The sequence below is a fragment of the Flavobacterium psychroterrae genome (assembly GCF_018380615.1).
GTDB lineage: Bacteria > Bacteroidota > Bacteroidia > Flavobacteriales > Flavobacteriaceae > Flavobacterium > Flavobacterium psychroterrae.
Genome location: NZ_JAGYVZ010000022.1, coordinates 1 through 57,671 on the forward strand (window position 1 = coordinate 1; position 57,671 = coordinate 57,671).

Below are 57,671 nucleotides of genomic sequence, written 5' to 3' on the forward strand. Positions count from 1 at the left end.
ATTAGCTGGCTCAAACAATTCTAATAATTTATGTAAAGCAATGAAGCTATATTTTCTTATAAACAATTGGCTTTGTATTAGATATAGTCAATTGCTTTACATAATATTTTGCTTTGCATAAACAGCATTATGTAAAGCTTTACATAACTTTGTCAATCTTCCTGTGATGTTCATAATTTTCGATTTTTATGTTATTGACTTTTTGCTTTATTTTTTTGATTTGATTTATTCGGTAATGAGAGGAGGTGCTGAAGTTTCGTTTCTCTCTTACCATTTCCAATGCTATATTTTTCCATTCCTGACATTTTTTTTATTCGTTTAAAGAGCCGGAGTATGCTTTGTTTCGTTTCACGAGCATAAAAAGGTAGTGTTTAGCAACAGCAAGGTTTTGCCAAAAAATACGACCCGTATGGGTGGAGGTTTTTTGGCGAACCGCAGGGCCTGACCTTGCTGTTGCGTTAAGAACACGGAAATACCTTTGCTCTTGAAATGGGACAAAACAGCATACTGGCTCTTAGATAAAAACCTATGCGGAAGCCAATGGAAAAGGCATTGGGAAATGGTCTGTGTGGTTACAAAATCTGCATCCTTGCAAGCAGAATTTTTAAACCATCTATTTTATGATAGTGGCTTGGAGGCCACCTAAAGGATGCTGAAAAATATTGCGGAAGATTGTGTGTGGGGATTTTTCAGTATGCTTTGCTAAAACATCCAATCAAAGCTTTTTTATGAGAAGAGGAATTTGCAGTGGAGAAATAAATGTGCTTTGAGGATAAGTACAGGCATAAAAAAACCGAGGATTATTTACCTCGGCTTTCTACATAATGTTGTATGTAATTATTTGGTAACATTGAAAAGTTTGGCCATATAAGCTACGGTAAACTCGAAAACCTGCTGTTTTGAGTATTTAATTAAGTTATTGTCATCACCATTAATAAGGCTATGGATATATCTTTCTTTTTGTAGAACTGGAGCGTCGACACCAAACAACTTTCTCCAAAACATATCAAACATATCTCGGTAGTATTGTATTGTTTTTTTTACCTTTTCATTTACAATCACCGTATTGAGAAAAGTCTTTCTTTCTGCATTGTTAAATATTTTAAAAGCAAAAGTTTCTTGGTTGATGTTTATAGCAGAGACAAAAGTTTCTTGTTCGTTTAGTCCATGGAAAGGTAGAAATTTTATTGATTCTTCACTCTCATAAACCTGTATAACAAAATCATTCATGAAGACAATAAATGGGTTTTTATCATTAGTAAATCCAATGTAGTTCTCTGTATATATAGTATTTCCTCCAAGAGTTTGGAGATATGTTACCGAAAGGGGTATGGATCTGTCACCATTTTTTTGTAGGATACTGTGACGTAACTTCTCCGTAAACTCAGGTGAAAAAGCCAAAATGTCTTCACAGACTGCACTTCGATATAACTGTATATGAAAGAAGTTACGAATTGTAACAACGTCCGCTTTGCTCACTCTCTCAAGACCTGAAAGATCTGCCTGTCGGAACTGTGGTAATATGTTTTGAATAAATGGTGTTTCAATATCTGTAAACAGGTCTTCGCAATCACTACAAAATACGTAATCCACTGAAAACGGAATGGATTTCGCGTTTTCAATTTCTTCGTCCGTCGGTTTTCTGCCAATTGTGGTTTCAAGGGTCAATTCATCAAGACGTTGGAAATTAAAGTCTATAAATGGATTGGAATTGTCCAGAGCAAAATATAATCCTTTCTCGCGTTCATTACTACCTTCTAAGTTAAGACAGGTACGAATAATTGCATCAGTAAGATAGTGAGTGTTCTTTTTGTTTGCTTCGCGTTCAAAACACAATTTACATAAAGACATATTTTTTGTTTTAAAGAATTGTTGTAAGTAAATTTAATAAAAAGAATTCTATTGAGGCTATCCAGCTTCTTAAAACAAACAAAGCAGGATATCATCCTGCTTTGTTTGTCAAGTAATAATTCTAAACCTGAACTTATTTCTCCATTTCTGAAAAGGCTGCTTCCATTCCGGCAAATTTATGAGACACTAAATCCATATCCTTGCTAATTTTCTGACTTGTAATCTTCGCATAGATCTGTGTGGTTGAAATATTTTTATGTCCCATCATTTTACTTAGGCTTTCAAGCGGTACACCCTCGGTCAGAAACATTGTAGCGAAAGTATGCCTTGCTGTATGAAATGTCACTTTTTGTTCAGTGATAATCTCAGCTTCGCCAATCAGTTTTTTAACATGACTGTTACAGGTTGGATTTGTTGGAACCGGAAATATAAATTCATTACGTGTGGTGCCCTGATATTTTTCTATCAGCTGTTTTGGTATTTCCATCAACCTGACATTAGAAGCAACATCCGATTTCTTTCTTCTGCTGATGATCCATTGGTGACCGTCGAAGAATGATTGAATATTACTCAATTTCAATTTTTTAATATCTACGTATGAAAGTCCCGTAAAACAACTGAAAATGAAAAGGTCTTTTACAAGTTCGAACTTTGGATCTGAAGGTTTTAGAAACATCAACTTTTCTACTCCCTCTTTAAGAAGGTAACTACGGTCTGTTTCTTCCATGTTTATTTCATAATCCTCAAAAGGATTTTTTCTTATTAGACCTTTCTTGATGGCAAGGTCGGGGATGGCAATAACCGGCATCGTGTAAACCCAAACAGTATTGTGGGTGCATCCTTGGTCAATGCGTAAGAAGAAATCAAACTCACGGATAAAATCGGCTGTTAGCTCTCTAAATGCCATATCATCCCGGTGATAGCGCTCCTTGATAAATTTATTAAGATGATTATATACAGTCTTGTACTTATTATAAGTATTTTGAGAACGTTTTCCTTTAGTGACCATTTTTTGAAAATCCTCATTCTGTTCTTTGAATAATTTGAGAATGGCATCGTCCATTACACCAACACCCAAAAATGAAAGCTTAACTTTCTCTGCGGTTGCAAAGCCTTCGTCTTTGAGCATATCATCATAAATCTTGTCGATACGTACACGGATTTTATCTAATTTCTGGTTTGTGTTTAATGCCTGGCTACTCTTGCCTAATACACGTCCATGTTTTAAGTCCCAGCAATTGGAATCGATTTCCAGCTTGGTTGCAAATGTTTTAGGGGTTCCGTCAATGGTAATTCTTCCCATAACAGGGACATTCCCGTTCTTTTTTGGTTCATTTTTCTTCAAGTAAAACAACAACTTGAAAGTAGATCTTTTCACTGTCTCCATAACTCAATTGTTTAATGTTTAAAATTAACTATCAATGAGTTACAAGGAACTATGAAGAATAATGCAAAAGACTGAATTATAGATTTTTACACTAATCATTACCAGCCAAAATAGGTAATGATTTAGTAACCTAACCTTGTCTTTTTAAGCTCAAAACCAATCGTACACTGACCTCCAACTTTAGACTACTATTATATAAACCGCTGTATAGTAACGGTTTTAATCGTTTTGCTTACTTTTGCTTATTACTAATCTTTTTTAATAAAAATAGAAAAGTTTTAATGAAAACAAAGCATTTATAAAAAAATTAATATTGACTTTACAAACCTAAAAGCGGTAAGATTTATGGAAGTTTCTTTATTAACTGAAAGGCATAAAAAAACTCCAGGTACATTACATACCTGAAGCTTCCACTTTATAAATCAACCTTTATTTTTAAATTACTGTTCCTTTCAAAGTTAGGATTTGCGGAGCTGTTTCCGCACTTGTTGTTACAGTAACTGTTTTTGTAAAACCACCTTTATTTGCTGCATTGTAAGTTGCTGTTACTTTAGCTGATTTACCAGGCAAAATTGGTTCTTTTGTATAATCTGTTGCAGTACAACCACAAGATCCCTGAACGTTTGTGATTACAACTGCTGTTTTTCCAGTATTTTTAAATTCGTAAACAATTGCTTTTGGTGTTCCTTGCGGAATTTGTCCAACGTCAATAGTTTGTGCTTTCCATACAATTGTTGAAGCTGCTATTCCTTCTACTTTTGTTTCAGACGTAATCGCTTTTATTGGTGCAATTGCTGAAAAAGACATTAAGCTTAAAGCTAAAGCTAACATCGAAATTTTGATAATTTTCATAGTTATTATATTAATGGTTTATAGTTCAAATTTATTTTTCAAAGATAATTCAGACAAAACCGAATCGCTGTTAACCGCTTTCAAATCTTTGTTAATGACTTGTTAATCGGCATTTATAAGCCTAAATTTGATTAATATTACATTTTAAAACATCACTTTCTTGAAAATAAACAAACTCAACAGTATTATCCTTCTGGGACTTATAGCCATAATTAGCATTTTGGTGGCACAATTGCTTTGGACGAAAGAGGCTTTTACTTTGGAACAAAAAAAACTGAGTCAGAAAACTCACATCGCTTTACTTGAAGTTGCTAAAAAATTATACGAAGGCACAAATCACGAATTGCCGGCTCAAAATCCTGTTCGAAAAATTGCAAACGATTATTATATCGTAAATATTGATAATGAGTTTGAACCTGACATTTTAGAATTTTATCTAAAAACAGAGTTCAAGAAAATGAATATTACCACAGATTTTGAATATGCGATGTACAATTGCCAAAGTGATGAAATGATCTACGGCAATTATATTTCGTTATCTGATAAAGGAAGAGCAAAACAATCTGTGCATTTCCCTAAACATAAAAATCTGGTCTATTACTTTGCAATTCGTTTTCCTAATGAAACTTCGTATTTGTTTAGTTCAATGCGATTTTGGTTTATTCTTTCTATCGCTATAATTCTTATTCTTTTGATTTATGTGTATTCTATATTTACGCTTTTACAGCAAAAGAAATATTCTGAACTTCAACGGGATTTCATTAATAATATGACGCATGAGTTCAAAACCCCATTATCATCTATATTGATTGCTTCGAAATATTTAAGCGAACAAAACCCGATTAAAGAGGATAAAAAATTGCATACTTACACTAATATTATTATCAACCAAAGCCATAAACTTAATAATCATATTGAGAAGATTTTAAACATTGCCAAATCAGATTATGCTCCTTTGGAACTAAAAAAAGAAACAGTTTTTATTGTTCCTGTTATTGAAGAAACCATCGAGAATATTCAGTTAAAATATCCTGAAGCTTCTATTAAAATAGAATCAATTTCTGATGAATTTCAAATAGAAACTGATGTTTTTCATTTTTCTAATTTGGTCTATAATTTACTGGATAATGCTATTAAATATTGCAATGAAAAACCGGAAATCACAATTGGAATAACTACGGAAAATTCGACTTTAAAACTCACTTTTATTGATAACGGAATAGGAATTTCAAGAAAAAATATTTCTTTTATATTTGATAAGTTTTACCGTGCCCAAAACGAAAAAAGCAATGAAGTAAATGGTTTTGGACTTGGTTTGTATTATGTGAAAGAAATTTGCAATTTGCATAACTGGAAAATAAAAGTCGAAAACAATCTAACAAATGGCATTACTATAACTTTGTCAATTCCTTATAAAAAATGAAACAATTCAAGATACTTTATACCGAAGACGATGAAACATTAGCATTTTTGACCAAAGATAATTTGGAACAAAACAATTATGAAGTGGTGCATTGCTGCGACGGAAAACTGGGTTTGGAAACCTTTAAAAAAGAAATTTTTGACATTTGTATCTTTGATATTATGATGCCAAAAATGGATGGTTTTGAATTGGCTACCGAAATTAGAAAAGTAAATACTGATATTCCAATTATATTTCTTTCGGCTAAAACTTTAAAAGAAGACAGGATTAAAGGTTTGCGTCTTGGCGCCGATGATTATTTGGTAAAGCCTTTTAGCATTGAAGAATTACTGTTGAAAATTGAAATATTCCTGAAACGTTCCCAAAAAAATATTCCAACAGAAAAATCAGTTTATGAAATTGGAAAATATCAATTTGACACGAACAATTTTATCCTTTTTAATGAAAACGAAAAAATCAGTCTCACACAACGCGAAGCCGAATTATTGAAATTATTTCTTGATAATAAGAATTCGGTTTTAAAAAGGGAACAAATTTTGACTTCACTTTGGGGAACAGATGATTATTTTATGGGAAGAAGCCTTGATGTTTTTATTTCGCGTTTGCGTAAAATTTTAATTAATGAAAAAGGCATTTCTATAGAAAACCTGCATGGAATTGGTTTTAGGTTTACAATGTGATTTTTTTGTATCAAAATATTATTTGTAAAACTTAAATAAGCAAACTAATTTTTATCATTTAAAACAAATTAAGGTAAATCTGTAAGATTAATTATTCTTAAATTTCGTATTTTTAGTATCTAAATTTTTCCAAATATGAAAATACATCATTTACGCAACGCCACTTTAGTTATTGAAACTGAAACCGATGTTATATTGGTTGATCCAATGTTAGGAAAAAGAAAAACGATTCCGCCATTTACCATTTTTAGATATAAACCTAAGAGAAATCCTCTTGTAGCGTTGCCCAAAAACAGCAGGGACATTTTAAGCAGAGTTACAATTTGTTTGATTACACATTTACATCCTGATCATATTGATAAAGCCGGCGAAGTTTTTTTAAGACGCAAAAGTATTCCTGTAGTTTGCAGCTCAAAAGATGAAAGTGTATTAACAAGAAGAGGTTTAAACATCATTCAGAGTTTGAATTATTGGGAACCGCAAGAATTTTTAGGCGGCAAAATAATTGGAATTCCTGCCATTCATGGTTATGGTTTTATTGCTAAATTAATGGGAAATGTGATGGGTTTTCATATTGAATTACCCAATCAAAAATCAGTTTACATAAGTTCTGACACCGTTTTTACTGAACATGTACAAAAAGTTTTAATTGAATTTAAACCTGACATTGCAACTGTTGCGTGTGGAACTGCGAGACTAGACATTGGTCAGCCTTTATTAATGCGAATGAACGATATTTTGAAGTTTACAGCTTTGGCGCCAGGCAGAGTTTTCGCCAATCATTTAGAGGCTTTAAATCATTGCCCCACAACCAGAGCCGAATTGCGATCAGCACTTTCTGAACATACTCTTTTAGATAAAGTTGACATTCCAAGTGATGGAACTAATGTGGAATATTAATTTACAAAACCAATAATCCAAATTCACGTAAAGTATTGATTGGTTTTGAATACCAAAACAATTCAAAATCATCTAAATTCGCTTCAAAATCAGCTTTTACTTCCTGAAAAGTATAATTTTTAGCATTTGAAATCGTGATTTTGGTTAAAATATCCACTAGCCATTCACCTTCATTTTTACTGGTCTGAATGTTGAAACTTTCTTTTTTATCATGAAAAGTAAAAGCCATCATTTCCCATGAATTTCCTTTTTTAGATTTTGTAAAATGTTCCACAAAAGGCTTTCCTCCTAACCAAACTACTTTTGCATTTGGTTTTGTATTGAAGTCATTTCCTTCTTCAAGCGCATTAAAAATAAAGTCAGGATCAATTTTTGTTTTCGGAATTTTAAAGTCGAACCAATCTTGTAACTCGTAATCAAAACAAATCCCGTGCATGAAATTAAAAAGCGATTTTTTTAATCCAAAGCTAAATTTATCGTGGTTGATTCCAGTTGAATCTGTATAATCAATATCGTTATTGGCAAAAGTTCCAATTGCTTCAGTTTTTTTTGTAACTCCAAATTTCTCCGGATACAATCCAACCGGACTATGCGCCGTCATCGCAAATTGATGCCAAAAACCAGATTGTAAAATTCCGGCTTCAAATAGCTGGCGTACCATTTCGAGACTATCAATCGTTTCCTGAATAGTTTGTGTTGGATATCCATACATTAAATACGCATGAACCATGATTCCTGCTTCGGTAAAATTTCGGGTAACTTTGGCAACTTGTTCTACCGTTACTCCCTTATCGATTAATTTCAATAATCGGTCCGAAGCCACTTCTAAGCCACCGGAAACGGCAATACAACCGGAAGCTTTTAATAAAAGACATAAATCTTTAGAAAAACTTTTCTCAAATCGAATGTTTGTCCACCATGTAACCGCTAATTTTCGGCGTAAAATTTCCAAAGCCAGAGCACGCATCAAAGCTGGCGGCGCTGCTTCATCTACAAAATGAAAACCATTTTGACCAGTTTGCAGCATCATATCTTCCATACGATCACACAATAAATTTGCCGCAACAGGTTCGTAAACCTTTATATAATCTAACGAAATATCACAAAAAGTACATTTTCCCCAATAACAACCGTGCGCCATGGTGAGTTTATTCCAGCGTCCGTCACTCCACATTCTGTGCATTGGATTTACAATTTCGATAACCGAAATGTATTTATCCAAAGACAAATCTGAATAATCCGGAGTTCCTACGTAAGCTTGTTTGTAATCGTGTTTTAAGGAATTGTTTTTGTAAACGACTTTTCCATCTTCAAGTAAAAAAGTTCTTTTGTAACGCTTCTCGACTTCGCTCGAAGTGACAGTATTTGGATTTTCGAGATTGAAAATTAATTCTTCTATTGGAACTTCTCCGTCATCTAAAGTAATAAAATCGAAAAACTCAAAAACACGGGCATCAGAAAGTGAACGCAATTCAGTATTTGGAAAACCGCCACCCATTGAAATTTTAATTTCGGGATGATTTTGTCTGATCCATTGTGCGCAACGAAAAGCGCTATATAAATTCCCCGGAAAGGGAACTGAAATTAAAAAAAAAGTTGGTTGTATTGCTTCAATTTTAGTTTTTAAAATCGAAATTAAAATCGCGTCTATATAAGTCGGTTTTTGTTGCAAAGCTTCATATAACTCATCAAACGAATTGGCGCTTCTGCCCAAACGTTCGGCATATCGGCTAAAGCCAAAATTTTCATCGACACATTCTACAATATAATCGGATATATCTTCCAGATATAAAGTTGCTAAATGTTTCGCTTTATCCTGCGTTCCCATGGTTCCAAAAGCCCAATCGAGTTCTTCTAATTGAGCAAAACGAGACGCTTCCGGCAAAAAATCTTCCTGACAAATTTGTAATGCTAATGTTGGATTTTTTCCCTGCAAAAACTGAATAACTGCATCAATAGTTTTGATGTATTCGTCCTGTAAAGCAAAAATACGCTTTGAATTATCAGATGTTTCAGAACCTGAAACTTCAAACTTTGAACTTGAAACTTCAAACAAATCAATCAAACCTTTTTTCGAAAACAACTCCAAAATCACATCAATACCTAAATCAGCCTGAACTGATTCGATATTTTTGGTATTCAGAAAACCTTTTATATACGCCGTTGCCGGATACGGTGTATTCAGTTGCGTAAAAGGTGGCGTAACGACAAAGAGTTTGGTTTTCAAAAGAAAATTATTTTTTGCAAAAATACGGGATATTTAGGGACTTTTTATGAAAAGATTTTCGGTTAATTCTAAACAACAAAACCTTTTGAAAAATATCCAAAAGGTTTTAATATTATAAAAATCAATTATTTTAAAACTGATGCACCTTTTTAGAAATCACTAAAAATGAAACTAAAGAAATAAAAGCAGCAGTTGTTAAATAAAAGCCTACATAATTTAATCCGTAAGTGCTAGCCAGCCAAATTGCAATCATTGGCGCAAAAGCAGCGCCTAAAATACCCGCCATATTAAAAGTTAGTGAAGCACCGGAATAACGAACTTGGGTAGGAAATAATTCTGATAAAAAAGTTCCCAAAGGTCCATAGGTAAATCCCATTAATGACATTCCGATACACACAAAAGCCGTTACCATAACAGGATTTCCTGAATTTAAGAAGTAAGAAAAGAAAAATCCAAAGACAGCAATTGCTGCTGTCGTGATAATTAATATTTTACGGCGACCAATTTTATCGGCAACCAAAGCCGAAACAGGAATAAAGATGGCAAAAAACAAAACTGAAAACAATTGGATCAATAAAGCATCTCTTTTTGTAAAACCTAAGTCAGAAGTTGCCCAACTTAAGGTAAAAACAGTCATTAAATAAAAAACTAAGAAGGTTGTAATGGCAGAAAAAGTTCCAAAAATCAATTGGTTTTTATATGATTTAATCAACGTAAAAAACGGAATTTTGACTTCCTTTTGTTCCAATTTAGAATTTTCAAAAGCAGGAGTTTCGCTAATTTTCAATCGAATATAAAATCCAACGATTACTAAAAGAGAACTTGCAATAAATGGAATCCTCCATCCATAATCCATAAAAGCCTCACCACTCATCGTATCGGTCAAAATTAAAAAAGTTCCTCCGGAAAGTAACAATCCAATAGGAGCTCCTAATTGCGGAAACATTCCGTACCATGCACGTTTATGCGGCGGTGCATTTTCGATCGCTAATAAAACAGCGCCACCCCATTCGCCTCCTAATCCAACTCCCTGACCAAACCTGCATAACATTAACAAAATTGGCGCAGCGATTCCTATACTTGCATAACCCGGTAAAAAACCAATTGCAATTGTCGACAATCCCATTGTTAATAATGCGACTACTAAAGTTACTTTACGACCTATTTTATCTCCATAATGCCCAAAAACAGCTGATCCTAAAGGTCTGGATAAAAAAGCAATCGAAAAAGTCGCTAAAGATTCCAAAGTTGAATTTGTGCTGCTCGTTCCCGGAAAAAATAATTGCGGAAAGACCAATACCGCAGCATTGGCATAAATATAGAAATCAAAAAATTCAATTGTAGTACCAATCAAGGAACCAAAAAGAACATGTCGCAAGGAATTCTCCTTATTAAAATTATTTTTCATATAAATAGATATACTTTTTTTTCTTGTAAAAATATAATTTCATTATTAATAATTCACGTTTAGACTCATAACTTTCAGAACAATCATTCTTTTTAACAAATTACACGAACTTTAAATTTTTAAAAACAATTAAAACTAAATTTTTAAAAACCTGATTACAAGATTTTTAATATTAAAATAAAAAATCAAATCATAAGCAATCGTTAAAAGCGTTTTTAACTGCATATTTTCATTAAATTTACAGCTGTCAAAAATAAATTTAAAATTATGCCAACCGACTGTATCAGCTATCAAACTTCAGGATATTTTTCTAAGTTAATGCAAGATTATTTAGATCAAAAATCAGAATTAAAACCGCTGTACAATCATTTTCCAACCTTGGAAAACTTTGAAAAACAAATCATTGAAAAACAGGCAAACTTTGATAATGCAAACCGAATTCCTTTGGTTGAAAGCTTGAAAAAGCAATACCAACATATCGAGATTTCAGATGCTACAAATCAAAATATCGAGCTTTTAGCCCTTTCAAACACTTTTACAATTACAACAGGACATCAATTAAATTTATTTAGTGGTCCATTATATTTTCTATACAAAATCATTTCGACGATTAATCTGACTAAAGAATTAAAGTTAAAATACCCCACAAATAATTTTGTTCCCATTTATTGGATGGCGACGGAAGATCATGATTTTGAAGAGATTAATTATTTCAATTTCAAAGGAAAAAAATTCAGATGGAATAAAGAAAGTACCGGTCCTGTTGGAAGACTTTCAACAGAAGGATTAGCTGAATTCCTTGAAATATATTCGTTAGAATTAGGATCAAGCACAAATGCTAATGTCATTAAAAAATTATTTGAAGATGCTTATCTAAATCATAAAAACTTAGCCGATGCGACCCGCTTTTTAGCCAATAGTTTATTTGCTCAATATGGTTTAGTGATTTTAGATGCTGATGATGCAAATTTAAAACGTGCATTTATTCCTTATATCAAAGAAGAATTATTAGAACAAACTTCATTCAAAGCTGTTCAGGAAACGATAGAACAATTAAAAGATTATTCGGTTCAGGTAAATCCGCGTGAAATTAATTTATTTTATATCGAAGATGATTTACGCGAACGAATTATTTTCGATAATGATAAATACGAGGTTAATAATACCAAAATGTCATTTTCTAAAGAAGAAATTCTAAGTTTATTAGAACGTAATCCGGAGAAATTCAGTCCAAATGTGATTATGCGTCCGCTGTATCAGGAAATTATTTTACCAAATTTGTGCTACATTGGCGGAGGCGGAGAAATTGCTTATTGGCTGGAATTAAAATCATTTTTTGAAGCTGTGAATATTACTTTTCCGATGCTTTTGGTTCGTAATTCGGTACTTTTAGCAACTGAAAAACAAGGCAAAAAAGCGGATAAACTAAATCTTAAATGGGAAGATCTTTTCACTAAACCAGCTGATTTAGTAAATGTTATTACACGAAAATTATCTGCTTTCCCAATTGATTTTACACCTCAAAAAGAAATTTTAGAAAAACAATTTGAATATCTTTACGAATTAGCACAGCAAACTGACAAATCATTTACCGGAGCCGTAAAAGCACAGGAAGTGAAACAAAAGAAAGGCTTGGACAATCTGGAAAAAAGATTATTGAAAGCACAAAAACGAAAATTAGATTCTGAATTACAACGTGTTACTGATTTACAATTTGAGTTGTTTCCCAATCAAAGTTTACAGGAACGTCAAACTAATTTTTCAGAATTTTATCTTGAAAAAGGCGAACAGTTAATTCCGCTTTTAATTCAAAAACTAAAACCATTAGAAAATAACTTTAACATCATAACAATATAAAAAGCTTGCCACGAATTGAACGAATTTATACGAATCTTAATTCTCATAAATAAAAATTAGCGGAAATTCGTGCAATTCGTGGCAAAAAAAAATCCGTTTAACGGTAAAATAAAGTAATAATCCTCAGAAACAAATAACCACCTCTTCTGAATTATTGCCTCTCTAAACCAAATAGTAACTTTTAAAACAAAAATTAACCTATTTACCAAAATTATGACCAGAGAGCGCTTGATTTCGTTGGATGTCTTTAGAGGACTCACTATTTTATTGATGACTATTGTAAACAATCCCGGAGATTGGGGCAACGTTTACCCGCCTTTATTACACGCCGAATGGCATGGCTGCACACTAACCGATTTAGTTTTTCCGTTTTTTATCTTTATCATGGGAGTCGCTGTTCCTTTAGCAATGCCGGAAAAAATCTACGACACAAGCACTTTTAATAAAATTCTGGTTCGGTCCTTACGAATGCTGTGTTTAGGAATATTTTTTAATTATTTCGGTAAAATACAATTATTTGGACTTGACGGAGTTCCGCTTCTTATTGGCAGATTAATTATTACCATTGCCGTTGGTTATGCTTTAATGGGCAGTTTCAGTTCAAAAGTCAAAAATATACTGGCATTTTCAATTTTGATTATCTATCTGTTTTTAGCTTATAGCGGCATTGAATCTTATCAAGATGTACGTTTGCCTGGAGTTCTGCAACGCATTGCAATTGTTTATTTTGTAGTTTCGCTTCTGTACCTCAAAACATCTCAAAAAACACAAATTATAACTGGTATCGTTTTACTGGTAGGATATTGGGCAATCATGACTTTGATTCCAGTTCCGGGAATTGGAGAAGCAAATCTCGAAAAGGGAACAAATTTAGCCGCTTGGGTTGACAGTATTTTTCTTAAAGGACATATGTATCGCGGAACAGTTACCTGGGATCCGGAAGGAATTCTAAGTACTATTCCATCAATCGTAAATGGAATTATTGGTCTATTAATAGGTCAAATATTGCAACGGGAAATAACAAAAACTCAAAAAGCAACCAAAATTGCAATTGCTGGCATAGCACTAATAATTGCAGGTTTATTGTGGAACATCGTTTTCCCAATCAACAAATCAATCTGGACAAGCAGTTATGTTTTATACACAACAGGATTAGCCGCAACATTTTTGGCACTATTGTATTATATAATTGACATCGCCGATTATAAAAAAGTTTTCAAACCATTTTTAATATGGGGCGTAAACCCAATGATTGTATTTTTTACTTCGCAGATAATTCCGCAGGCATTGGTCATGATACAATTTAAAAATCCGCATAATCCTGAAGAACAAATTAATCTTTTAACTTATTTATATACTTTCGGTATTGCACCATTTTTCAGTAATCCCATGGCAGCTTCTTTAGCAGGGGCATTAGTTTATGTTGGAATCTGGACATTTATTTTATGGATATTCTACAAAAATAAATTGATTTTCAAAGTTTAGAAGTTTTTACCATAATGTAATATTCTACCATATAAGTAATATAAGATGTTATAAGTAAAAGGACGCAATTTGTGCGTCCTTTTACTTATAATTTAAACCTATAAAACTTTTTCTAAATGAACTTATATAACTTATATGGTGAAATAATTTTTTACTTTCTTCGCTAAAACATCAATCTACATCGTTTTAATTACGAATTAATTAAAATCAATTCATAAAAAATGTATACTTTTGCACAAAATTAAAAATAAGCAATAAAATGGCAACAAATAGAACGTTTACAATGATTAAGCCAGATGCAGTTCAAAACGGACACATCGGAAATATCTTAGCAATGATTACTAATGGAGGATTCAAAATCGTTTCATTAAAATTAACTCAATTAACTGTAGCTGATGCTAAAGCATTTTACGCAGTTCACGCAGAAAGACCTTTCTACGGAGAATTAGTTGAATTCATGTCTCGTGGACCAATTGTTGCTGCAATTTTAGAAAAAGACAACGCAGTAGAAGATTTCAGAACTTTAATTGGAGCTACAAACCCAGCTGAAGCAGCTGAAGGAACTATTCGTAAAGCATATGCAACTTCTATTGGAGAAAATGCAGTTCACGGTTCTGATAGCGACGAAAATGCAGCTATTGAAGGTGCATTTCATTTTGCTGGAAGAGAGCAGTTCTAATATTAGTTTACAGTCTCAGTGGCAGTTTTCAGTCACAGAAACTCATAAAAAATCCTGTTTGTTACACAAACAGGATTTTTTTTATTTCTAAAATTAAGACTGAAAACTGCCACTGAAAACCGTGACTAAATTAGCGCAGCACCACATCAGTCACCACTTCACGTCGTAATTCCTCATTAATCATTTTAACAATTTTGGACTTTCCGTGACTTAATTCCTCTCTTAAAACTGCCGATGTCAATTCCACATACAAGGTACTTCCTTTTAATACAACATTTTTAGTATACGTATTCACACCATTTCCCATCAATTGTCTCCATGCATCTTTTACATCAATTTGATCCATTCCGGCACCCAATTTATTCACCTGAATAATCTGTTGCAAAACAGCCCCAATCGTACTTTGATTATTTAGTCTTTTTGCCATCTTCTAATAAATTTATTGGTCCTGCTTTTTTATAATGATATTCTTTATTCTCCTGATTTTTCACCACCAGTTTTTCATCCGAAATTGAAATCAATTCCTCACTCCATTTCGCATAATCTGTTTTATAATCCAGAAAAGCATGATTATCTTTAAACCTAACTGAAACATTTTCAAAAGAATCACTTGTCAAAAAAGTTCCGTCAAATTGAGGCATTACTTTCTTTCGAATTCCTTTATTATTTTTAATATCAAAATAATCAAAACTCTCATTCATTCCGTAATCCTTGTCTTCACCTTTATCAAAAACTACTTTTTCAATCTCCCAGTAGCCGTTTAATTTTGCAATATCTGCCGGTTTAATTTCCTGTTTACAACTCACAAAAAAGAGCGATAAAACCAAAATTATAAAAGTGTTTTTCATAAGTCTATTTATTAAAATTCAATAATTGTCACTGAAGTCAAAAAATTAGGAGCTGATTCCTGCTGTCCGCTGTATCTTTTCCTTGCTAAAGAAGCAAGAAAAAGGATGCCGCTCCCATCAGGGCTAGAACTCCAGTTTTCAAAAGCATATTTTGTAGTGCAAAGTTAACCTTATAAACTTCAAAAGAAATTTTTATCTTTCTATTTATTTTGTATAAGAACCAGAGAGAGACATTTCCTTTTTACGAATTACTAAAAACTAAAACACAAAACATGTAAAACCTTATTCTGGTAAAATTATGTCCGATAGGAGCAATTTAACTCTTTTATATGAAAGACTTTTACGCGAAAATCTCATTTTAATATTTCTGCTTTTTTCAATCTCAATAAACATTTCTAAAAAAGAAAACCAACAAAAAATGAAAAAAAATTTCCTGTTATTAATGATATTAATTTTAACTTCATGTACCAGCAAAAGCAATAAAGATATTTTAAAAAATACACATAAAGAAGAATATAACATTGAAGAAAACACAAAGAAAAAAGACGAAAAGGAAATAAGAGACTCTATTAAAAAGAATTTCGCAGAAACATACAAAATTAAAAATTCTCCAGTCAAAATCATATCGTCAAAACTATACAAAAATCAATATTCTGATCATAAAGACATCAAACTGACTTACAAAAATTTAACCAAAAAAGACATCAAAGCAATTAAATTCGAATGGTATTGCGAAAATGTATTTGATGAACCTTCAAACGGTCAATATTTTTATATTAAAGGCATAGCAAATGGACACACGGATATTTTATTAAAATCCGGAAAAACAGATTCAAAAATTTGGGAAGATTTCTCCACAGATGCATATAAAATTATAGCAGCAAGAGCTTATCTTGTAGTTTTTACTGATGGAACAAAATGGTTGCTTTAATGTAAAAAACTATTAAACGACTTCCTTTTTGTTGTTTTAAAAAAGGTAAGCCACAAAATTAAATTTATAATGAATCTGCAATTAGTATAATCCTCTCCCATCATTATAAAAGATTAAATTAAGATTATTAATTAAATCTTAGAAGCAAACCATCAAAAATATATTATCGTTTAGTACGCAATCTTTTTAGGATTCCCATAAAAAAGAAAGCCAACCCAAGAACTAACAAAACAAAGTAAAAAGGCAAACTTTGATCTTTTATTACATTTGCCAATACAAAACAAATAACACTTCCAAAATAGAAAGTTAGAGGCGTTATATTTTTTAAAGAAGAAAAATTCATTAAAAATTATCTTAGAATATTATTTAAAAAAACTATCCACAAATTCATATTTATTAAAAACTTGCAAATCCTCAATTCCTTCACCAACTCCAATATATTTTACAGGAATTTGAAATTGATCAGAAATACCAATTACAACACCGCCTTTTGCAGTTCCGTCTAATTTAGTTACGGCAAGAGAAGTTACTTCAGTTGCAGCAGTAAATTGTTTGGCTTGCTCAAAAGCATTTTGTCCGGTAGAACCATCTAAAACCAAAAGTACATCATGTGGCGCATCAGTAACAACTTTTTGCATTACACGTTTTACTTTAGTAAGCTCGTTCATTAAATTGACTTTGTTGTGCAAACGTCCGGCAGTATCAATAATAACAACATCTGCATTTTGAGCAACAGCTGATTGCAAAGTATCAAAAGCAACAGACGCAGGATCACTACCCATATTTTGTCTAACAATTGGCACTCCTACTCTATCTGCCCAAACTTGCAATTGATCGATTGCAGCAGCACGAAAAGTATCGGCAGCGCCTAAAACCACATTATAACCCGCTTTCTTAAACTGATAAGCCAGTTTACCTATTGTAGTGGTTTTACCAACTCCGTTAACACCAACCACCATTAAAACGTATGGCTTTTTATCTTTTGGGATATCAAATTCGGTTGCTTCTCCAGTATTAGTCTCAGACAATAAAGCGCCAATTTCTTCACGCAGAATTTGGTTTAATTCCTCTGTTCCTAAATATTTGTCTTCGGCAACGCGTTTCTCGATTCTGGTGATTATTTTCAACGTTGTATTTACACCAACATCTGAAGCTACAAGAATTTCTTCAAGATCATCTAAAACATCGTCATCGACTTTAGATTTTCCAGCAACGGCTTTGCTTAATTTTGAGAAAAAAGTGGTTTTTGATTTTTCAAGACCTTTGTCTAAAGTCTCTTTTTTATCAGTAGAGAATAATTTTTTAAAAAAACTCATTTTTTACAGGTTGTTAGTTTTTTAGATTATACGATTCTTTGACAATCTAAATAATCCTAATGTTTAAAGAAGAACAATTGTTTTTATCCAGCCCCGATAGAATCGACATCCTTTGCTTGCCTTCTTTAGGCAAGTAAAGATATAGAGGATAGCGGGAACTATTGCTTAAAAAAAAGCTAATTATTTTGCTTCTATAAAATTTTAGACAAATATAAAAAATAAAAAAGCTACTTCCGAATGAAAGTAGCTTTTCTATATGATGTGTTTGTTATTATTTCTTTTTCAAGAAAGTATCAACTTCTTCAGGAGCCATAATAGATTCTACGAATGTATATGCACCAGTTTTAGGAGATTTCACCATTTTGATGGCTTTTGATAATCTCTTAGAAGATGTTTGTAACGATGCTACGGTTTTCTTTGCCATGATTTAAATGTTATCGAAATTTAATAGATCTTAAATAGTACTACTATTACCAATATTATTCAGTATTACCGTATTACTTTTAGACTAAAAAAATTCTAATTATTACTTAATTTCTTTGTGAACAGTTACACGTTTCAAGATTGGATTAAATTTCTTAATCTCTAATCTGTCCGGAGTATTTTTTTTGTTCTTAGTTGTAATGTATCTTGAAGTACCTGAAACACCAGAAGTCTTGTGCTCAGTACATTCTAAAATTACCTGGATTCTATTACCTTTCTTTGCCATCTTGCTATATATTTATTTAGGAAAAGATTATTTGATAAATCCTTCTGACTGTGCTTTTTTCAAAACAGCAGTGATTCCATTTTTATTAATTGTTTTTATCGTAGATGCTGCTACTCTAAGAGTAATCCATCTATCTTCTTCTGGAAGATAAAAACGCTTTTTAACTAAGTTTACAGAAAATTTTCTCTTAGTTTTGTTCATAGCGTGAGAAACGTTATTTCCTACCATCGCTCTTTTACCTGTAAGGTCACAAACTCTTGACATTATACTTATCTTTTATCGTTATTCAAAATCAGGGTGCAAAGAAAAGAAAAATAAACGATTGAAACAAAAAATTAAAGCACATTTTTTAAAATTTCTTTCTGTAATATTTCTAAACTCTTAATTACGGCTCTATCTATCACTTTTTCACGTGGTTGACCAAAATTAAATTCTTCAACAATTATTCCGGTTGGAGTAGCTAAAGCGATAAAAACGGCTCCAATCTCAGCATCTGAATCACCTTTTGTTGGTCCGGCGTTCCCTGTTGTTGCAATTGCATAGTCTGTTTTAAGCATCTCTTTCACATTCAAAGCCATAGCCGAGGCAACCTCTGCGCTAACTACCGAAAATTGATCGACTAAAGCCCGGGAGACACCAAGAACATTAACCTTCGCCTCTGTTGCATACGACACTATACTGCCTTTAAAGTAATTAGAAGCTCCGGGAACCGAAGATAAAATCGAAGCTATTTTTCCTCCTGTAAAACTTTCAGCTGTTGAAATTGTTTTATTTTGTTTGGTTAAAATTTTACCAACTACAGATTCTATGGTTTCATTTTCTTCATAACCTACTATAATATCATGAATTATAGCATCTAATGATTTTACATTTTCTTCAATTGCCGCTTCTAATAGCTCTTTATTTGTTCCTCTGGCAGACAAACGCAGGCGAACTCTTCCTGGATTTGGCAAGTAAGCTAACTTAATAAATTCGGGCAAATTATTCTCCCAATCTTCGATACGTTCTGCCACTAGGCTTTCGCCCTGACCGTAGGTCAAAATGGTTTGATGAATGATATAGGGGCGTTTGTATTCACGAACTATTTTAGGAATTATCTCTTCTTCGACTAAATATTTCATTTCATACGGAACCCCCGGAAGCGAAATAAACACGGTATCTTCTTTCTTCATCCACATTCCCGGCGCTGTTCCCATTTTATTGTGCAAAACGGTGCATTTTGAAGGAACTAAGGCTTGATCTTTATTTAATTGCGAAATTGGTCGTTTATAAAAACCTTCGATTAATTCGGTTACGTGAGCTAAAACTTCAGGATTCACAATTAACTCATCATCAAAATAATCGCAGAATGTTTTTTTTGTGATGTCGTCTTTTGTTGGACCTAAACCGCCAGTTATAACAACAACATCGACCTTGTTTTGCAAAAGAGCAAATGTATCTAAAATATGTTTTTTGTTATCGCTTATTGAAATCATCTCGTGAACTTCGACACCAATTCGGTCAAGGGATTTTGCAATAAAACCTGAGTTTGTATCTACAATCTGACCTATTAAAATTTCATCTCCAATAGTAATGATAGTTGCTTTCATAGCTGTGGATTATTTTTACTTACTTATTGTAAGTCATTATTATAAAGTAGGTTGTTGTCGCAATGATGTTGCGTGAGGGGTAGAAACGGCATCCTTTTGTGACAAACGGAAAGTGCTCGCTGAACGAATTTTTTATGGAACAAAAGATATAGTGAATAACCCGACTCCATTTTTGCCCTCACTTTTAAAGGGCAAGAATGGAGTCACGCCCATATCTTACAAATCAAAGTCTTTTTTGATTTCTTTTATTGCCTCTTTCACTTGTATCTTAATACTTTTAAAAGTTTCGACAATTTCTTTTTTCTTGCCTTCAGCCTTTGTCCAGGCTTCGACTTGTAATATCTCTTCAAAAGCCACATTTAAACCCATTAAATCTAATGTAGGTTTTATTTTGTGTGCATAAGAATAAGCATATTTATGATCTTTTTTCTTAATCCCCTCTTTGATTTGTTTTAAATCCTCAGGAACTTCGGTAACAAATAATTTAAGAATTTCGTTTACAAATTCCGGATCATTGTCTGAAAGCGCATATACTTTCGAAAGGTTGTATTTTAAAGCCATTATTTTACTTGTATTCTGAATAATTTTTTATCTTCTAAAAAGCCTTCTAAAACATCATTTGGTTTTACTGCAGCAACGCCTTCCGGAGTTCCTGTAAAAATAATATCTCCAATTTTTAAGGTAAAAAATTGTGATACATAAGAAACAAGTTCATCAATTTTCCATAGCATGAAACCCGTATTCCCTTTTTGAACTGTTTCTGAATTATTTGTCAGCTCAAATGTAAGATTTTCCATCGAAATAAAATCAGTTTTTGGTAAAAACTCTCCAATAACAGCAGAACCATCAAAAGCTTTTGCTTTTTCCCAAGGCAATCCTTTTGCTTTCAATTTATCTTGTAAATCTCTGGCAGTAAAATCAATACCTACACTAATTTCATCATAGTATTTGTGCGCAAACTTAGGCTCAATGTACTTCCCTACTTTGCTGATTTTGACAATTATCTCTATTTCGTGATGAATTTCTTCAGAAAATTCCGGAATTACAAACGGATGCTGTTTCAACAAAACGGCTGAATCCGGTTTCATAAAAACGACTGGTTCCGTAGGACGCTCGTTTTTTAATTCTTCAATATGATTGGTATAGTTTCTACCGATACAGATTATTTTCATGTCTATAGTATTCAGTTTTCAGTCGCAGTTTTCAGTCACAGTTACAAACTGAAAACTGTAACTGAGACTGAAAACTTATTTCGTGTTTAACTTTCTTAATTTAATTGCCGTTAAAACCTTTTTGGTATATAATGGGAAATCAGCGTTTTGAATCCAGCTGAAATATCCGGGTTCTGTTTCCAGGATTTTATCGACTTTAACTCCTTTATGTTTTCCGAAGGTAAAAATTTCTTCGTTGTCTTGATCAAAAGCAATCATTCCGGCGAAATCAGCAATTTTTTTACGGGTTGTAAATTCAGATAATGACTTCATATCATTTTCCAGATCCGGGTAACGGTCTAATTGCGCTTTTAAAATTTCGTAGGTTGCCATTGTATCTGCTTCTGCAGAATGGGCGTTTTCAAGATTTTTTCCGCAATAGAATTTTAATGCAGCGCTTAAAGTACGCTCTTCCATTTTATGAAAAATAGTCTGCACATCTACTGAAACTTTATTTTTCATATCAAAATCAACTCCGGCACGAAGCAATTCTTCTGCCAATAACGGAATATCAAAACGATCTGAATTAAAACCTCCTAAATCACTATCTTTAATCATATTATGAACCTGAGTTGCCAGTTCTGCAAAAGTGGGTTCGTTAGCTACTTTTTCATCTGTAATCCCATGAACGGCGGTTGTTTGCGGCGGAATTGGAATCGTGGGATTCACTAACCAGGTTTTACTTTCTTTATTTCCGTTTGGAAAAACTTTGAATATCGAAATTTCTACAATTCGATCTTTACCGATATCAATTCCGGTTGTTTCAAGATCAAAAAAGCAAATTGGTTTGTTGAGTTTGAGTTCCATTTTTTAATTTTATAAGATTACAAATGTAATTTTTAAAGCCGAATTTCCTCTTTTATTCTTGACTTTTTTAAACAAAAATCACGTCAATTTTGTGTTTTTAAGTTTTAAAATTATTCTAAAACAAAGTGTGTGTTACTTTTTATAAGTTTTTCTTACAAACAAAAAACCCGGAAAACAGTAAACTTTTCCGGGTTTTTGAATATATTATTATTAATTCTAGAAATCTCTGTTAATATCAAAAGCTTCTAAATATTCGGCTACTCTTTTTACGAAACTTCCACCTAAAGCTCCATCTACAACTCTGTGATCGTAAGAATGCGACAGGAACATTTTTTGACGAATTCCGATAAAATCACCTTCCGGAGTTTCAATAACCGCAGGAACTTTACGAATCGCGCCAAGAGCCAGAATTCCTACTTGCGGCTGATTAATGATTGGCGTACCGAAAACACTGCCAAAAGTCCCTACATTCGTAACTGTATAAGTTCCGCCCTGAGTATCGTCCGGTTTTAGTTTTCCTGTTTTTGCGCGGTTTCCCAGATCGTTAACCGCTTTTGCCATTCCCACTAAATTTAGCTGATCTGCATTTTTAATCACAGGAACAATTAAATTTCCGTTTGGTAAAGCAGCCGCCATTCCTAAATTTATATTTTTCTTTTTGATGATATAATCACCATCAACTGAAATGTTCATTCCCGGGAAATCTTTTAGCGCTTTTGCAACGGCTTCCATCATAATTGGTGTAAAAGTCAACTTTTCACCTTCTCTTTTCTCGAAAGCAGTTTTTACTTTTTCTCTCCATTTTACAATATTCGTTACGTCAACTTCAATAAACGATTGTACGTGTGCCGAAGTTTGTACAGAAGCCACCATATAACCTGAAATCAGTTTTCGCATTCTGTCCATTTCGATGATTTCGTCACCTCCATTTACAGAAACAGGAACTGCTTGCTGGCTTTTTTGAACCGGAGCAACCTGAGCAACCGGCTCTGCTGCTTTTGGAGTTTCAACAGCAGCTTTTGGTGTTGTAACGCCTGATTTACGGGTTTCAATATGTTTTAAAATATCTTCTTTTGTTACGCGGCCATCTTTGCCTGAACCGTTAATACTTTCTAATTCAGCTACAGAAATACCTTCTTCTTTCGCAATATTTTTTACTAATGGAGAAAAGAATTTATCAGATCCTGAAAAATCCTGTGGGGATGAAACGGAATCTTTTGCAGTTTCAATCGTTTGTTCGATTTCAGTAACCTCAGCAGGAGCAGCAACTTCTTCAACTACTTTTACTGTTGGTGCATCACCCTCAGTTTCAATAATTGCAATAGTTTGTCCTACCTGAACCAGATCATCTTTACCAAATAACTGTTCAACTAAAATTCCTGAAACTTCGCTTGGCACCTCACTGTCAACCTTATCAGTTGCAATTTCCAGTACAGCTTCGTCAGCTTCAATTTTGTCCCCTACTTCTTTCAACCAGTTGGTAATAGTTGCTTCAGCGACACTTTCTCCCATTTTAGGAAGCTTTAATTCAAATCTTGCCATATTGTTAATCTAAAGGATGATTTTGATTTTCTGATTGCGAAATTACTGAATATTTTAAATATAAATTACACTTAATATAATTTTTTACTCAATTTTTATAACTTGCCCTCTGTCATTACGGGAATTGCTTCCAATAATAAAATCTGTGTTTTTGGGGAAAATCTTAAAAGTAACGTTCTTATCTTTAAGAGTTTTTATGATTTTGATACATTTTTTGAATGAAACATACTGATTATCCAAAATAATCTCAACCCTTTTACCCTTAAAAACCAGCGACGAATTTACTATTTTTTCTTTTTTTAAATTCATAAAGCGGACTTTATTTTTTAAAATAGAAGGCAATTTTTCAGACAAAATTTTATTTGAAGAATAAAAAACAATAGTTTCCGGTAATAGTTTTGCTTTGGTTTTCCCCTGAAACATTTTTGCAAAGGAAAAAAACCAAATTCCGATTTGAATAAAAAATTCAAAAAACCAAGATTTCTTAAAATGTTTCCGATAGAAAAAATTCATCGCTTCCTGAAAACGTTTCATGTATTTTTCATCTTTTACCGTACTTTCTCCTTTATAATGTAAAACGGTTGTTTCATGAAAATAATAATTGGATTTATTTTTTTGTAAAACGCGGTACGACAAATCGATATCATCAGCATACATAAAACATTTTTCATCAAAACCTTCTAATTCTAGATACAAATCACGTTGCATCAACATAAAAGCGCCTACTAAAATATCGACTTTTCCAGTTTCGTCTTTTGCTAAATGCTGGGCATAATATTGATTGAAAAGTTTCCATTTTGGAAAAACTTTATACAATCCAAAAATCTTTGTAAATGCAATCCACGGCGTTGGGATTCCGCGTTTGCTTTCCGGCAGAAATTCTCCTGTTCCGTCAATTAATTGACAGCCTACAATTCCTAAATTGATTTGCCTTTCGGCGAAAGCCAAAACTTTAATAAATGTATCTTCGGCAACAACTGTATCGGGATTTAAAATGCAAATGTATTTTCCGGAAGCTTGCTCCACTCCTATATTATTCCCTTTTGGGAAACCAAAATTGGTCGTATTCTGAATTAATTTTACCGTTGGAAATTTATTTTGCATCATCAAACAACTCTCATCTGATGAATTATTATCGATAACAATGATTTCGGCGTGAAGTGTAGAAATGGCTTCCTGAACGCTTAACACACATTGTTCCAGAAAGTAACGTACATTATAATTAAGAATGATGACCGATAATTGCATGAAAAATAATGGAATTGAATTTTTCGAAAGTTAGAAATTTTCGGCCAAACCAAGTCGTAAAGACCAATCGTTTTTACTGACTCCAAAATCAAGTATCAAATTGCTATTATTTTGCTTGTTCCATTTAATGCGCAAACCGGTTCCTACGGCTGGATTCCATTTTTTAAAATCATAAGTATCAAGATTAGAAACTGACGAAATATTAGTAAAAAATACGGCGCCAATAAAACCATTTTTAGTAATATCAGTTCTGTATTCGGTTTCAAAATAAATTAAGGCATTACTTCGAAATCTGTTTCTGGTAAAACCACGGCCTGTTTTTCCGTCCCGATCCCAACCAATACTTGGTAAATCGAGATAATGTGGTTTCCCGCCAAAAGTGGACCAATAAAAAGCACGATACGCTAAAACCCGATGTTTGTATTTATTAAACGAATGGTATTTTCGAGCATCAAAATAGAAAGATTTCCATTTTTGATCTTCTACTCCGCTTGTATTAATTCTATAATCAGCTTCGATATATAAACCTTGTTCGGGATTTACATTGTTTTTTCGGGAATCATACAATCCCTGAATGGCGACTCCAAAAGAATTTTCATCTGAAAAATCGCCATTCATATATTTCACATAATCAGTTTCATCATCGATATAGGATTCTTCAGAAATATTTTGGTAATTATCTAATAACAATCCTAAACCTAAACGAAAATTTCCAATTACTTTGCGGGTTGCAAATTGGTAAAAACGCCATTGCTGATAATCCAGCGTTGACATTTTTTTATCTGTATTATGTCCGCCCAAACCATAAGTATCCTGCGGATAAATCATAAAACGATAATCACCGATAAAATTCCAATTATTATCTTTTGTATAAATATAGGTTTGAATGGGAAAAACATATTGATTTGTAAAACTAAAATAAGGCGAAAATATAACTTGAGACATTCTGGTAGTATTGCGATCGCCAAGATAAAAAGTAGTTAAAAATGAAACCACTAATCCTGCATTTTTATTGGCATCTACAGGAACCGGAAGTAACGAAAATGCAATTTTTTTATCAGGATTTATTCGTAGTGAATCATTTTTATGAAAGAGTTTATACAAAACATCTAAAATATCTTTTTTATTATTTGTAACTGAATCATTTTGTGAATAACAAAATGGCATCAGAAAGAAGAAGAAAAATAAAATAATTAGAGATTTTACATTTTTCATTTCGTAAGATTTTCAGAGACAAGTTCTTACAAATTTAAAGTTTAATTTAAAACGAAAGCTATTTTAGAAATAATAAAAAACAGATTGTAAAAATGCATATTTTTGATTTTGAATAAAACTTATTTCCATGATAAAAAAAAGACTGATTCATTCATTCACTTTTTTATTGACTATTGGATTTTTTATATCTGGATTTACTTTCTTCAAAAATTATTCAGATCAAAATCTCGTTAAAACCTCAACCTGGTATATTGCCGGTCCAGTTTTAGAAAGTCAGGAAACTATTAATCGTGTTCGTCTGGAAAATGAAATTATAAAAGTAACGGCAAAAGATAATCCGGTTGGTGAAATTGAGTTGAATGTTTTGATTACACCCTCAGATTCAAATGACGGAGTTCCAACAAATTTATCTGACACATCTAAATTTGTGAGTATTACATATAAATCATCTCAATTAATAAAACTTCAGGCGCGTCAGGGAAATACTGAAGGAACGGGTTGCGTGCATGGAGGTTCGCATCCAAGAATTGATATTTTACCTTCACCAAAAAGATTCACTACAATTAAAATTCGGTGGTCTGATTTTAGACAGGACGGTTTGCCGTACGGAAAACTTTTAGACATTCATAATTTATGCAAATTCAATTTTGTGAATTACAAACCGGTTCCGGGAGCATTTCTAGAAATCAAATCAGTAATAGTTCAAAACTAAAAACATGAAAACAAGACTTTTTCTTTCACTTTTCGTTGCCTTATTATTTTTAAATTTCGGCTACAGCCAAAAAAAATCTACACCTCAAAAAATAGATATTAACGGTGTTTGGGAAGATATTAATTCAGACGTTCGTAATGCTGTTGCAATTATATCTGAACAAAACGGAAAAGTTATTTTCTCGCATTATCTGGAATGGAAAGGTCAAAAATTTGTAGAAAGCGGTATCGGAAAACGAATTGGAAATACAATTGGTTATACCGTAGATGTGACTTTACCCATTAAAGACTGGGCAACGGCGGGAACACATACTTTAACATTATCCGAAGATGGAAATACGCTGGAAGGAACTTTTATAGACAATAAAAAAAGAACAGGAAAAATTGCGTTTAAGCGTGTGAGATAAAAAAAATTGTTTCAGGTTTCAGGTTTCAGGTTCGCACTAAACTTGAAACTTGAAACCTGAAACTTTTAAAACCTTTAATATTATAAATGCAATTGGATTTTATATTTATTGCACAACTTCATCACAAATAACATTATCGTTGAAAAAATAAGCGACCAGATAATTCCCGGAACACCTACACGAAAATACCCCGGAATAATATGAATTTGAAAAGCTTTGCAGAAATAATAAATTACGCCCGGCAAAATATAAATCAATAACGGATTTGCTGCTGCAGGCATAAAGAAATTACTCCATTTGGTGATTTTTTTAATTTCCATTAGCCAATACAAAAAGTAAAAGATAACAGTACAAATTGATGCCGAAAACATTGTCCATGACGGCGTTCCTTTTATTTTTGAGATTCCGAAATAAGGTCTTAATAAATACCCTGTTACAAAAAATAAAACAGCAAAACCTATTACTGCCCAATTTATTTTAGCTGCTACTTTTCGGTCAAAAAACAATAACGAAATTACTACTCCGGCAGCAACTAATGCCGCATGAGTTAAATGTCCCGCAATAAAACTCAACCACGACGTTTGCTGTATAAAAGATCCTTCGGTTAAATTGATAGTATTTGCTGCTACACAAATTACCAAAAAAGCAATCATCGCCCATAGTCGTCCGGAAACGATCCAATAATATACTACTGTAAATAGATATGCCCAACCAATTAAACCCAGAATTCCCCACCATTTTGGTGTCATTCCTATTTTACCTGTTTCTTCCTGAACATATAGAAAATAAAGCGCTATTAAAACTAACATTCCACCATATTGAAGCGTATATTTTAACCAAACAGGAAAATCTTTGGCATATTTGTTCCATATAGGAATTGGCATTAAATAAGCTAAAAGTCCCCAAAATACTGGTGTAATTATCATTTTTGTGGCATCATAACCATATTCGGCATTGACCATAAAAACACCAATAATTATTAAGGCAAAAGCTCTTTTTAAAGTATGTGTCCAAATTGTTTTAGTACTATCGCCTTTGAGTAATCTTGCATTAAATGCAAACGGAACTGACATACCAACAATAAATAAAAAAGCAGGAAAAACAACATCTACAAAAGTCATCGCATCAGCATCAGCCGGCATATGCCTTAGCCATTGCGGCACTTGTTTTATACTTGCAAGCTCATTTACAAAAATCATAATAAAAATTGTAATTCCGCGTAAAGCATCAATAGAAATGATTCTTTGATTGTATAAATTTTCTTTAATTCTCATAAATAATTATATTTTTAGCAATTTCAAATATAATATAATTATAAAATGCGCAGTTACAATTGTTACATTAAAATTTAATAATAACAAATCCTTTCCATTTATATACTTTTGCAACATGCTATCCTTCTTAAAATCCAAGCCCAAATTAAAAGATCTTTTATCTGATAATTATATCGATATCCATTCGCATTTATTACCCGGAATTGATGATGGCGCAAAAACTATTAGGGACACAATAAAACTGGCAAAAGCATTTGAGGAAATGGGCATTTCTCACGCTATTACAACGCCTCATATTAGTCATTATATCTGGAAAAATTCTCCGGAAATCATAATTGCTAAACATAAGGAAACTTCTATTTTATTGGATAAGGAAAATATCAATATTCCTTTTAATGTTGCCGCAGAATATTTTATGGATGATTGGTTCGAAAGTCATCTTCAAACCGAAAAACTTCTTACGCTAAAGGACAATTATGTTCTGGTAGAAATGTCATATCAAAATGCTCCAATACAGTTGTATAAAATTATATTTGAGTTACAAGTTGCGGGATATATTCCAGTTTTGGCACACCCGGAACGGTATTTATATTATCGAAAAGATTTTAATGAATATGAAAAACTAAAAAAAGCCGGATGTTTTTTTCAGTTGAATTTATTATCAACGGTTGGTTATTATGGAGAAAGAATAACTAAAACTGCCGAAGAACTTCTAAAAAAAGGAATGTATGATTTTACAGGAACTGACGTACATCATATGAAGCATATCGCCTCTTTTAATGAAAAAATCAAGATTGACAGTGTAGCAAATTTAAAGGAAGTGATTCAGAATAATCAGTTTTTTAAATTCTGATTAAACTTCATTAATAAGCGTTTTCTTCGCCTTTGAATATGTTGATGATTGTTTTTACAATGATTTTCATATCCAGCAAAAAGCTCCAGTTTTCGATATACCAAATATCATATTCCACTCTGTTTTCCATATCGCTTAATATTTTTGTTTCACCGCGAAAACCGTTAACCTGAGCCCAACCTGTAATTCCGGGTTTGGCATATTGACGCACTACATAATTATTAATCAAATCACTGTATTCTTTTACAACATTCATCATGTGCGGTCTTGGCCCAACAACAGACATGTCTCCCCAGAAAACATTAAAAAATTGTGGCAACTCATCAATACTTGTTTTGCGAATAAAAGCGCCAAATTTAGTAATACGGCTGTCACCTCTTTCTGTTATTTTATTATGAGCAAAATCATTTAAGTACATACTTCTAAATTTCAAGCATTTAAAAGATCGCTTATCACGACCTTCCCTTACTTGTTTAAAAAAAACCGGACCTGGTGATTCGATTTTAATAATCAACATTATTATGGGAAACAACCACGGAAAAACAAATAGAATTACTAAACTTGAAAAACAAATATCAAATGCTTTTTTCAACAATCTGTTTACAGGAAATTCCAACGGTTCTGTGCGAAACATTAATACTGCTGTATTTTCATAAAAAGTGACCTCGACTTTGCTGGCTTTTGTATACAATTGAAAATCCGGGATAAATTTGATTCGCACCATATTTTGTTCACAAATTCTGGTTAGCTCATTGATTATTTCGATATTATCAATATGTAATGCAACATACATTTCATCGACTTTTTTATCATTGACAAATTGCCTGATTGCATCAAATCCGCCTAAGACTAATTTAGGATCAACAATTTTATTTTCGATGGTTTCATCAAAAAAGCCTAAAAATCGATAACCGTAAGTTAAATCCTTAGCCAAAATTTTTCTGATTTTTTCTCCTGATTCATTGGCACCAACTACAATAAATGTTTTAAAATTATATCCTTTTGCACGAATGTATTTTAAAAGTTTCATCGATAAATAACGGGAAATCATTAATAACCCGAAAAAAATAAAATAAAAAGAAAGTAATCTAAGTCTTGAAATATCATTGTATTGTAAATAAACTACAAAAACCGAGATGATGGCAGCATGAATCACCAGCTTTTTTATTGTTCTTACTAATATAGATTCAATTGGCTCAACCCTTATGCTTCGGTTAGAATCATTTTGAAGTAATAAGGCTATCCATATTAAAATCGCCAGTAATGAGACTGTCTTTTCTTCTTTGGATAAAAGCATGTCTAAACTGCCAAATCTAGCCAATGCCGAAAGGATCGTCGCTAAATTTAACAATACCACATCTACGCCAACAAATAAAAGTTTAAAATAGCGTGAAAAACGGTAATGGGACAGTTTTTGTAAAAATTTCATATTTGGTATTTACGCTTTATCAAAAGAACAAAAATCAATTAATAAAATCGATGCAAAATACTACTTTAATTATATTTTCGATACTAATTAAATCTAATCTTTTAAAACTTTACTTTTATTGCATGCAAATTTAATATTGCAGACCATGATAAAAACTATTTTATTCTTTTGCCTGATTATATCATCCGGTTACGCACAAATTAAGGGATGTACAGATCCGCTTTCTCAAAATTACAATCCTAAAGCAACAATAAATAATGGAAGCTGCATTTATAAAAATGTTAAGATAAAGCCTGAATATTCAAATCAATTAAGCGATTCTATCAAGGAGACTTCAGGATTAATTGCTTTTGATAATTTATTCTGGACTCACAACGACGATCATGACAAAACGATTTACGGATTAGATTCGTTAGGAAATATTAGAAAGAAAATCATTTTGGAGAAAGTCACAAACCATGACTGTGAAGAAATTTCACAAGACAGCACTCATTTATATATAGGCGATTTTGGAAATAATTTCTCCGGAAACAGAACAGATTTGAATATTCTGAAAATAGAAAAAAAATCTTTTCTGGAAGGAAATCCCACTATTGAAACTATTTCGTTTCGTTATGCTGATCAAACTGATTTTTCACCGCAAAAAGGCAATACTACTAATTTTGATTGTGAAGCTTTTATAGTCTCAAAAGACAGTATTTATTTGTTTACCAAACAATGGAGTTCTTCTAAAACTACAATTTATGCTTTACCTAAAACAGCCGGCAATCACGTTGCACAGCTAAAACATACGCTGGATACAAAAGGATTGGTAACAGGAGCGACGTATTTAGAGTCAAAAAAATTAATTGCACTTTGTGGATATTCTAAAATGGGAAAACCGTTTTTGTATCTTTTATATGATTTCAAAGACAATGATTTTTTATCCGGAAACAAACGAAGGATCACTATTAAACTTCCTATTATTCAAATTGAAGGCATTGCGACAAAAGATGGCTTACACTATTATGTAACGAATGAAGCATTGGTTCGAAAACCTATTATCAATGTCCAGCAACAAATTCATCGGTTTGATTTAAGTCGTATTTTGAAATCCTATCTCCATAAATAATTCGCAAATGGCAATATAATAGCTTACTTTTGCAAAAAGTTATGTTTTGTAAATCATTCATAACTTATAATTTATAACTCATAATTTATAACTCATAATTTACAAAGTGAATTACTTATCTGTAGAAAATTTATCGAAGTCGTTTGGCGAAAAAACGCTGTTTGACAATATCTCGTTTGGAATAAACAAAGATCAAAAAATTGCTTTCATTGCCAAAAATGGTTCGGGAAAAACAACCATTATGAGCATTATTAACGGTTTAGAAGAACCGGATACTGGTCAGGTGGTCTTAAGAAAAGGTATCAAAATGGCTTTTCTTTCTCAGAGCAACAATTTGCAGGAAGAGTTGACTATTGAAGAAAGTATTTTTGCATCTGATAATGAGACTTTAAAAGTTATTGAGAAATACGAAAAAGCACTTGAAAATCCAGACGATGAAGAGGCATATCAAAAAGCTTTTGACGGAATGGACCAACATAATGCGTGGGATTTTGAAACGCAATACAAGCAAATTCTTTTCAAACTAAAACTGGAAGATTTTAAACTGAAAGTAAAAAATCTTTCAGGTGGACAAAAAAAGCGTCTTTCATTAGCGATTATCCTAATCAATCGCCCTGATTTATTGATTCTGGATGAGCCAACCAATCACCTGGATCTTGAAATGATCGAATGGCTGGAAAGTTATTTTGCCAAAGAAAATATTACGTTGTTTATGGTTACGCACGACCGATTCTTTTTAGAGCGTGTTTGTAATGAAATTATCGAACTTGACAACGGAAAATTATACCAATACAAAGGAAATTATTCTTATTATTTAGAGAAAAAAGAAGAAAGACTTACCTCTGAAAATGCAAGTGTTGATAAAGCAAAAAATCTATTTACAAAAGAATTAGAGTGGATGCGCCGTCAGCCAAAAGCGAGAACGACAAAATCGAAATCGCGTCAGGATGATTTTTATGTAATTAAAGAAAAAGCACAAAGCCGTCGTCGCGAAAACAAGGTTGAACTTGAAATTAATATGGAACGTATGGGAAGCAAGATTATCGAGCTTCACAAAATCTCCAAGAAATTTAAGGATCATGTCATTCTGGACAATTTTAGTTTTGATTTTCAACGTGGAGAACGCATTGGAATCATTGGTAAAAACGGAACTGGGAAATCTACTTTTTTAAATCTTTTAACGGGAACACTTCCATTAGATAGTGGTCGCGTAGTAAAAGGTGAAACGATAAAAATTGGTTATTACACACAAACCGGAATCAACCCGAAACCAAATCAGCGTGTAATTGATATTATTAAAGAATATGGAGAATTTATTCCGCTTGCAAAAGGCAGAATGATTTCGGCTTCGCAATTATTGGAGCGTTTTCTTTTTGATGCGAAAAAACAATATGATTTTGTAGAAAAATTAAGTGGTGGAGAATTAAAACGTTTGTATTTATGTACGGTTTTGATTCAGAATCCTAACTTTTTGATTCTGGATGAGCCAACGAACGATTTAGATATCGTGACGCTAAATGTCCTTGAAAGTTTCCTTTTAGATTATCCTGGTTGTTTACTTGTTGTATCTCACGACCGTTATTTTATGGATAAAATTGTCGATCACTTATTTGTTTTTAGAGGAAATGGTGAAATCGAAAATTTCCCCGGAAACTATTCTGACTTTAGAGCTTATGAAGATAGTTCTGAGGTTGCTCAAAAAGAAGAAAACAAAGCAGAGAAGAAAGATTGGAAACAAAATAATCCAACCGGAAATTTAACTTTCAACGAGCAAAAAGAATATCAAAAACTGGAAAGAGAAATTAAAGATTTAGAAATCGACAAAACTAAAATCGAACAATTATTCTCTGAAGGGAAAGTTGCGGATGCTGATATTGACAAAAAAGCAAATGAATTACAAAACATAATCAATAAAATAGATCAGAAAGAAGAACGTTGGTTTGAGCTTTCGGCTAAGATTGAGGGGTAGTTTTAGTTTTTCAGTCGCAGTGACAGTTTTCAGTCTTTATGCAGAATATTTTATCCTGCAAAGTAGTATTTTTCCTGTTTTTTAATTATCCTTGTGAAAAATTAAATAATGGATTTCAAAGAATTATTGGCTTATAAAAAGTCATTTGAACTTGCAATGGAAATATTTCAAATATCAAAGGCATTTCCTAAAGAAGAAAAATTTTCACTAACTGATCAGATAAGGCGATCTTCAAGAAGCGTTTGTGCAAATATTGCAGAATCATATCGAAAGAGAAGATATGTAAATCACTTTATAAGCAAATTGACTGATAGCGATGCTGAAAATTCTGAAACTAATGTTTGGCTAGAATTTTCACTAAAATGTGAATATATAAACCAGGAAAAATTTGATCTTTTAAATAGAAAAAGTGCTGAAATTGGAAAACTTATTAATTACATGATTAACAATCCTAATAAATTTGGATGCAGTATTTAATATCAAAGCAAAACTGAAAACTGACACTGAGACTGAAAACTTTATTATATTAGCTCTTTTAAAAATCCACATTTCATGAAATACATTTTAACTTCATTATTAGCCTTAACACTTTTTATCTCTTGTAATAGTGACAAAGAAAAAAGCAGTGAACAACAAGAAACAGATTATACTGTTGAAAACGAAAAAGAAATCACAGATTATATCGCTAAAAACAAACTAACAGCTGTAAAAAGCGATACTGGTTTGTATTATGTAATCAACGAACCGGGAACCGGAAAACAACCAACAGCAACATCAAATGTAACTGTAGTGTATAAAGGATATTATTCTAACGGAAATGTATTTGACCAAAGTAAACCTGAAGGACTTTCTTTTGGATTGAATCAGGTTATTAAAGGCTGGACAGAAGGTATTCCTCATTTTAAAGAAGGCGGAAGCGGAATTTTATTAGTGCCTTCACATTTAGGTTACGGAAGTTTTGACTCTAATGGAATCGCAGGCGGTTCTGTACTTATTTTTGACGTTAAATTAATTAAGGTCAACTAAATAAATTACAAAACAACTCATCTTAATAAAAAACCACAACAGAATTATATTTTTGTTGTGGTTTTTTTCATTTAAACTAAAAACAGCATTCGATTCTAAGAATAACAAAAATTCCACATGTAATAAATTGAAAAAATTATGTAAATGATACTTCATTTGTTTTCCGAGATTTGTGTAAGTGAAAATGAATTCACAATTAACACATATATAAAATGGAAAATCTAAATAACCCAGACGGAACTAAACGTCAAATACTTACAGGAATGTTCACAGATCGTGAAAGCACAGAAAGAGCGTACAACACTTTACATGACAGAGGATATACAAAGGACGAAATAAACCTTATCATGTCTGATGACACAAGAAAAAAACATTATTCAGATAAACACGATCATTCTGAATTAGGAACAAAAGCAGCTGAAACTGCTGGAACAGGATCTGCCATTGGCGGAACAATTGGAGCTATCGTAGGAGTTGTTGCAGCATTAGGAACAAGCCTTGTTATTCCTGGATTAGGATTAATCATTGCTGGTCCTTTAGCAGCAGGTTTAGCTGGTGCAGGTGCAGGTGGAATCACAGGGGGTTTAATTGGTGCTTTAGTAGGATCTGGTATTCCAGAAGAAAGAGCAAAAGTTTACGAATCAGGAATTAAAGATGGTCACGTTGTATTAGGAGTTCATACTCGTAATGACGAAGATGCTGAATATTTTGAAAGAGAATGGAAATCAAATAAAGGAGAAAACATTTACCGTTAATCCCCCTAATTTTTCAAAAAGAAAAACCACAACAAAATTTATTCTGTTGTGGTTTTTATGTTTAAACTGTGACTGAAACAGAGACTGAGACTGAAAAATGAGACTGAGACTAAAAATTACCAAGGAATTGGATTATAATCTTTCAGGAATTTTCCGCACCAATGTTTTCCTGTATTAATTCCGTCAAACAACGGATCCATAACACGTGCCGCTCCATCTACAATATCTAATGGCGGTTGAAAATCCTCCAGTTCTTGTTTTTTCTTAGCTAATTCGGCAGGATCTTCGTCAGTTACCCAACCTGTATCAACGGCATTCATAAAAATACCATGTTTTGCTAAAGTTCCGGACGAAGTATGCGTTAACATATTCAAGGCAGCTTTTGCCATATTGGTATGTGGATGACGATCTTCTTTAAAAAAACGATGAAATTTTCCTTCCATTGCCGAAACATTTATAATGTGTTTTTGTCCCGTATTATCTTTTTTCATTACTTCCGAAAGTCGGTTACATAAAACAAAAGGCGCAACAGAATTTACCAACTGAACTTCAATCATTTCCGTAGTTTCGATTTGACCTAAGCGCAAACGCCAGCTATTGGTTTTTCGCAAATCAACTTGTTGTAAATCGGCATCAAGTTCTCCTTCAGGAAAAACTTCATTTGCCACTAATGCATTATCAAAAGAATACGGGATCTGAGATAATTTGGCAGAAGCCCTCAAACCAATTCCGGGTTCAGGTCCGTGCCACGTAACCGGCATATTCTCGTTAGAAGAAGCTCCGCTTGTCAGCATTTTTAATTCATCCAGGCAATTAAGATGATCTAATAATAATTCCTGCGCTTGTTTTGGTAGTGCGCTTATTGGCAATTCTTCATTTTCCATTAAATGCGAATAAAAACCAGCCGGACGCCTTACAGTTTGAGCAGCATTATTAATCAGAATATCTAAACGTTCGTATTTTTGTTCGATAAAATTGCAGAAAATCTCTACACTGGGAATATGTCTTAAATCTAAACCATGAATTTTTAAGCGATGTCCCCATTCCATAAAATCATATTCCTTAGCAAAACGCAAAGCCGAATCTACCGGAAAACGAGTTGTGGCAATAACAGTTGCTCCGCCACGCAAAAGCATCAATGTAATATGATAACCAATTTTTAAACGAGAACCTGTAATAATGGCAACTTGCCCCTTTACATCAGCAGTCTGGAAACGTTTTGCATAATTAAAATCGCCACAATCTGTACACATTGTATCATAAAAGTGGTGCATTTTAGTAAATTCAGTTTTACAGACGTAACAATTTCTTGGTGTTTCGAGTTCTAATTGCTCTTTGTGCACAAGATCATTAAAAGCTAATAATTTAGGCGCAACAAATATACTTGCTTCACGCGCATAACGAATTCCGGTTTCTTTACGAGCGGTTTTGTCTTTTTTCTCTTTTTTACGTTTGGCAGCTTGTAAACCATCTTTAATTCTTCGCGAAAACTCACCTTTGTCTGGTCTGGAAAACATTCCGGCTTCTTTGATTAAAGCAATTCGTTGTTCTTTCGGAATATCAAATATCTGATCTGTATTCGTATTCAATTGTGCCAAAATAGCAATGCATCGATTAATTTCTTCAGAAGATATCGTACTTCTATCTTCTATTTCTTCCTTCAACATCATAAAAAACGTATTACTATTAGCTTAAATTTAAAGTCCGCAAATATAGTCTTTTTAAAAGTCTAAAGTCGTAAAGTCAAAAGTCATAAAGTAATACATATCTCTAAACTTTCCGCCTTTGTACTTTTTTGTATCTTCGCGCTCATATGCAACTATTAATATGCTATTTCAGATAAAATCCTATTTAAAATTTCTTTGGAAATCTAAAAACGAACACGGAGTACATTCTCCTTTTGTTTTTAATTTATTGACAAAATGTTTTTATGATAAAAAATCAAAGCCTGAATATTCAATTTTAAAAAATTACAGAAAATCTCTTTTAGAAAATAAAAATTTTATTGATGTAACTGATTTTGGTGCAGGTTCAAAAGTTTTTAAATCAAATAGAAGACAAATTTCTAAAATTGCCAAAACAGCAGGGATTTCGCCAAAACGTGCTGAATTACTTTTTAGGGTTACTGACTATTTTCAGCCAAAAAATATTCTGGAAATCGGAACTTCATTAGGTTTGGCAACTTCTGCTTTAGCATTAGGAAATATAAATGCTAAAGTAATTACTTTAGAAGGCTGTCCGGAAACTGGAAATCAATGTCAATTGCAATTTCAAAAATTCAATTTCAAAAATGTTACTCCCGTAATAACTGAATTCGAAATTTACCTTCAGGATATTAAACTGAGACTGGAAACCGAGACTAAAAACTTTGATTTAATTTATTTCGACGGTAATCATTCTAAAAAAGCAACTTTAGCTTATTTTGATCTTTTATTAACTACAATAACAAATGACTCTGTCTGGATTTTTGATGACATTCATTGGTCCCCAGAAATGGAAGAAGCCTGGGAAATAATTAAAAAACATCCAAAAGTAACTGTAACGATTGATACTTTTCAATGGGGATTTGTGTTTTTCAGGTATGAACAGGAAAAAGAACATTTTGTGATTAGGGCATAAAAAAAAAGACAATCATCGCTGATTGTCTTTTTTAATACTAATTCAAATATTTACCAAATTATTTTTTGGCATCTTTATTTTCTTCAGATTTAGCACCCATTCTGTTAACAGTATACATTGGTGCAAATTTCAATTTTAAACCTGCAATTTTTCTATTATCTTCAGATGTTAATCCTTCTTTTTCAACTGTATTTTTACGGCTGTCAAGTGCTTCATACATCAATTTTACTTCATCCCAATCTTCACGAGAATATTTATCTTTATTATCCTCTACGGTATGAACAAATTGTTGGTACACACTATGAATATTTTTAGCGTTTACCCAGTCAAAGTTCATGTCATCGCCAATTTTTCCTTCACCAAATAAGGCGTTTCTCAATTGTTGCTTTGGGCTTGCAGCTGGAGGGGCAAAAACGGTGGTCATTTCATTTTTAAATTCTTCATACTTGATTTTACTCGCATTTATTTTTTCTGTTGCTGCTGTATTGTCTTTAACGTCAGCAAGTGCAGTTTGAGCTTCTGCAGCTCTTCTGTCGTACTCAGCGTCAACATTTTTCCAATCTGCTTTCAAATCGTCAGCTTTTACATTTTTTACTGAATCGACGTAGGCTACATAAGAGTCGATTGTTTTTTGAGCTTTCTCTTGTTTTTCGTCTTTACAAGAAGTTAAACTTAGTGCAATTAATGCAATTCCCGATAATAATTGTATGTTCTTCATAATTTTGCTTATTTAATATTACATCACAAATATAGTTAAAAATTCTAATAATCATATATTATTATCAAGAAATTAATACTAATTATAAATTTAATTTAATAAAAAACACAAAATATGATAATTATGTAAAAACAATTCACAATCATATAACAAGTTTTTCATTGACTATAATATCTTTTTTTAGAAGATTAAAAAAGTTCCTGTAAATGCTGGGATCTGTAACAAAAATCAATTTTATGCTACTTATCGTTTATTGAAAAGTGTTTTGTACTTTTAAATCCAAAATTGTAAATCGAAATGGCAAATCCATTAATTAAAATAACCAACATCAAAAGAGATTTTGTATTGGGTAACGAAATTGTCTATGTTTTAAAAGGTATAGATTTAGAAATCAACAAAGGCGAATACGTAGCTTTAATGGGACCGTCAGGATCTGGAAAATCAACTTTAATGAATTTATTAGGTTGCCTTGATACACCAACTTCAGGACATTATGTATTGAACGGAAAAGATGTGAGCCAAATGAAGGATGATGAGTTGGCAGGAATTCGGAACAAAGAAATTGGATTTGTATTTCAAACCTTTAATCTTTTACCCCGCACAACTGCTTTAGACAATGTCGCTCTACCTATGATTTATGCCGGATATTCAAAATCTGAGCGTAACGAGCGTGCGATTGAAGTTTTAAAGCAAGTAAATCTCGCTGACAGAATGGATCACCAACCCAATCAACTTTCCGGAGGACAACGTCAGCGTGTGGCAATTGCCCGTGCCTTGGTCAACAAACCTTCGATTATATTGGCCGATGAACCAACCGGAAACTTAGACAGTAAAACCTCTGTAGAAATCATGAAGCTTTTTGGTGATATCCATGAACAAGGAAATACAGTAATATTAGTAACACACGAAGAAGATATCGCAGCTTATGCACACCGCGTAATTAGGCTAAGAGATGGCTTGATTGAAAGTGACACAACCAAATAATTGTAGATTTGTGATTTTAGATTTTAGATTCCTTCTGTAATTTATACTTTGTAATTTAAATCGATTAATACAATTTTAAGATTCCAAATATTAAATCTAAAATCAGAAATCTAAAATCTAAAATGCCAAAATGAAAGTATATACAAAAACAGGAGATAAAGGTACCACAGCTCTTTTTGGAGGCACGCGCGTTCCTAAAGATCACATACGAATTGACAGTTATGGAACCGTTGACGAATTGAACTCTTATATAGGACTCATTCGAGATCAGGAAATCGATTCACATTATAAAACGATTTTAATCGAAATTCAGGACCGTTTATTTACCGTAGGCGCAATTTTAGCAACTCCTGCAGAGAAAGAAGTTTTAAAAAACGGAGAATTAAGATTAAAAAATCTCGGAATCATAGATACTGATATCGAATTATTAGAAAACGAAATTGATAAAATGGAAGAAAGCCTTCCGCAAATGACTCATTTTGTATTACCGGGTGGACATCCAACCGTGTCACATTGTCATATCGCACGTTGTATTTGTCGCCGTGCAGAGCGTTTGGCAGTACATTTAAGCCACAATGAACACGTTCCTGAAATTGCAATCATGTACTTAAACCGACTTTCTGACTACCTTTTTGTCTTGGCACGGAAGTTGTCGTTTGACTTAAAAGCGGAGGAAGTGAAATGGATACCGAGAAAGTAAACAGTTTACAGTCGCAGTCACAGTTTTACACTGAAAACGGCGCTGAAAGCTGAATACTTTAAAAAGAAGTAAAACAGTCGCAGTTTTCAGTTTTCAAACTGCAAACCGGAATCAAAAACTGGATACTAAAAAACACAGCAATCATTAACAAATTTCAGTTTTAAGACTGAAAACTGGCACTGAAAACTGTAAACTAAATAGAGACGTTCTTAAATTTTATTAAAATAAATCAAATTTTACTTGTCTTTTTCAGTAAAAAATTTATTTTTGCACAAACTAAACAGATAACAGATGTATTGGACATTAGAATTAGCATCTTATTTAAGTGATGCGCCATGGCCTGCTAACAAAGATGAACTTATAGACTACGCCATTAGAGCTGGTGCTCCATTAGAAGTAGTAGAAAACCTTCAGTCAATTGAAGACGAAGGAGAGATATATGAATCAATGGAAGAAATTTGGCCTGATTATCCAACAGACGAAGATTATCTTTGGAATGAGGATGAATATTAAAAAATAAACCAAAGGAAAAAGTCTCATCACAGAGACTTTTTTTTTGGTTCAAATACACATTTACATATAATAGAAATACAATAAATCATGAGTTTCATAAACAGTATTATAAAAGTCTTTGTAGGTGATAAATCACAAAAAGATGTCAAAGCTTTACAGCCCTATTTAACTAAAATTAAAACATTCGAAACTAGCTTAATGAGTTTGTCTCATGACGAATTAAGAGCCAGAACCGCATATTTTAAAGAAAAAATAAAAGAAGCCAGAGCGGATAAAGATGCTAAAATTGCTTCGCTTAAAGCGGAAGTAGAAAACATTGAAGACATTGACAAAAGAGAAGATCTTTATGATGCTATAGATTCTCTTGAAAAAGAGGCTTATGAAATTTCAGAAAAAACTTTATTAGAAATTCTTCCTGAAGCTTTTTCTGTTGTTAAGGAAACAGCGCGTCGTTTTAAAGATAATTCTTTCATTGAAGTTACTGCAACTGCAAAAGACCGCGAACTTTCTGCAACTAAATCATACATCGCTATTGAAGGCGACAAAGCAAGGTGGGCTAATAAATGGAATGCTGCAGGTAAAGAAATTACCTGGGACATGATTCATTATGATGTTCAGTTAATTGGTGGTATGGTTTTGCACGAAGGTAAAGTTGCCGAAATGCAAACGGGTGAAGGTAAAACTTTAGTGGCTACATTGCCACTTTACTTAAACGCTTTGACAGGAAACGGAGTTCACTTAGTAACTGTGAATGATTACCTGGCAAAACGTGATAGTACATGGAAAGCACCTTTATTTGAATTTCATGGATTAACGGTTGATTGTATTGATAATCACCAGCCAAGTACAGAACAAAGAAAAAAAGCATACGACGCTGATATCACTTACGGAACCAATAACGAATTTGGGTTTGACTACTTAAGAGATAACATGGCACATTCGCCAAGCGACCTTGTTCAAAGAAAACACAATTATGCAATTGTCGATGAGGTCGATTCTGTATTAATTGATGATGCAAGAACACCACTTATTATATCAGGACCGGTTCCTCAGGGAGATCGTCATGAATTTAATGAGCTGAAACCAAAAATCGAAAACTTAGTAGCGCAACAACGTCAGTTAGCAAATGGATTCTTATCTGAGGCTAAACGATTAATCAAAGAAGGAAACACTAAAGAAGGTGGATTCTTATTATTGAGAGCTTACAGAAGTTTACCTAGAAATAAAGCGTTAATTAAATTTTTGAGTGAAGAAGGAATTAAACAATTACTTCAAAAAACCGAAAATCAATACATGCAGGATAACAATCGCGAAATGCATAAAGTTGACGAAGCTTTGTATTTTGTAATTGAAGAAAAAAACAATCAGGTTGAATTGACTGATAATGGTATTCAATACCTTTCAGGAGATACAGATCCGGACTTTTTCGTACTTCCGGATATCGGAACTGAAATTGCAGCGATCGAAAAACAAAAACTGGATAAAGACGGTGAAGCAGAAGCTAAAGAAAGATTATTCCAGGATTTTGGAGTAAAAAGCGAGCGTATTCACACCCTTACTCAGCTTTTAAAAGCGTATGCTCTTTTTGAAAAAGATGTAGAATACGTGATCATGGACAACAAAATTATGATTGTCGATGAGCAAACTGGTCGTATCATGGATGGTCGTCGTTATTCTGACGGATTACACCAGGCGATCGAAGCTAAAGAAAATGTAAAAATCGAAGCTGCTACACAAACTTTTGCTACTGTTACATTACAGAATTATTTTAGAATGTACAGCAAATTAGGCGGTATGACAGGAACAGCGGTTACAGAAGCTGGAGAGTTATGGCAGATCTATAAATTAGACGTAGTTGAAATCCCAACAAACCGTGGTATGTTGAGACAAGACAAAGAAGATTATATCTACAAAACTACACGTGAAAAATTCAACGCTGTAATTGAAGATGTTACTCAGTTATCTAATGCAGGAAGACCAGTTTTAATTGGAACAACTTCTGTAGAGATTTCAGAATTATTAAGCCGAATGTTGAAAATGAGAGGCGTTACACATAACGTTTTGAATGCAAAAATGCACAAACAAGAAGCACAAATTGTTGAAGAAGCAGGTAAAGCCGGTGTTGTAACAATTGCAACAAATATGGCTGGTCGTGGTACCGATATTAAATTATCTCCAGAGGTAAAAGCTGCCGGAGGTTTAGCAATCGTGGGTACAGAGCGTCATGATTCCCGTCGTGTTGACAGACAGTTACGTGGTCGTGCAGGACGTCAGGGAGATCCGGGAAGTTCTCAGTTTTATGTTTCTCTTGAAGATAACCTAATGCGTTTATTTGGTTCTGAAAGAGTAGCAAAAGTGATGGACAGAATGGGACTTCAGGAAGGTGAAGTTATCCAACATTCTATGATGACTAAATCTATCGAACGTGCTCAGAAAAAAGTAGAAGAAAACAACTTTGGTGTTCGTAAACGTTTATTAGAATATGATGACGTTATGAACTCTCAACGTGAAGTAGTATACAAACGTCGTCGTCACGCCTTATTTGGTGAGCGTTTGAAACTGGATATCGCCAATATGCTTTATGATACTTGCGAATTGATCGTAAGCAACAATAAAATAGCAAATGATTTCAAAACGTTTGATTTTGATTTAATTCGTTATTTCGGAATTACATCTCCAATTTCTGAAGCAGATTTTACAAGATTATCAGATATTGAAGTTACAGGAAAAATATACAAAGAAGCTCTGGCATTCTACACTGAAAAAACAGAAAGAAGCGCAAGAGAAGCTTTTCCAATTATTCAGGGAGTTTACGAAGAGCCTAATAACCAATTCGAGCGTATCGTTGTTCCGTTTACTGACGGAATCAAAACGCTAAATGTTGTAACAGATCTGAAAAAAGCTTATGATAGCCAAGCTGCTCAATTAATCGCTGATTTCGAGAAAAACATCACCTTATCTATTGTTGATGAAGCATGGAAAAAACACTTACGTAAAATGGACGAATTGAAACAATCAGTTCAATTAGCCGTTCACGAACAAAAAGATCCATTGCTTATTTACAAATTAGAAGCATTTAATTTGTTTAGAGGAATGTTAGACAACGTTAATAAAGAAGTTATTTCATTCTTATTCAAAGGTGATTTACCAGCTCAAAACGTTCCTGAAATTCACGAAGCAAAAGAAGTTCGCCAAAAAGAAAACTTCAAATTAAGCAAAGACGAAATTGTAAACAGCGAAGACATCAACCGCGAAGCTGGAGAAACACAACAACGTCAGGTTACAGAAACTATCGTGAGAGATATGCCAAAAATCAACCGTAATGATACTGTAACAGTACAAGAAGTTGCAACCGGTAAAACTGAAGAAATGAAATTTAAAAAAGCAGAAACTTTAATCGCTTCTGGCGCTTGGGTTCTTGTTAAATAATAATTTACAGTATTCAGTTTGCAGTCACAGTGTTCAGTTTTGAGACTTTGCCTATAAATAATTAAATCCAACCCGACAGCTTTAAAAACCTGTCGGGTTTGTCTTTTAAAAAGTTTCCTGTTTCAGTCTTCAGTCACAGTTCACATATTGTGCAGAAAACTGTAACTGTGACTAAAAACTAAGACTACGACTAAGAGTATAAGAAGATTTTTTTATGTTAAATGACAAAAATCATAATGATTAAAAATTATAAACTGTATTTTTGCTGCTGAAATAACGAAATTTACTTTTGAAGAAGTTTTTTATCATATTACTTTCCTGTATGCTTTTAGTGCCATCATTTGGCAACTTCTTTGTTTACACATCATTCAAATTAAATCAGGACGAAATTTCAAAAACGATTTGCGTACAACGCAAAATGCTTTTTAATTCCTGTAACGGTCGATGCGAACTTCAAAAAAGTTTAAAAAAATACGCCGATAACGAAAAGAAAATGCAAAACAACCTGAAGGAAAAATCAGAAGTTGTTTACATTCAAAACACAATCACACCAAAATTCAAATTAGTAGCTCCAATAGTTTCTAAAGCAAAACTTTTTGCAATTTTAGACAAGAAACCTATTTCGGTTTCAATTGCTACTTTTCGTCCTCCCTCCTATTTTATATAATTTTTTAAATCACATTTCAATTTTTTATTGTAATGAATATTTCGTTGTTCCTAAAACAATGAAATCGTGTTTACGCACATCCAAAATTTAAAATTTCAATTATATAAAATTCATAAAATGAAAAATACTTTATACAAAGCATTCGCTGTTGTAGCAATTTCTATAGCAATAAGCTCATGTTCAAACGACGATAATAAAAACGATGTTTCAGGATCAGGAAGTTTAGTACTGGAATATGACAACGGTTTTGGTGCAAACGACTTGATTTTAAACACACAAGGCAACACAACTTCAAACAACGAAGTATTAAAAATAAGCCTTGTAAAATACATCATCAGCAATGTAGTTTTAACAAAAGCTGACGGAACTATTTTTACTTACCCAAAAAGCAAAAGCTACTTTATTGCAGACGAAAGTTCAGCAGACGGACACGAATTTAAACTTACAGATATTCCTGCCGGAGATTACGTAAAAGTAAAATACGGAATTGGGGTCGATGAAGAACAATGGAAATTAGGCGCTGCCGGACAAGGTGATTTTCTTGCAAAGGCTAATGATGCCGGAATGTTGTGGTCTTGGGCTGCTGGATATAAATTCTTTGCTTTAGAAGGTACTTTTACATCACCAACTGTTACTACTCCTACTCCTTTTATGATTCACACCGGGAAAACCGGAACGGATTATAATTATACTGAGGTGACGCTGGATTTACCAACAAAAGCGTTGGTTCGTACTACGATTACACCAACCATTCATTTCAAAATCGATTTATCTAAAGTTATTGACGGAACCAACAAAATCAAACTTTCAGACAACAACGCAGGCGGAATGGGTGCAATGATTATGGGCGGTGCAAACCTGCCATTAATTACGCAAAACATCTCGGCTATGTTTAAAGTAGACCACGTACATAACGACTAAATTTATTTTAAGGAGCACAAAATTTCGGTTTACCAGAAATAACGTCCCGCTTTCCGCTTCAATCTTTTTATCCGCCGCGGCGGACAAAAAGGATTTCCACTGCAATCGGGGCTAAACCAGAACTTTTTGTACTTCTAAGAAATCAAGGAGCAATCACAAAGAAATTTTAATGCCATTGTAATTTGTGCAAATTCGTACAAGTAGTGGCGAAAAATATGTTGTCTTGCTTTTTATAAACTTAAAATCATGCTGAAAATAAAATATTTTCTATGGCTGATGCTTCCGTTGTTATGGAGTTGCTCTGATCAGGATGACGAATATGTAAACATTACTTTAGAATTTACTGTTCCGTCAAACTTTCCTGCATTAGCGTACAATATTACACAGAATCCGCCAACAGAAAAAGGATTTGAACTGGGCAAAAAACTTTTCTACGACGGACGTTTAGCGTCTGACGGAATAGTTTCCTGTGGGTTTTGTCATATTCAAGCCAACGCGTTTACTCATCACGGACATACTGTAAGTCATGGCGTAGACAATGCTCAAGGTACCAGAAACACACCATCGATTCAGAATCTAGCTTACCAAACTACATTTATGTACGACGGAGCTGCAGATCATTTAGACTTGCAACCCATAATTCCGTTAACGAATATTGTAGAAATGAACGGCAATTTGAACAATATTCTAAAAATGATGAAAGCGGACAAGGATTACCAAAAATTATTTGGACAAGCTTTTGATGATGGCGCAATTACCACCGAAAATATGCTGAAAGCTCTTTCGCAATTTATGGTTATGGTGACTTCATCTAATTCAAGATTTGATAAATACCGACGTAATGAATCAGGCGGAACTTTGACAAGTGAGGAATTGGCAGGATATGATTTATTTAAATCAAAATGTGCTTCGTGTCATGCGACAGATTTACAAACTGATAACTCATTTCGTAATAATGGTTTGGCTGTAAACCCAATGGTAAATGATGTTGGACGTTACAGATTGACAGAACTCGCTGTAGATTATTACAAATTCAAAGTGCCAAGTTTACGAAATGTAGAGGTTTCAGGACCTTATATGCACGACGGAAGATTTGGAACTCTCGAAGGTGTTCTGGATCATTACGCAAGCGGAATAGAAAACTCAGCAACTCTGGATCCGATATTAAAACAGAACGGAAAATTTGGGATTGCACTTTCTGAAACGGATAAAAAACAAATTATAGCTTTCCTGAAAACACTCACGGATAATCAATATTTGACAGATAAACGTTTCTCGGAATTTTAAAATTAGCCCACGGGTTTTACGGATTATACTGATTAACGCAGATTAAATGCAATTGAAATCATATTTAAAAAAAAACATTTTAATCCGTGTAATCTGTGGCACAAAAAAACATAATAAAAACTGGATTTCTAGCCCCGATTGAAGTGGAAAGCCTTTTTGAAAAAAGACCTTATTTTTCTTGAGTTTATAAAGCGACCAACGGAAGCTTTGTAAAACTTATAGAAAAATGGGATTTTGAAAAAAGCTTGCAACGGAAAGCGGGATCAGCTCCTAAAAATAATTAAAATGAAAAAAATAATAGTAATGATTGCCCTTTTGGTTGGTTCATCGGCCTTTAGTTTTACCGTAAAAGATAGTATTTCTGCCTTTACCTTTCAACGTTTAGCGATGATGGAAGATTTTGATTGTGATGCTTGCGGATGTTCAGCAAGTGGCGGAAGTATGGGTTTCGGGTCGATGTTGAATAATAATTTTGTTGGTTTGAGATATCTTAAACAAAGCTACACAAGCCGCGACGGAATTTTCGCCAATTCACCTTGGATTGACGAGAACTTCAATACCATTCAGGCTTGGGCGCGCATTCCGGTTACGGATAAAATTCAGATTTCGGCATTGGTTCCGTATCATTTTAACGAAAGAAAATTAACTGCCGGAACAGAAAATATTGAAGGTTTGGGAGATATTACTGTGATGGCTTTGTACACGGTTTTTGAAACGAAAAAAGACAGTACGTTTTTTACGCATAAAATAAATCTTGGTGGTGGTGTAAAACTTCCGACTGGGAAATTTAAAGAAGCTAATAATTTAGGAAGTGTGAACCAGAGTTTTCAGTTAGGAACCGGAAGCTGGGATTTTCCTGTGATTTCTGAATATGTAATTAAACACAAAAATCTGGGTTTAAACACGACATTGAATTATATCTTCAAAACTGAAAATAGTAAAAATTACCAATACGGCGATCAGTTTAATTATGCAGGAACGTTCTTTTACTTGTTTGATTTAAAATCGGTGCAAATTGTTCCGCAAGCAGGTTTGGCGGGCGAAGTTTACCAAACCAACAAGCAATATAGTTTAGATTTACCCAATACGGCCGGAGATATTTTATTTAGCAAATTTGGCGTTGAAGCCGGAAAAGATAAATTTTCGGTTGGATTAAACATGATGTTGCCTATCAATCAAAACTTGTCAAGCGGCAATATGGAGGCAAATTACAGATGGAGTGTAAACCTGAATTATACACTATAATTTTAAAACAAAATACCAACAACGAAACAGGCTTGAGAAAAATCGTCATCATATTTCTTTCCTTCATGCTTTTAATGCCTTCATTTGGCAGTTTCTGCGTTTATACGGCATTTAAATTAAATCAGGAAGAGATATCAAAAACGATTTGTGTACAACGCAAAATGCTTTTTAATAGCTGTAATGGTCGATGTGAACTTCAGAAAAGTTTAAAAAAATACGATGACAACGAAAAAAGAATACACGACAATCTGAAAGAAAAAACAGAAGTTGTTTACATACAAAATACCATTTTAACCGATTTTAAAATTGTAGTACCAATGGAATCCCGAGCAAAAATTTTTGCTCCCATGGATAAAAAACCTATTTCAATTTCAAATTCAACTTTTCATCCTCCTTCTTATTTGATATAGATTTAAGTCCTGCTTTTCAATTCCTTTGAAACGCTTTTACTCGTATTCTCCCAAGGGAATATCAGTTACTTTATAAAATTTATATCATTTAAAATGAAGAAAATATATTTTACCCTTTTAATTATAGGGCAATGTTTGCTAGCACAAAATAAAACAGAAAAAGATACCACAAAATCGCAAGAACTCGATAATGTTTTTATAACAGCCAACAGAACTGCTACATTACGCAAAGAAACTCCAGTTGCCATTAGCAAAATAACGGCTAAAACCATCAACGAGACTAAAGCAACAGCGGTTTATGAAATTATCAACAAAACACCCGGGGTTTTAATGGTCAATTTAGGAAACGAGCAGCACATGATGTCGATTCGTCAGCCTATGACAACCAATGCTTACTATCTATATCTGGAAGATGGTTTGCCAATTCGTCCAATGGGAATCTTTAATCATAATGCTTTACTGGAAATTAATCAGTTTAATTTGCAAAGTATCGAGGTTGCAAAAGGCCCTGTTTCGTCTTTGTACGGACCTGAAGCGGTTGGTGGAACGATCAATTTAATTTCGCTAAAACCTCCTGTTGATCCGGAATTTAAATTTGGCGTTCAGGCTGATAATTATGGCTACAGAAGATTTCAGGCTGCCGGTGGTGCAACAATAGGGAAAGTTGGTTTTCATATTGCCGGAATTTCAAGTCTGCAGGAAAACGGCTGGATGACGTATTCTGATTATAACAAAGACAATCTAAATGCAAGAATCGATTATAACATCTCCTCTTCTACCAGATTGATCAGTAATACGATGTACGGGAAATATTATTCGGACATGAGCGGAACGGTTAATGAGGATGATTTTAACAACAGAACATACAAAAGTACTTCTAGTTTTACCTATCGAAAATCTGATGCTTTACGAACACGATTAACACTGGAACATGATTGGAACCCTAATTCCAGCAGTTATATTACAGGATATTTACGTGACAATAAATTAGGACAAAATCCTTCGTACGGAATTAGATGGAGCCCAACTGTAAACCCTACTACTGCAAAAGGTGAAGTCAACTCTAATAACTTTAAAAGTTACGGTGCCATTGGACAACATACTCAGAAATTCGACTTCCTGAATACAAAAATAGTTGCCGGAGCTTTATATGATTATTCTCCCGTAACCTATTGGTCGTACGTTATTGATCTAAAAGCCAATCTAAATCCGGGAGAAACGGGTAAACAAACCGTGAGTTCTTATGAGATTATCGCCCAACATCCGGACTCAAAACTAGCCGATTATACTGCAGATATTTTCAATAATGCAGCTTACGCTCAATTAAGTTTTAACCCTATCGAAAAATTGATAGTCACAATTGGCGGCCGTTACGATAATATGAAAGTCAATTACGAAAATGCCCTTGACAATTCTACCGGAAGTAAACTTTATGACAAAATGACTTTTAAAGTAGGTGCTAATTATAACCCAGTGGACTTTGCTGGGTTTTATGGCAATTACTCACAAGGATTTGCGCCTCCGGGAATCACCTCGATTTTTAGAACCAAACCCGGAACTGGAGGAACAACTGGCGTTCCTGCTGATTTTTATTATAATCTGGAACCCGCTACTTTCGATAATTATGAAGTGGGCGGATGGTTTTCTTTTCTTGAAAACAAATTAAATTTCGACTATGCTTTGTATTATATGGAAGGTAAAAACGAATTATTAAACATTAAACTCGCTGACAATTCAACTGATTATCGATCAGCAGGAGAAACGCGTCATAAAGGAGTTGAGTTTGGAGCTTCGTATCATCCTTCAAAACAATTCAACATCCGCGTTGGCGGAACTTATGCCCAACATACTTATATCGATTTTAAACTTTCGGACAAACCATCTGATCCTGTTCAGGACTTAAACGGAAAAGAAATGCCTGCTGCACCCAAATGGTCCGGAAATTCTGAAGTAAGTTATTACCCAAACTGGCTTCCAAACCTAAGAACATCTGTAGAATGGCAACTTGTTGGGAGCTATTATCAGGATCAGATCAATACCGTAAAATATGCCGGCTACAACATATTCAACGCCAGAGTGGGTTATCAATGGAAAAAAATTGAAGTTTACGGAAACGTGCTTAACCTAACGGATAAATTATACGCTTATAATGTTTCAAGAGCCAATACCGCAAACGCTCAGCCCACTTATACAGCAGCGGCACCAAGAACTTTTGTGTTTGGAATTCAGTATAATTTTTCATTAAAAAAGTAGATATAATTTATGCCACAGATTTCGCAGATTAAAAAGATTAAGAAATTTATAAATTGAACCATAAGAGATTAAGAAAAATTAATTTTTGCTTAATGAACCTTAATACCTCAATGGTTCAAAAATCTTTTTAATCATTTTAATCTGTGGCAAAAAAAATTAGCTAAATCATAAAAACTCAAATATGGGCAAAGAAATAAAAGACAAAAAGTCTAAAAAGAAAGATTCAAAGTTTGTCAAGAAGATCAAGCAGCACATGTACAAATGGCATCGTACGATTGGTTTAATTACCATCGTTCCTGTTATTTTCTGGACTTTATCAGGATTGATGCATCCGTTTATGGCGCATTTTTTTAAACCTGAAATTGCACACGAAAAACTAGAAGCACAAATAATTAATAAAACTCAATTGAAGTTTTCGATTCAGGAAGTTCTACAGAAAAATGAACTAGCGCAATTCAAAAATTTCAGAATCGTTACCTTCAATAATAGAACCTATTATCAGCTTAAAACCATAATTGGCGAATTATGGTATTTTGATGCCTCAACAGCAGAAAAACTGGAAAACGGAGATCAAAAATATGCCGAATGGCTTTCGCGTTATTTTCTGGAGGATCAAAAAAGTGCTGTAAAAAAGAGCGAAGTTGTCACCGAATTTACTTCGCAATACAAATATGTCAATCGTTATTTACCGGTTTACAAACTCAGTTTTGGTCGTCCCGATGCCATGCAGGTTTATGTAGAAACATCATCAAGTAAATTAGCCACTTATAACCCAACGTCAAGACAAGCATTTATCTGGTTTTTTGATACGTTTCATAATTGGTCGTTTGTAGACGCGATTTCAAACAACAGTATCCGAATCATTACAATGATTTTTCTATTGTCCATCATTGGATTTTCTGCCTTGAGCGGAATTTTAATCTATGGTTTACTATGGAAACAATTTAAAAAGACAGATAGTTTGCAACCAAAAAAAGGTCTTAGAAAATACCATCGCCAAATTGGTATCTGGATTTCACTTTTCACTTTGACATTTGCATTTAGCGGCGCTTATCATGCTACAACAAAATGGAATCCGTATACTTTATCGCAAATGGTTTATGAACCAACATTTAAAACGAAAGAAATTCCGGTTGCGAATAATAATCTGAATTTAGACTGGAGCCGTTTTCAAAATTTGAGTATTATAACCTTAAATGATACAACGTATTTCCGTTGCCAATTGCTTGAGAAACAAAAATTCAAAACATCTAAATTAGATCCAAATTCAAAATGGAATAAAAAAGACGATCCAAAATCTGAGGTAGTTTATATTAATGCTGCAACCAATAAAGTTGCGCCAAATCTAGACTTTAAATATGCTGAATTTCTGGCTTATTATTTTACAGATGGTGCTCCAAAAGCAGCTTGTTGCGAAATGACTGAAAGTTCAGATGAACCTCAGCCTTCTTTAGAACACGTAAAATTATTAGAATCTAAACTCTTAACCGATTTTAGTAGTCGCGAATATGGTTTTGTCAACAAAAGATTACCGGTTATAAAATTGGCTTATGACACTCCCGAAAAAACAACTTATTTTGTCGAAACTTCGACTTCAAGATTGGCTGCTGTAGTTAAAAATTCAGATATGGTCGAAGGTTATTCTTTTGCCATCCTGCATAAATTTTTATTTATGGATTGGGCAGGAAAAAACATTCGGGATCTGACAATGGTTTTAGCCGCATTAACTATTTTGATTGTTAGCATTTTGGGCTTTATTTTGTTTTTAAAAAAGTAGAAAAAATCTATTGATCCCTCAGCATCCTTACGCCGGGGGATTTTCTTATATTTGTTTCAAATTTATCTTTATTAAAATTGAAAAGAAATCTAAGCTTTTTATTACCAATTATATGGATACTGTGTTTTAGTTACTTTTTCATATTAATGATTAAAATAACCTAGCAATACATTCCAATTAATAATAATGTTGCTTTTCTTCAGATAAAGCAAACTGAGATTAGTCAAATCCCATTTTACTATCCCATATTTTATGTTCATGTTTACTCTGCAATTTTTGTTTTGCTTGCCGGATTTTTTCAATTAAGCCCTTTACTTTTAAAAAAGTTTCCTGTAACACATAGAAATATTGGCAAATTTTATGTTTTTGTTGTTCTGTTTTTAAGCGCGCCTTCAGGCTTGTTTATTGGACTTTTTGCCAATGGAGGATTTTATGCTAAAATATCCTTCGTTACTTTATCAATTCTATGGTTTTATTTTACATTAAAAGGTTTTACATCTATTAAAAATAAAAATATTGACCAGCATAAGGCTTTTATGTTAAGAAGCTTTGCGTTAACATTTTCTGCCATAACGTTACGTTTTTGGAAGGTTATTCTAGTATATTTGTTTCATCCGGCACCAATGGATGTTTATCAGATAATCGCATGGCTGGGATGGATTCCTAATTTATTAATCATCGAATATTATCTTTATAACCAACTAAAAAAATGAAACACCTTTTTTGTTTATTATTATCAATACTCCTTTTTTCCTGTAATTCTAAAGAGAAAAAAACGCTAAAAAACAGTGCTGAAAATCAGCCTAAAGAAATTAGAACTGATTTGTACGGTTCATACGTTGGTGATTTTGCTGTTTTAGAACGAGATACCAGCAGACCTTCAAAAGAAAATGAGATTAACAAGATTAATATTGTCATCAAGAAAATTACAGAATCAAAAGTTACTGGACAAAGTGTTGTTGCCGGTAATAGCAGACCGCTTACAGGTACAATGACAGTAGAAGGAAATACAGTTCATTTTACACTTAACGAACCCGGTGATGATAAAAATGACGGTGTTTTTGATTTTGAAATCAAAAACGATACTCTTTTAGTGGGAACCTGGACCGCTAATAATCTTAAAAAAGAAGTTACCAAAAGAAAATTTGAACTTACTAAAAAAGAATTTAAATATGATCCTAATGCGATGCTTCCAGATCAGGAATCTTATATCGATTACCAAAATCCAAAAGAACAACAAATCACAGAATCAGAAAGTGATGATCCGGCAGATGCTAAAATAGAGGAACCGTATATGGAAACTGTTTACAGAGCAGCATCAGAAAGTATTGTCACCCTAAATTCATCTACACAAAAATTAAAAGAATCTGATATTAAAAATCTTAAAAAAATTGATTTGGAGATTCTTAGAAACACCATTTTTGCCAGACACGGATTGACTTTTAAAACCAAAACAGTTCGTCAGTTTTTTGATAGTGTCGAATGGTATATTCCTGTTTCGGATAATGTAAACAGTGCATTGACAGCTACAGAAAAACAAAACATCGTTTTATTGAAACGTTTTGAAAAATATGCCGAGGATAATTATGATTCTTTTGGAAGATAGATTTTGTTTTTGCCAAGAATTTCACGAATTTTCACAAAGTAATTATTTACATTTTTTGAATTAGTGAAAATTCGTGAAATTCTTGGCAACTTTTTTTATCGTGGATTTTCTTCGTAATATCTTGCTTCAATTCGTTTGATATCTTTAATAGAATTTTTAGCCCAGTCTAAACGTTTTTCCAGAATTTCTTCTTCGGATAAATGCCAGTTGATGTCAGAATTTTGTAATCTGTTTGTCAAGTTTTGGATGATAATGGCAGCAGAAACTGAAATGTTTAAACTTTCTGTAAAACCAACCATTGGAATTTTAAGAAAACCATCTGCTTTTTCCAGAATTTCTTCTGATAATCCGTCTCTTTCTGTCCCAAAAAATAGCGCGCTAGGTTTTGTAATATCGAAATCTTCCAGCAAACAATCATTTTCGTGCGGTGTTGTTGCAATAATTTGATATCCCTGATCTTTTAAAGTAGAAATACAATTTGTAACGGAATCAAATTGATTGATATCAACCCATTTTTGTGCGCCCATTGCAATTTCCTTATCGATTTTTTTTCCGTAACGCTGTTCGATTACGTTAAGTTCCTGAATTCCAAAAACCTCACAACTACGCATAACTGCACTTGTATTATGCATTTGAAAAACATCTTCAACAACAATCGTAAAATGTTTAGTTCGGTTTCCCAATACTTTTAAAAATTTCTCTTTACGGTTATCTGTCAAAATATTTTCAAGGAAAGCGAGGTAATCTAAATCAATCATTTTGTTTGTATTTGTAGCAAAAATACATTTTAAATAAAATAGAAAGAAACATTCAGAACATTTTCAATATGCTAAATTTCGATAAGCGCATTGTTTAATTTTTCATGTAACAAACTGACTTGTGTAAAATCTATTTGTAGAGATTCCTCTTTAAAAAAATCACCTTTAAAAACTGCATTTTCGTTTTTAGAATGTTTATTTAGACGCTCGTACATTTTTTCCAGTTCATCATGGTGATAATTAACATTGATAAAGGATATGAATTTTTCAATCACCTTTTTCATTCCTTCATTATAATTGAGTTTTGTCACATTTTTATCTGTTTCGTAAAAGCCCAGAAAAGCCTTAAAATATTTCTCTAAAACTAAAGCCCCATATTGATGAAAACTAATTTTTTCAATTTCTTTAGCCGAAATTCCAAAAACATTCGATGGCAATACATTAGGAACCATATGCATTCCAGTTCTTTTTTGATGTGATTTTAAAACCTCGATTGGATTTCTGTAAAGCAAAGCAAAAGGAATTTCAGGAAAAATTGATCTCAAAAAATCGGCATTAAAAATATGCCAGGCATCAAGTTTTATAATTAGATTCTTTTGTTCCAGAAATCTTTTTTGTCCCAATAATGCAATGACAGCTTTAAAAAGATCGGCTTTTTTATCTGAATTAAATGTATTACTTCTTAGAATTTCATCGATAATTGGCGCTTCTGAAACCATAATATTTTCAGATGAAGTTGCTAAAGACTGACTTAACATTGTAGAACCACATCGTGAAACATGAAAAACTAAAGATTTTAATTCTGCCGAAATTAATTCTTTCGACCAATCTATCAAATTTTCAACAGTACTCACTATTTTAAATGATTGCGAATTATACGCATAACTTTTACATTTTGAAATTGTTTCATCAAAAAAAGGTTCAGCATATTTTATATCTGCCAGATAAATCCATTCAAAATAAACGTTGTTATCTTTTTCAATTAACTTATAAGGAATCCAATTTGAAAGTGGATGATTTATATTTTCCATTTTATATATTTATTTTGCTAATAAATCTGCAATCACTTTATTGTTAACTTCTGATGGATTTCTGGAAAGCTCCGCAATAATTTGTTGCTTTACTTTATCTGAATATTGCTCTTTTTTTGAAGAGTAATGGATATCAAAACCCATTTCTGTAAATAATTTATCCGACCAATCATTTCTAATACAATCAAGTGTGAGATGAATACGCGGTTCTGAACTTTTATTTTCAACGCTGTGAACAAGCTGAAAATTAGCATACCAACATTCTCCCATTTTCATAGGAACACGTTTTTTATCAACATAAAAAAACACTTCATCGTTCGTAATAATAGGAATATGAATCCTGAAAAAACCATCTTCATAAGAGGTGTCATTATCAACATGTTCTTTTATTTCGCTTTCTGGTCCTAATCGAAGCAACCGAACCGCTTCTTTTTCACATTGAAACCAGTCCATAATTTCTTTAAAATATTGACAGCTATTAAGCAGTTCTGTGTCTTTATATTCCACATCTGGAAAAGAGGTAATATCATTTACCAATCCAGATTGCGATCTAAGGGAAACGCTTGTCCAATTTCCTTCATAACGACCTGTATTAAAATGTGGTGTCCACAAATCATTTTCGCATATTGCGAGTTCTTTTTGTAATTTATCGATCGAAAAAGAAATGGGAAGTTTACTGGAAGATGGATTCATGGATTTAAAAAATTAAATTATTTAAAATCAGATAAATTATTAATGATGAAATTATAGAGTTTATGAGTCGAAAAAGTCTCCGTTTCAAAATCGGTTTTTAGTACTAAATCTGCTTTTTCAGGAATTTCAAAAACATCGCTTATTCCTGTAAAGTTGTTTATTTTGTTGATGTCACTATCCGGAAGTAACGCTTTTTTATACAAGCCTTTTGGATCTCTTTTAATTAGATTATTGAGAGAACAATCCAGAAATACAGTTCTGACGAATTCATGTTTTCGCAATTCATTTCGTAAACTTTCGTACGGATTTATAACTGACATTAAAACAATCTTTGTATCTGATTCAATGAAATTTCGCCCT

Annotated in this window: 55 protein-coding genes (1 of these 55 running past the window's edge); 29 read left to right on the forward strand and 26 right to left on the reverse strand. The window is 33.0% G+C overall.

The features are described 5' to 3' along the window. Positions 1-837 precede the first annotated feature (837 nt). The 3 genes from KHA90_RS19690 to KHA90_RS19700 all read right to left on the reverse strand — a co-directional run bounded on the left by KHA90_RS19690 (position 838) and on the right by KHA90_RS19700 (position 4,090). Positions 838-1,851 carry a hypothetical protein gene (locus tag KHA90_RS19690; protein ID WP_213305265.1) on the reverse strand — a complete coding sequence of 338 codons (1,014 nt, stop codon included), beginning with the start codon at positions 1,849-1,851 and terminating at the stop codon, positions 838-840. A 133-nt stretch (positions 1,852-1,984) separates the two neighbouring features. After that, positions 1,985-3,238, reverse strand: coding sequence for a site-specific integrase (locus KHA90_RS19695; RefSeq protein WP_213305268.1), 1,254 nt, complete (start codon positions 3,236-3,238; stop codon positions 1,985-1,987). A 435-nt stretch (positions 3,239-3,673) separates the two neighbouring features. Next, complete coding sequence (locus KHA90_RS19700) at positions 3,674-4,090, reverse strand: DUF1573 domain-containing protein (protein WP_213305271.1); 417 nt, start codon at positions 4,088-4,090, stop codon at positions 3,674-3,676. Positions 4,091-4,250: 160 nt separating this feature from the next. On the opposite strand from KHA90_RS19700, the gene KHA90_RS19705 reads away from it, so the two are divergent. From KHA90_RS19705 to KHA90_RS19715, 3 genes are all read left to right on the forward strand, one after another. After that, positions 4,251-5,513, forward strand: coding sequence for a sensor histidine kinase (locus tag KHA90_RS19705; protein WP_213305274.1), 1,263 nt, complete (start codon positions 4,251-4,253; stop codon positions 5,511-5,513). After that, positions 5,510-6,193: a response regulator transcription factor gene (locus tag KHA90_RS19710; protein WP_213305277.1), complete on the forward strand. Its 684-nt coding sequence runs from the start codon at positions 5,510-5,512 to the stop codon at positions 6,191-6,193. Before KHA90_RS19705 ends, KHA90_RS19710 begins: the two co-directional genes overlap by 4 nt. Before the next feature lie 135 nt (positions 6,194-6,328). Next, positions 6,329-7,093 (forward strand): MBL fold metallo-hydrolase, encoded by a 765-nt coding sequence (locus tag KHA90_RS19715; RefSeq protein ID WP_213305280.1) that lies wholly within the window; start codon positions 6,329-6,331, stop codon positions 7,091-7,093. Position 7,094: 1 nt separating this feature from the next. On the opposite strand, the gene KHA90_RS19720 is transcribed toward KHA90_RS19715, so the two are convergent. Both KHA90_RS19720 and KHA90_RS19725 read right to left on the reverse strand, forming a co-directional pair. Beyond that, positions 7,095-9,320, reverse strand: coding sequence for a B12-binding domain-containing radical SAM protein (locus KHA90_RS19720; protein ID WP_213305307.1), 2,226 nt, complete (start codon positions 9,318-9,320; stop codon positions 7,095-7,097). A gap of 130 nt (positions 9,321-9,450) precedes the next feature. Then, on the reverse strand, positions 9,451-10,728 hold the full coding sequence (locus tag KHA90_RS19725; RefSeq protein ID WP_213305310.1) for an MFS transporter: 1,278 nt from the start codon (positions 10,726-10,728) through the stop codon (positions 9,451-9,453). Positions 10,729-10,995: 267 nt separating this feature from the next. Between KHA90_RS19725 and bshC the strand changes: the two genes are divergently transcribed. The 3 genes from bshC to KHA90_RS19740 all read left to right on the forward strand — a co-directional run bounded on the left by bshC (position 10,996) and on the right by KHA90_RS19740 (position 14,749). Next, positions 10,996-12,585 carry a bacillithiol biosynthesis cysteine-adding enzyme BshC gene (gene bshC / locus KHA90_RS19730; RefSeq protein ID WP_213305312.1) on the forward strand — a complete coding sequence of 530 codons (1,590 nt, stop codon included), beginning with the start codon at positions 10,996-10,998 and terminating at the stop codon, positions 12,583-12,585. 213 nt (positions 12,586-12,798) lie between these two features. Next, positions 12,799-14,070 (forward strand): acyltransferase family protein, encoded by a 1,272-nt coding sequence (locus tag KHA90_RS19735; protein WP_213305314.1) that lies wholly within the window; start codon positions 12,799-12,801, stop codon positions 14,068-14,070. Positions 14,071-14,329: 259 nt separating this feature from the next. Beyond that, positions 14,330-14,749, forward strand: a complete 420-nt coding sequence (locus KHA90_RS19740) for a nucleoside-diphosphate kinase (RefSeq protein WP_055095565.1) — start codon at positions 14,330-14,332, stop codon at positions 14,747-14,749. A gap of 130 nt (positions 14,750-14,879) precedes the next feature. Here the strand turns inward: KHA90_RS19740 and KHA90_RS19745 are convergent, their stop codons facing one another. Together KHA90_RS19745 and KHA90_RS19750 are read right to left on the reverse strand one after the other, a co-directional pair. Continuing rightward, a complete protein-coding gene (locus tag KHA90_RS19745; RefSeq protein ID WP_213305316.1) occupies positions 14,880-15,176 on the reverse strand; it encodes a DUF721 domain-containing protein in 297 nt (98 codons plus the stop codon). Next, positions 15,157-15,597: a lipocalin family protein gene (locus KHA90_RS19750; RefSeq protein ID WP_213305317.1), complete on the reverse strand. Its 441-nt coding sequence runs from the start codon at positions 15,595-15,597 to the stop codon at positions 15,157-15,159. Before KHA90_RS19750 ends, KHA90_RS19745 begins: the two co-directional genes overlap by 20 nt. Before the next feature lie 418 nt (positions 15,598-16,015). Between KHA90_RS19750 and KHA90_RS19755 the strand changes: the two genes are divergently transcribed. Beyond that, entirely contained in the window at positions 16,016-16,528 is a 513-nt protein-coding gene (locus KHA90_RS19755; RefSeq protein ID WP_213305318.1) for a hypothetical protein, read from the forward strand. 362 nt (positions 16,529-16,890) lie between these two features. Here KHA90_RS19755 and ftsY read toward each other — a convergent pair whose 3' ends face one another. From ftsY to KHA90_RS19810, 11 genes are all read right to left on the reverse strand, one after another. Continuing rightward, positions 16,891-17,844 (reverse strand): signal recognition particle-docking protein FtsY, encoded by a 954-nt coding sequence (gene ftsY, locus KHA90_RS19760; RefSeq protein WP_213305322.1) that lies wholly within the window; start codon positions 17,842-17,844, stop codon positions 16,891-16,893. Between the two features lie 271 nt (positions 17,845-18,115). Then, positions 18,116-18,268 (reverse strand): DUF4295 domain-containing protein, encoded by a 153-nt coding sequence (locus KHA90_RS19765; protein WP_007805819.1) that lies wholly within the window; start codon positions 18,266-18,268, stop codon positions 18,116-18,118. A 102-nt stretch (positions 18,269-18,370) separates the two neighbouring features. Continuing rightward, entirely contained in the window at positions 18,371-18,553 is a 183-nt protein-coding gene (rpmG, locus tag KHA90_RS19770; RefSeq protein ID WP_047778459.1) for a 50S ribosomal protein L33, read from the reverse strand. Between the two features lie 27 nt (positions 18,554-18,580). Next, positions 18,581-18,817: a 50S ribosomal protein L28 gene (rpmB, locus tag KHA90_RS19775; protein WP_008468080.1), complete on the reverse strand. Its 237-nt coding sequence runs from the start codon at positions 18,815-18,817 to the stop codon at positions 18,581-18,583. Between the two features lie 71 nt (positions 18,818-18,888). Further along, on the reverse strand, positions 18,889-20,142 hold the full coding sequence (locus KHA90_RS19780) for a CinA family nicotinamide mononucleotide deamidase-related protein (protein WP_213305324.1): 1,254 nt from the start codon (positions 20,140-20,142) through the stop codon (positions 18,889-18,891). Positions 20,143-20,358: 216 nt separating this feature from the next. Next, complete coding sequence (locus tag KHA90_RS19785; protein ID WP_116751795.1) at positions 20,359-20,703, reverse strand: Hpt domain-containing protein; 345 nt, start codon at positions 20,701-20,703, stop codon at positions 20,359-20,361. Beyond that, the gene (locus KHA90_RS19790) at positions 20,703-21,314 is read right to left on the reverse strand and encodes a fumarylacetoacetate hydrolase family protein (protein ID WP_213305326.1); all 612 of its coding nucleotides are present in this window, start codon (positions 21,312-21,314) and stop codon (positions 20,703-20,705) included. The genes KHA90_RS19785 and KHA90_RS19790 overlap by 1 nt, the downstream gene beginning before the upstream one ends. A gap of 75 nt (positions 21,315-21,389) precedes the next feature. Further along, entirely contained in the window at positions 21,390-22,160 is a 771-nt protein-coding gene (locus KHA90_RS19795) for a 3'-5' exonuclease (protein ID WP_213305329.1), read from the reverse strand. Positions 22,161-22,376: 216 nt separating this feature from the next. Beyond that, positions 22,377-23,702: a dihydrolipoamide acetyltransferase family protein gene (locus KHA90_RS19800; protein WP_213305332.1), complete on the reverse strand. Its 1,326-nt coding sequence runs from the start codon at positions 23,700-23,702 to the stop codon at positions 22,377-22,379. Positions 23,703-23,786: 84 nt separating this feature from the next. Then, positions 23,787-24,950 (reverse strand): glycosyltransferase family 2 protein, encoded by a 1,164-nt coding sequence (locus KHA90_RS19805; protein WP_213305335.1) that lies wholly within the window; start codon positions 24,948-24,950, stop codon positions 23,787-23,789. 30 nt (positions 24,951-24,980) lie between these two features. After that, a complete protein-coding gene (locus tag KHA90_RS19810) occupies positions 24,981-26,165 on the reverse strand; it encodes a BamA/TamA family outer membrane protein (RefSeq protein WP_244860459.1) in 1,185 nt (394 codons plus the stop codon). A gap of 127 nt (positions 26,166-26,292) precedes the next feature. On the opposite strand from KHA90_RS19810, the gene KHA90_RS19815 reads away from it, so the two are divergent. Both KHA90_RS19815 and KHA90_RS19820 read left to right on the forward strand, forming a co-directional pair. After that, on the forward strand, positions 26,293-26,877 hold the full coding sequence (locus tag KHA90_RS19815) for a hypothetical protein (protein WP_213305338.1): 585 nt from the start codon (positions 26,293-26,295) through the stop codon (positions 26,875-26,877). Positions 26,878-26,881: 4 nt separating this feature from the next. Further along, the gene (locus KHA90_RS19820; protein ID WP_213305341.1) at positions 26,882-27,283 is read left to right on the forward strand and encodes a hypothetical protein; all 402 of its coding nucleotides are present in this window, start codon (positions 26,882-26,884) and stop codon (positions 27,281-27,283) included. An 80-nt stretch (positions 27,284-27,363) separates the two neighbouring features. Here KHA90_RS19820 and KHA90_RS19825 read toward each other — a convergent pair whose 3' ends face one another. Continuing rightward, on the reverse strand, positions 27,364-28,557 hold the full coding sequence (locus KHA90_RS19825) for a DUF5009 domain-containing protein (RefSeq protein ID WP_213305344.1): 1,194 nt from the start codon (positions 28,555-28,557) through the stop codon (positions 27,364-27,366). A 115-nt stretch (positions 28,558-28,672) separates the two neighbouring features. Here KHA90_RS19825 and KHA90_RS19830 point away from each other — a divergent pair, with 115 nt between their 5' ends. Beyond that, positions 28,673-29,410 carry a tyrosine-protein phosphatase gene (locus tag KHA90_RS19830; RefSeq protein ID WP_213305347.1) on the forward strand — a complete coding sequence of 246 codons (738 nt, stop codon included), beginning with the start codon at positions 28,673-28,675 and terminating at the stop codon, positions 29,408-29,410. A gap of 10 nt (positions 29,411-29,420) precedes the next feature. Here the strand turns inward: KHA90_RS19830 and KHA90_RS19835 are convergent, their stop codons facing one another. Next, positions 29,421-30,839 (reverse strand): undecaprenyl-phosphate glucose phosphotransferase, encoded by a 1,419-nt coding sequence (locus KHA90_RS19835; RefSeq protein ID WP_213305361.1) that lies wholly within the window; start codon positions 30,837-30,839, stop codon positions 29,421-29,423. Between the two features lie 145 nt (positions 30,840-30,984). Between KHA90_RS19835 and KHA90_RS19840 the strand changes: the two genes are divergently transcribed. From KHA90_RS19840 to KHA90_RS19860, 5 genes are all read left to right on the forward strand, one after another. Then, complete coding sequence (locus KHA90_RS19840; RefSeq protein WP_213305363.1) at positions 30,985-31,950, forward strand: T9SS C-terminal target domain-containing protein; 966 nt, start codon at positions 30,985-30,987, stop codon at positions 31,948-31,950. A 106-nt stretch (positions 31,951-32,056) separates the two neighbouring features. Then, a complete protein-coding gene (locus tag KHA90_RS19845) occupies positions 32,057-33,919 on the forward strand; it encodes an ABC-F family ATP-binding cassette domain-containing protein (protein WP_213305365.1) in 1,863 nt (620 codons plus the stop codon). A 108-nt stretch (positions 33,920-34,027) separates the two neighbouring features. After that, a complete protein-coding gene (locus tag KHA90_RS19850; RefSeq protein WP_213305367.1) occupies positions 34,028-34,396 on the forward strand; it encodes a four helix bundle protein in 369 nt (122 codons plus the stop codon). 75 nt (positions 34,397-34,471) lie between these two features. Further along, positions 34,472-34,945, forward strand: coding sequence for an FKBP-type peptidyl-prolyl cis-trans isomerase (locus tag KHA90_RS19855; protein ID WP_213305369.1), 474 nt, complete (start codon positions 34,472-34,474; stop codon positions 34,943-34,945). Between the two features lie 212 nt (positions 34,946-35,157). Next, positions 35,158-35,700 carry a hypothetical protein gene (locus tag KHA90_RS19860; protein ID WP_213305371.1) on the forward strand — a complete coding sequence of 181 codons (543 nt, stop codon included), beginning with the start codon at positions 35,158-35,160 and terminating at the stop codon, positions 35,698-35,700. Between the two features lie 116 nt (positions 35,701-35,816). Here the strand turns inward: KHA90_RS19860 and KHA90_RS19865 are convergent, their stop codons facing one another. After that, the gene (locus tag KHA90_RS19865) at positions 35,817-37,367 is read right to left on the reverse strand and encodes an SDR family NAD(P)-dependent oxidoreductase (protein WP_213305421.1); all 1,551 of its coding nucleotides are present in this window, start codon (positions 37,365-37,367) and stop codon (positions 35,817-35,819) included. A 160-nt stretch (positions 37,368-37,527) separates the two neighbouring features. Here KHA90_RS19865 and KHA90_RS19870 point away from each other — a divergent pair, with 160 nt between their 5' ends. Beyond that, complete coding sequence (locus tag KHA90_RS19870; protein WP_213305373.1) at positions 37,528-38,319, forward strand: O-methyltransferase; 792 nt, start codon at positions 37,528-37,530, stop codon at positions 38,317-38,319. A 58-nt stretch (positions 38,320-38,377) separates the two neighbouring features. On the opposite strand, the gene KHA90_RS19875 is transcribed toward KHA90_RS19870, so the two are convergent. After that, on the reverse strand, positions 38,378-39,037 hold the full coding sequence (locus KHA90_RS19875; RefSeq protein WP_213305375.1) for a DUF6565 domain-containing protein: 660 nt from the start codon (positions 39,035-39,037) through the stop codon (positions 38,378-38,380). A 297-nt stretch (positions 39,038-39,334) separates the two neighbouring features. Between KHA90_RS19875 and KHA90_RS19880 the strand changes: the two genes are divergently transcribed. The 13 genes from KHA90_RS19880 (at position 39,335) to KHA90_RS19940 (ending at position 54,829) form a co-directional block, all read left to right on the forward strand. After that, a complete protein-coding gene (locus KHA90_RS19880; RefSeq protein WP_213305377.1) occupies positions 39,335-40,021 on the forward strand; it encodes an ABC transporter ATP-binding protein in 687 nt (228 codons plus the stop codon). A 130-nt stretch (positions 40,022-40,151) separates the two neighbouring features. Continuing rightward, positions 40,152-40,721, forward strand: a complete 570-nt coding sequence (locus tag KHA90_RS19885) for a cob(I)yrinic acid a,c-diamide adenosyltransferase (protein ID WP_213305379.1) — start codon at positions 40,152-40,154, stop codon at positions 40,719-40,721. A gap of 291 nt (positions 40,722-41,012) precedes the next feature. Then, complete coding sequence (locus tag KHA90_RS19890) at positions 41,013-41,234, forward strand: DUF2795 domain-containing protein (RefSeq protein ID WP_007138072.1); 222 nt, start codon at positions 41,013-41,015, stop codon at positions 41,232-41,234. Between the two features lie 87 nt (positions 41,235-41,321). Further along, complete coding sequence (gene secA / locus KHA90_RS19895; protein ID WP_213305381.1) at positions 41,322-44,663, forward strand: preprotein translocase subunit SecA; 3,342 nt, start codon at positions 41,322-41,324, stop codon at positions 44,661-44,663. 289 nt (positions 44,664-44,952) lie between these two features. Then, positions 44,953-45,330, forward strand: coding sequence for a hypothetical protein (locus tag KHA90_RS19900; RefSeq protein WP_244860461.1), 378 nt, complete (start codon positions 44,953-44,955; stop codon positions 45,328-45,330). Positions 45,331-45,447: 117 nt separating this feature from the next. Beyond that, the gene (locus KHA90_RS19905; RefSeq protein WP_213305383.1) at positions 45,448-46,251 is read left to right on the forward strand and encodes an MbnP family protein; all 804 of its coding nucleotides are present in this window, start codon (positions 45,448-45,450) and stop codon (positions 46,249-46,251) included. Between the two features lie 246 nt (positions 46,252-46,497). Continuing rightward, positions 46,498-47,538, forward strand: a complete 1,041-nt coding sequence (locus KHA90_RS19910) for a cytochrome-c peroxidase (protein ID WP_213305384.1) — start codon at positions 46,498-46,500, stop codon at positions 47,536-47,538. 285 nt (positions 47,539-47,823) lie between these two features. Continuing rightward, positions 47,824-48,783 (forward strand): transporter family protein, encoded by a 960-nt coding sequence (locus KHA90_RS19915; RefSeq protein WP_213305387.1) that lies wholly within the window; start codon positions 47,824-47,826, stop codon positions 48,781-48,783. Continuing rightward, a complete protein-coding gene (locus tag KHA90_RS19920; protein WP_244860462.1) occupies positions 48,753-49,193 on the forward strand; it encodes a hypothetical protein in 441 nt (146 codons plus the stop codon). Before KHA90_RS19915 ends, KHA90_RS19920 begins: the two co-directional genes overlap by 31 nt. A gap of 93 nt (positions 49,194-49,286) precedes the next feature. Next, positions 49,287-51,446 carry a TonB-dependent receptor gene (locus tag KHA90_RS19925; protein ID WP_213305390.1) on the forward strand — a complete coding sequence of 720 codons (2,160 nt, stop codon included), beginning with the start codon at positions 49,287-49,289 and terminating at the stop codon, positions 51,444-51,446. Positions 51,447-51,627: 181 nt separating this feature from the next. Next, entirely contained in the window at positions 51,628-53,223 is a 1,596-nt protein-coding gene (locus KHA90_RS19930; RefSeq protein WP_213305392.1) for a PepSY-associated TM helix domain-containing protein, read from the forward strand. A 245-nt stretch (positions 53,224-53,468) separates the two neighbouring features. Further along, entirely contained in the window at positions 53,469-53,936 is a 468-nt protein-coding gene (locus tag KHA90_RS19935) for a DUF2306 domain-containing protein (RefSeq protein WP_317197403.1), read from the forward strand. Next, entirely contained in the window at positions 53,933-54,829 is an 897-nt protein-coding gene (locus KHA90_RS19940; RefSeq protein WP_213305395.1) for a YARHG domain-containing protein, read from the forward strand. The genes KHA90_RS19935 and KHA90_RS19940 overlap by 4 nt, the downstream gene beginning before the upstream one ends. A 95-nt stretch (positions 54,830-54,924) precedes the next feature. On the opposite strand, the gene KHA90_RS19945 is transcribed toward KHA90_RS19940, so the two are convergent. From KHA90_RS19945 to cysC, 4 genes are all read right to left on the reverse strand, one after another. Further along, positions 54,925-55,587: a TrmH family RNA methyltransferase gene (locus KHA90_RS19945; protein ID WP_213305398.1), complete on the reverse strand. Its 663-nt coding sequence runs from the start codon at positions 55,585-55,587 to the stop codon at positions 54,925-54,927. Positions 55,588-55,658: 71 nt separating this feature from the next. After that, positions 55,659-56,618, reverse strand: coding sequence for a sulfotransferase family protein (locus KHA90_RS19950; protein WP_213305400.1), 960 nt, complete (start codon positions 56,616-56,618; stop codon positions 55,659-55,661). A 9-nt stretch (positions 56,619-56,627) separates the two neighbouring features. After that, the gene (locus tag KHA90_RS19955; RefSeq protein ID WP_213305403.1) at positions 56,628-57,311 is read right to left on the reverse strand and encodes an aspartyl/asparaginyl beta-hydroxylase domain-containing protein; all 684 of its coding nucleotides are present in this window, start codon (positions 57,309-57,311) and stop codon (positions 56,628-56,630) included. A 17-nt stretch (positions 57,312-57,328) separates the two neighbouring features. After that, on the reverse strand, positions 57,329-57,671 hold the 3' portion of the coding sequence (cysC, locus tag KHA90_RS19960) for an adenylyl-sulfate kinase (RefSeq protein WP_213305406.1). Its footprint extends 194 nt past the window's final position; the window shows 343 of its 537 coding nt (coding positions 195-537); the start codon falls outside the window, past its right edge; the stop codon is at positions 57,329-57,331.

Coding starts and splice junctions, on each gene's coding strand:
- KHA90_RS19690 (WP_213305265.1), bottom strand. CDS start 1,851: ATGTCTTTATGTAAATTGTGTTTTGAACGCGAAGCAAACAAAAAGAAC.
- KHA90_RS19695 (WP_213305268.1), bottom strand. CDS start 3,238: ATGGAGACAGTGAAAAGATCTACTTTCAAGTTGTTGTTTTACTTGAAG.
- KHA90_RS19700 (WP_213305271.1), bottom strand. CDS start 4,090: ATGAAAATTATCAAAATTTCGATGTTAGCTTTAGCTTTAAGCTTAATG.
- KHA90_RS19710 (WP_213305277.1), top strand. CDS start 5,510: ATGAAACAATTCAAGATACTTTATACCGAAGACGATGAAACATTAGCA.
- KHA90_RS19715 (WP_213305280.1), top strand. CDS start 6,329: ATGAAAATACATCATTTACGCAACGCCACTTTAGTTATTGAAACTGAA.
- KHA90_RS19725 (WP_213305310.1), bottom strand. CDS start 10,728: ATGAAAAATAATTTTAATAAGGAGAATTCCTTGCGACATGTTCTTTTT.
- bshC (WP_213305312.1), top strand. CDS start 10,996: ATGCCAACCGACTGTATCAGCTATCAAACTTCAGGATATTTTTCTAAG.
- KHA90_RS19735 (WP_213305314.1), top strand. CDS start 12,799: ATGACCAGAGAGCGCTTGATTTCGTTGGATGTCTTTAGAGGACTCACT.
- KHA90_RS19740 (WP_055095565.1), top strand. CDS start 14,330: ATGGCAACAAATAGAACGTTTACAATGATTAAGCCAGATGCAGTTCAA.
- KHA90_RS19745 (WP_213305316.1), bottom strand. CDS start 15,176: ATGGCAAAAAGACTAAATAATCAAAGTACGATTGGGGCTGTTTTGCAA.
- KHA90_RS19750 (WP_213305317.1), bottom strand. CDS start 15,597: ATGAAAAACACTTTTATAATTTTGGTTTTATCGCTCTTTTTTGTGAGT.
- KHA90_RS19755 (WP_213305318.1), top strand. CDS start 16,016: ATGAAAAAAAATTTCCTGTTATTAATGATATTAATTTTAACTTCATGT.
- ftsY (WP_213305322.1), bottom strand. CDS start 17,844: ATGAGTTTTTTTAAAAAATTATTCTCTACTGATAAAAAAGAGACTTTA.
- KHA90_RS19765 (WP_007805819.1), bottom strand. CDS start 18,268: ATGGCAAAGAAAACCGTAGCATCGTTACAAACATCTTCTAAGAGATTA.
- rpmG (WP_047778459.1), bottom strand. CDS start 18,553: ATGGCAAAGAAAGGTAATAGAATCCAGGTAATTTTAGAATGTACTGAG.
- rpmB (WP_008468080.1), bottom strand. CDS start 18,817: ATGTCAAGAGTTTGTGACCTTACAGGTAAAAGAGCGATGGTAGGAAAT.
- KHA90_RS19780 (WP_213305324.1), bottom strand. CDS start 20,142: ATGAAAGCAACTATCATTACTATTGGAGATGAAATTTTAATAGGTCAG.
- KHA90_RS19785 (WP_116751795.1), bottom strand. CDS start 20,703: ATGGCTTTAAAATACAACCTTTCGAAAGTATATGCGCTTTCAGACAAT.
- KHA90_RS19790 (WP_213305326.1), bottom strand. CDS start 21,314: ATGAAAATAATCTGTATCGGTAGAAACTATACCAATCATATTGAAGAA.
- KHA90_RS19795 (WP_213305329.1), bottom strand. CDS start 22,160: ATGGAACTCAAACTCAACAAACCAATTTGCTTTTTTGATCTTGAAACA.
- KHA90_RS19800 (WP_213305332.1), bottom strand. CDS start 23,702: ATGGCAAGATTTGAATTAAAGCTTCCTAAAATGGGAGAAAGTGTCGCT.
- KHA90_RS19805 (WP_213305335.1), bottom strand. CDS start 24,950: ATGCAATTATCGGTCATCATTCTTAATTATAATGTACGTTACTTTCTG.
- KHA90_RS19810 (WP_244860459.1), bottom strand. CDS start 26,165: ATGAAAAATGTAAAATCTCTAATTATTTTATTTTTCTTCTTCTTTCTG.
- KHA90_RS19815 (WP_213305338.1), top strand. CDS start 26,293: ATGATAAAAAAAAGACTGATTCATTCATTCACTTTTTTATTGACTATT.
- KHA90_RS19820 (WP_213305341.1), top strand. CDS start 26,882: ATGAAAACAAGACTTTTTCTTTCACTTTTCGTTGCCTTATTATTTTTA.
- KHA90_RS19825 (WP_213305344.1), bottom strand. CDS start 28,557: ATGAGAATTAAAGAAAATTTATACAATCAAAGAATCATTTCTATTGAT.
- KHA90_RS19830 (WP_213305347.1), top strand. CDS start 28,673: ATGCTATCCTTCTTAAAATCCAAGCCCAAATTAAAAGATCTTTTATCT.
- KHA90_RS19835 (WP_213305361.1), bottom strand. CDS start 30,839: ATGAAATTTTTACAAAAACTGTCCCATTACCGTTTTTCACGCTATTTT.
- KHA90_RS19840 (WP_213305363.1), top strand. CDS start 30,985: ATGATAAAAACTATTTTATTCTTTTGCCTGATTATATCATCCGGTTAC.
- KHA90_RS19850 (WP_213305367.1), top strand. CDS start 34,028: ATGGATTTCAAAGAATTATTGGCTTATAAAAAGTCATTTGAACTTGCA.
- KHA90_RS19855 (WP_213305369.1), top strand. CDS start 34,472: ATGAAATACATTTTAACTTCATTATTAGCCTTAACACTTTTTATCTCT.
- KHA90_RS19860 (WP_213305371.1), top strand. CDS start 35,158: ATGGAAAATCTAAATAACCCAGACGGAACTAAACGTCAAATACTTACA.
- KHA90_RS19865 (WP_213305421.1), bottom strand. CDS start 37,367: ATGTTGAAGGAAGAAATAGAAGATAGAAGTACGATATCTTCTGAAGAA.
- KHA90_RS19870 (WP_213305373.1), top strand. CDS start 37,528: ATGCTATTTCAGATAAAATCCTATTTAAAATTTCTTTGGAAATCTAAA.
- KHA90_RS19875 (WP_213305375.1), bottom strand. CDS start 39,037: ATGAAGAACATACAATTATTATCGGGAATTGCATTAATTGCACTAAGT.
- KHA90_RS19880 (WP_213305377.1), top strand. CDS start 39,335: ATGGCAAATCCATTAATTAAAATAACCAACATCAAAAGAGATTTTGTA.
- KHA90_RS19885 (WP_213305379.1), top strand. CDS start 40,152: ATGAAAGTATATACAAAAACAGGAGATAAAGGTACCACAGCTCTTTTT.
- KHA90_RS19890 (WP_007138072.1), top strand. CDS start 41,013: ATGTATTGGACATTAGAATTAGCATCTTATTTAAGTGATGCGCCATGG.
- secA (WP_213305381.1), top strand. CDS start 41,322: ATGAGTTTCATAAACAGTATTATAAAAGTCTTTGTAGGTGATAAATCA.
- KHA90_RS19905 (WP_213305383.1), top strand. CDS start 45,448: ATGAAAAATACTTTATACAAAGCATTCGCTGTTGTAGCAATTTCTATA.
- KHA90_RS19910 (WP_213305384.1), top strand. CDS start 46,498: ATGCTGAAAATAAAATATTTTCTATGGCTGATGCTTCCGTTGTTATGG.
- KHA90_RS19915 (WP_213305387.1), top strand. CDS start 47,824: ATGAAAAAAATAATAGTAATGATTGCCCTTTTGGTTGGTTCATCGGCC.
- KHA90_RS19920 (WP_244860462.1), top strand. CDS start 48,753: ATGGAGTGTAAACCTGAATTATACACTATAATTTTAAAACAAAATACC.
- KHA90_RS19925 (WP_213305390.1), top strand. CDS start 49,287: ATGAAGAAAATATATTTTACCCTTTTAATTATAGGGCAATGTTTGCTA.
- KHA90_RS19930 (WP_213305392.1), top strand. CDS start 51,628: ATGGGCAAAGAAATAAAAGACAAAAAGTCTAAAAAGAAAGATTCAAAG.
- KHA90_RS19940 (WP_213305395.1), top strand. CDS start 53,933: ATGAAACACCTTTTTTGTTTATTATTATCAATACTCCTTTTTTCCTGT.
- KHA90_RS19945 (WP_213305398.1), bottom strand. CDS start 55,587: ATGATTGATTTAGATTACCTCGCTTTCCTTGAAAATATTTTGACAGAT.
- KHA90_RS19950 (WP_213305400.1), bottom strand. CDS start 56,618: ATGGAAAATATAAATCATCCACTTTCAAATTGGATTCCTTATAAGTTA.
- KHA90_RS19955 (WP_213305403.1), bottom strand. CDS start 57,311: ATGAATCCATCTTCCAGTAAACTTCCCATTTCTTTTTCGATCGATAAA.